The sequence below is a fragment of the Mesorhizobium sp. WSM4850 genome, assembly GCF_055811735.1.
In genome coordinates, this window is record NZ_JBVVPV010000004.1 from 173,015 (window position 1) to 228,340 (window position 55,326).

The window sequence follows — 55,326 nt, forward strand, 5'->3', positions numbered from 1 at the left end:
GATCATCCACCGGTTTTCGCTTGCACAATCGATGGTGCAGAAACTATTGTGCATCGAGAAGCTCTCGTCAAGCGGGATATTGCTCTAAATAGACGCGCCGGAGGCGCCAGATGGATCAGCGGGTCAAGAAGAAGGCGACGATCTATGACCTGTCCGTGCTGTCGGGCAGTTCGCCGTCGACCGTGAGTGCCGTCCTGAACGGCACTTGGCGCAAGCGCCGCATCAAGGAAAGTACGGCGCAAACAATTCTCGGTCTCGCCGAACTCCACCAATACACCACCAATCTGCAAGCGCGAGGCTTGCGACGCTCGCGATCGGGCCTGGTCGGCCTGATGCTGCCCGTCCACGACAATCGCTACTTCTCCTCCATGGCGCAGACGTTTGAGGGGCATGTGCGCAGCCGCGGCCAATGCCCGGTCGTGGTTAGCGCCAGCCGCGACCCCGAAGAGGAACGGCGGACCGCGGAGACGCTGATCTCCTATTCAATCGACCAGCTCTTCATCGTCGGCGCCACCGATCCCGATGGCGTGCACGAGGTCTGCGAACTGGCGGGGCTGAGGCATATCAACATCGACCTGCCGGGAGCGAAGGCGCATTCGGTGATCAGCGACAATTATCAGGGCGCGCGGATGCTGACGGAAGCAATCATCCGCCACTTCGGCAACGACGATCCTCTGCGGCCGGACGAGCTGTTTCTGTTTGGCGGCCGCAACGACCACGCCAGCCGCGAACGCATCGCCGCTTTCCATGCGACCAAGAAGGCGCTGCTGGGCGCCGACCCTGACGATGGTGTGCAGTCCTCCGGCTATTCGCCTGATATAACTTTGCGTGCCTTCGAGGCGTTTTACCAATGCCGTGGCAAGCTGCCGCGCGCGTTGTTCATCAATTCGTCGATCAATATGGAAGGTCTGCTGCGTTTCATGGCCGGCCGGCCGGCGGAAATGTTCAGCGAACTCGTCGTCGGTTGCTACGACTATGACCCCTTCGGCTCCTTCCTGCCCTTCCCCGTAATCATGGTGCGGCAGAATGTTGAGGCGATGATCACGAAGGCATTCGAGCTGATCGATGAACCGCCGACGGCACCGCAGACCTTCTTGATCGCGCCAGAGTTGATCCAGCCCAGGTCTGCATTGAAAGGGCCGCTGGACACGCTGAAGGATATAGCCTGAGGGTGACCCGGCGCTATAGGGCGAAACCGCCTTGAGATTTTCAGTGGTTCATCGTGCCGACTCTCACGAGAGAGTCGCCGTCCTCAGCACGAGCCAACGGGTGGGTGCGTAGGCGCCTGTAAAAAGGTCTACAGCACCGAGCGTTAGAAGCGATAACGGATTCCAAGGGCGTTCGCATTGGAACCCTCTGTCATATCTCCAAACGTACCATCGGCGCCGGATCTATGGTGGAGTTGGTAGACGAGTTCGACGTTGGGAGCCTGCCTCACTCTGAACGAAAGCTCCGCACCAACGAAGCCGAGGAATGATGCATCGCCATCGTGGACGATTTCGCGTTCGCGCTCGATCTCGGTAGGGCCGGTAACGGCACTGAATCCAGCAGTCAGTGCGGGCGCAATCGCCAAATCACCAATGACCAGGCCGTGGTGGCGCAGTCGCGCTCCGGCCCAAAGTTCGCCAGTCGTATCATCGTCCTCGCCAAATCTTATGGCCGCGCCGGCGACGCCACCAAGAACGAAGCCAGCGCCGATATCGACGAAATCGCGACCGTATGCAGCTCCGATTATATAGTTGTCCGTGTAGTCGGCACCCAAAACATTGATCGCGTCCCCGAAGGCCCCGTGCGCAAAGACGCCACCAAAGACATAAACATCATTCTTGGTCGGCAAACCGTCTGCGAAAGCGTCCTGGGTCGCAAAATAGATAAAGGGAGAATTGTCATCGGCAAGTCCAGAACTGACTGAAATGCCCAAGATCACCGCAGCCAGGGCCACTTGCAGTCCACGCATAGACAAGCTCCGAATCAATCCATTTCCATGGTTGGCAATTGCAATGGGGAAAAACAAGGTACGAATTGTTTATCGCCAAAATACTGGATGCGGGTGGCTCGAACCATTCTTCAGGCTTTGCCGGGCGCGCGCAGGTGACCTTCGCCACAGGCCGTAACGGCGCAGTCTTCGGCCGCCAGCCTAACAGTAATGGCATCTGCCTATACCAATTCACGTCCGTTGCTGCGTTCGACTGCCCCGATAATCTGCTGAAGTTCCAAAGAAACCACGATTGAAGACCGTAGATCTCGGAACTTTTTCGCGCCGGCGCGGGTTGTCGATGGAGATGCATCGAACGCATGGGACGCCGGTGAAATGGCCATTCTTTCGGGAAAACCGGGAAGCTGTTGGGTGGCGGCAGCCACCGCTACGAACTATCCCCCGCTCGAGGGCTCGATCCATGCCGATGCCGTTGTTGTGGGCGCCGGGATTGTCGGGCTCACGACGGCGCTTCGCCTTTGCGAGGCCGGTCGGTCGGTGATCGTCATCGAAGGCCTGCGGACAGGCGGCCAGGTGACCGGCCGCTCGACGGCCAAGATCACGACGCAGCACGCGCTGATCTATCGCCATCTCATCGACACGTTCGGGCGGGGCCTGGCGCAGACCTATGCCGATGCGAATTCCGCCGGCGCCATCCAGATCCGGGAATGGGTTCGCGACCACGCCATCGCCTGCGATCTCGAGGCCAAGGACGCCTATACCTACACCTGCGATGCAAGCCGGCGCGCGGAGATCGTGGCCGAGGCGGAGGCCGCGCGCCAGGTTGGGCTGGACGCCGATGTTTTGGAGCGCGCGCCGCTGCCTTTCGAAACGGCCGCCGCTCTGCGTTTTTCCGACCAGGCGCAGTTCAATCCGGCGATGTATCTGGTTGGCCTGGCTCAAGCAGTGACGGCCCGTGGCGGACGGATTTTCGAAAACAGCCGCGCGATCTCGATCGGCGAGGCAAGCCGCTGGCGCGTCGTTACCGACAGCGGCACCGTTCACGCCGAGCATGTGGTCGTCGCCACCAACATGACGGTGAAGAGCCCCGTCGGCATGGCGAACCGGACCCAGCCGCGCTGCCACACTGCCATGGCGTTTCGGATCGATGACCCTCGTGCTGTCGACGGCATGTTCATCGGCATCGACGATCCGACGCATTCCATCCGCACCGGCCGCGACGCCGAAGGCCCGCTGCTGGTCGCGCTCGGCCCCAAGTTTGACACGGGCCAGGACGGCGACGTGGCGAAACGGTTTGTCGAGCTGGAACAATGGGTAAGAATGAGCCTTCCAGTTGGGGACGTTGCGTGGCGCTGGTGTAATGAGGACTATGATACGGCCGATAGGGTTCCGCATGCCGGCGAGCCCGATCCGGACAAAGCCTCCGGGTTTCATATTGCCACGGGTTTCAACGCCTGGGGCATCACCAATGGAACGGCCGCAGGCATGATGATCGCGGATTTGATCTGCGCGCGGCCGAGCCCATGGCAAAAGCTCTATGATCCGGCGCGGCCTTATCCCGAGGACTTTCACAGGAATGGCCGCAGCCAATCGATTGTCTCAAGCCTTGACGACATCGTGCCCGGCATGGGCGGTGTGATCGTCAGGGGTGACGAAAAGATCGCGGCGTGGAGAGACGCTGAAGGGGTGCTCCACCCGGTTTCGGCGACATGCACCCACAAGGGCTGCACGGTGACCTGGAACAATGCGGACAACACCTGGGATTGTCCTTGCCATGGCTCGATTTTCGCCGCCGACGGTTCGGTCATCCATGGCCCAGCTCGAAAGCCGCTTGCGCCGGCCGCGCTATAAGAGGCAGCGACTGGCGCGGCCCGGTGTTACCGTGCGTAGGTTCCGACCAGCTCAGTCTGCTCCAGCGCATGCTTCTGGGCTTCCTTCCAGACGAGCTGCACGCCCGCCTGTCCCGGCACACTGAGGCTCGGCACGTCGAGCGCGGCCAGCCGGAAATGATAATGATGGACGCCATGTCCCACCGGCGGCTGCGGGCCGTCGTAATAGGCATTGCCGAAATCGTTGGTGCCTTGCCTGAGTGCCGACGGGCCTGGCTTGCCATCCTGCGCCTCGGTGAGTTCGCTCGCATCGGGCGGGATATTGAACACCGCCCAGTGCCCGAAAATCCCGCTCGGCGCGTCGGGATCCTGCACGACAAGAACAAGGCTCTTGGTACCGTTCGGAACACCGGACCATTTTAGCGGTGGTGAGACGTTCTCGCCGTCGCGGGTATACCTTTCAGGGATTTTCCCGGCCGCCGGGAACGCCGGGCTGATAAGGGTGAGTGGCATTTCCATCTCCCCAAGAACAAGCGCTACAGCCAGCTATATCTGGCGCTATTTCACGCCGCTTGCTGAGCTTCCGCGACGCGCCTGATTTCTGCTGGCAAGGATTCCCAAACCTTGATCATCTGCCCCTCTCCCACATGGTGAGCGAGAACCTGGGATACGACCCTGAATGCATCCTTGGAATCGACCGGTCGGGTGAATTCCAGCTCCGCCTTGATTTTGGCCAGGAACTCGTCGAGCGACCGCAACTTCTCGGGAGTCTTGGAGGGCTGATATTGGTCGTAGTAGGCGCCGCGCACGAGGATCGGCAGCTGCGAGCCCAGGTGGGCGGCAAGATCCGGCTGCATGCGGTCTCGCAGGGCGTGGAGCACCGCTCCAAGCACATGCCATGCGACCTGCCGATCCGGTCCAATCTCGGTCATGATCTCGTCGAGCCAGATGTTTGTTATCTGCAGCGTCTTGTCGAATACTTCGAGTCCGGTGGCGCTCATCGAAGCCTCCTTTCAACAGGTTGAATGACTCATTGGACGAAACGGCCTTGGTCGGCTGTTGTTCCCGTCCCTAAAGGCCGCCTCTCGCGAAGGCGGGTGATCTATTCGGCCAAGTTTACGTTCGCCAAACTTAACGCGTTCCCGTCAAGAGTTGGCCCGTCAAGATTTGGCCCGTCAAGATTTGGCCGTGGCCACGGCAACGAAAAGAGATTGCCCTTGCCTGCTGATGCGGAACAACATCGGCTTGTTCAGCTGGCGGGATTTCGCCCACTCCTCTTGGATGTCCGACGGCTGTGTCACATCCCGGTTGTTGGCCGAGACGATCACATCGCCGGGCTGAACGCCGTTTTCGGCGGCGAGGCTGTTTGGAGCCACTTCCTGGACGAACACGCCTGTAGTATCCGGCTGGAGTCCGAGCTGCTGGCGTGCCTCATCCGGGATTGGGCTGAGCGACAATCCAAGACGCGTGTCGGCCGTTTCCGACTTCGGAACGGCGCTGGTCTGTTGCTCCTCATCGTTGCGTTGTCCGATGGTCAGAGCTATTTCCTGTTGGCTGCCTCCGCGGTTCCGTGTCAGCGTCGTTTTTGTTCCCGGCTTTTGGCTCGCAGCCGCGAGCGTCAGATCATGGACGCTCTGGATGTCCTTGCCGTTAAAGCGTGTAATCACGTCTCCCGCCTGTATGCCTGCCTGCTCTGCCGGACTGCCGGGTTCGACCGAGGCGACCAGCGCTCCCTTGCTGCCGGATATTCCAAGCGCCTCGGCAATCGACGGGGTGACCTCCTGGAGACGCACCCCGATGAAACCGCGCTCGATCCGGCCAGTGCGGATCAACTGGTCGACGACGTTCCGGGCGGTGCGGGATGGTACCGCAAAGCCAATCCCTATGCTGCCACCTGTGGGAGATACGATGGCCGTATTGACCCCGATCACTTCGCCGCGCGCATTGAACAGCGGGCCGCCGGAATTGCCGCGATTGATTGAGGCGTCGGTCTGGAGAAAATCGTCGTAAGGACCGGCATTGATGTCGCGCGAACGGGCCGAAAGCACGCCGACGGTAACGGTGCCACCGAGCCCGAACGGACTGCCGATAGCGATCGTCCATGCGCCGGGTTGTACTGCATCGGAGTCACCCCAGGCGGTCGTTGTCATATTGGACCGCGGGTCGATCTTCAGCACCGCGAGGTCGGTTGCCGGATCGCGGCCGACGAGCTGCGCAGGCAACGTCTCCTTGTCGGAGAATACGACATGAATTTCGCTTGCATCGGCAACGACATGGTTGTTGGTGACGATGTACCCCTCGGGGCTGATCACAAAGCCGGAACCAAGGGCCTCTCGCACCTGCGGTTGCGCCGGTCCGAGGCCGGGACTGCCGAAAGGACTAAGAAAGTCGCCCAGCGTCGCCTGGTCCTGGATGATCTGTTTGGTCGTTATTGCGACCACGGCTGGAATTTTCTCGCGCACGATCGCCGTGAAGTCGTTTGGGATTTCCTGAGCTGCGAGCGGAGCAAAGCCGCCGGCCGAGAGCATCAGAGTTCCGGCGATCAGGCCGGCGCAAAGTCTTTTATTCAATACCGGTAACATGGCCTGCGACGCCTCCAGCGTTCAGTGATCAAGCATGCGGCCGCTCCGGCATGAGCCAGCGGTTCACCAGCGGATTACGACAACCCTGTCGTTCCCGTTGGCGAGTTCGACAGCTTCGGTGCCGTCCGGTTTCCGGCTTTCGATCCGGGCACCTTCTACCGTTTCTATGCCGGCAATGTTGGCCGCAAAGGCCTCGTCAATCTCGGCGGCACAGACGAGGGTATCCGGGGGCAGATCCTTCACTTGGTCCATCAACTCGCGAAGCTTCATGGCGAACCTCCTTGGCACAGGCCCGGATTCTTTCAGCCGCACATTCCAACCATGTGCCTCCAGAAAAGTTCCCAGACGCGATTGCAGGCATGTCACAGGGACGAGATTCCGCCAACGATGCATCGGTGGTGGCATGGATCAGGGGCGCGGGCCGTGTTCACATGAATCGAGCTTCCTGCCCCCCGACAAGGGACCCGGCCATGAGCCTTCGTCCGGCCGCCCTGAATGCAAGGCGTCGGCCCGATCAACACTGCGGCGCCGGCGATGCCACCAGCCTTTTGCCGGCCAGCCGCTAACGAGAACGATCAAGACTTGTCGTCACCGTTCTGGGCTGGCCTCAATGCACAAACCTTGCCCTCAGCCAGGCCAGAAGTCTGTTCCCGGTAATCGTCCGGCGGACTCTGGCGGCAGCCCATCGCGCTTGCATCGTAGCACCAACGTGACAGTGACAGACGATGTTGTGCAACTGCCAGTCACTTAGCTCGAAGAAGCGCTTTGCCTCACCGTAGGTATCATCTTTCAGACCCATGGCGCGCAGCACCGGATCCTCATAGGCAACGGTGATCGGCGACCCCGCGCCACGCGCTACGTCACGAGCTTCAGGACTGAGATATTCGGTGCCTGAAAGGGCTCCGAGGCAACGCCGTGGATTTTGTTCGAGAAGCTCTGCCCAACGCTCGATCCGCTGCGCCCGAGTCATGGTCGGGTATGTCGCCGAGGGCTCAACTTTCGCAACTGTCTGCAGTTGGTCGAGTGTTTGGTGTTTCATGGTCGGCTCCTTTCAACAGGTGGAAGTGCCCACGCCCTAACAGAAGATTATTGCGCTGCGACGCGCCGACAAGGCCGGAATTGACAATGTCAGGAGTTTGCCCCTCGCCCGGTTCGGATCAGGAACCTTCCGGGGGGCCTGCTTGTTTTGGCTAGTGAAAGGAGACGGTCATGAGCACAAAACCACCACCCGTTCCGGCAGAGAACCAGAGCCCAAAGGGTCCGGGCGATAACAAGTCGGTTCCTGTCGACCAAACGCAGCACAGCCATTCCGCCCCAAATCCCGACAAACAGGGCCAGCAGGGCAACACGAAGGTCAATACGACCCATCAAGGCCACCAGCAGGACCGTTAGGTGATTTCATGTCCACGTCGAAGAAGACCCGCGCCAGTATTCGCCATGGCGGTCCTGGCGCATCGCACGAAAACGCCAAGGAGCCGCTGGTGATAGAAAAGCCGCCAGCCGATTCCGATCTGCGCAGCCGCAGCAAGATCTCAGGCGGCGGAGGCGAACGCGACAGCCACCATACTCATGACCCCGAAAAGAAGGGCGGTGGCACCCGGCCGGCAAACAAAGGAAGGTGAATTGTATTCACGTCCCCTGCGAAGCGTGCGGCATGGAGGTGCCAAGCATCATCCGGCCGTCGACTGTGAGCACCGCCAGTGGCTGTGGCCTTCTTTGGCCCACCGCCGCAACTTCCGACTGCGTCAGGCATTTTTGCTGTGATCGCCGTTCCTCCAGGCGGTCCGAGGCTGAGAAAGCCTGTCGCCCGCGGGCTCCCGGCCGGCGGGCTGTCTCGTCAGCCTACCGGCTTTTCCCGCTAGACGAGCGACAGCGATGCTACTTCCGGTGGAACAGGAAGCCCCCTCTGGGAGTTCATACCGTCATCAACAGGCGCATGGACGTGCCCTTGTACGGCGCGGCAGCGCACGAATGGGAGAACCACCATGAGCCTCGGAACCATACTCATCATCATTTTGATCCTTATCTTGCTTGGCGGGTTCAGCGGTTTGGGTGGTGGACCGTTCTACGGCACCGGCTATTATGGTGGCGGTGGCCTCGGTCTCGTGCTGCTGATCGTTATTATCCTGGTCCTTCTCGGGCGCATTTAGTACACGATTAGGCGGACAATTTGGCGATGATCCTGTGTGGGCCTGATGCCTTGCCCAGGAATGTCGCCGCGACTGCGGGCAAAGGGGGCCGCACGTGATTGTCCGGACGGAACCGAAACCGCTCAAGGGCATTATAGCCGCTCAGAAATCCACGAGAATGGCGCCATAAGTGAACTTCGTTGAACAAGCCGATGTCGGCCTCGGAGTTCCGGGCATTCCCACTGCCGATCTGATGCAGGCACTGCCGGTCGCCATCTACACCGTCGACGGGCAGGGACACATCACCTTCTTCAACGAAGCCGCAGCTGAACTCTGGGGCCATCGTCCTGTTATCGGTCGGGACCTATGGTGCGGCTCGTGGAAGCTTCGTCATCTGGACGGTCGGGATATGGCGCATGGCGAGTGTCCGATGGCCGTGGCGCTGCGCGAAGGGCGGGATGTCTCCTGGGACCAGGCGATTGCGGAGCGGCCGGATGGCGAACTGGTCCCATTCAGGGCTCACCCACGCCTGCTTCGCGACGAAGCGGGCAATGTAGTCGGTGCCATCAACACGCTGCTCGACCTGCGCACGCAGACGCTGGGCGATGAAGCCCGCATGCGTCTTGCCGCCATTGTCGAGTCGTCGATGGACGCCATCGTCTCGAAGGACATGAATGGCATCATCACCAGCTGGAACGATGCTGCAGAACGCCTGTTCGGCTACACGCCTGCCGAGGCGATCGGCCGGCCGGTGACGATGCTCATTCCGCCTGACCGTCTCGACGAGGAAGTCTCGATCATCAGCCGCATCCGCGCCGGCGAACGCGTCCCCTCCTATGAGACGATGCGCCTGCGCAAGGACGGCACGCTCGTTTCGGTCTCGCTCACCGTCTCACCGATCCGCGACGGGATCGGGCGGGTCGTCGGCGCCTCCAAGATCGCGCGCGACATCAGTTCCCACAAGGAGAACGAACGGCGCATCCGACTGCTCATGCGCGAGGTCAACCATCGGGTGAAGAACCAGTATTCGGTCATCATCTCGATGATCCGCGAGACAAGCAAGCTGACGAGCACACCTGAGGCTTTCCTCGGGCAAGTTCGAGAGCGCATCATGGCGCTTTCGGAATCCCATGATCTCCTGGTCAATGCCGAATGGCGCGGCGCGACGGTCGGCGAGCTCATCCAGGCACAGCTCAAGGCCTTCGCAGCGCAGTCCCGCGTGTCGATGGCCGGGCCACTGGTGGTACTGCAGCCGAACGCCGTCCAGTATCTCGGCATAGCCTTTCACGAACTCGCCACCAATTCGGCAAAACATGGAGCGCTGTCGTGCAACGGCGGACGCGTCGAGATCGATTGGCACGTGGTCCCTGCGGGCGACGGCGCTGAGACCTTTCGACTGGTCTGGCGTGAGTTGGACGGGCCAATCCTGGACGCTGTCAGGGCGCGCGGTTTCGGACTGGTCGTGCTCGAGCGAGTGGCGCCGCAGGCTCTCAGCGGCAGCGGGCGGCTGGAGTTCCACGCCCGAGGCATCACCTGGACGCTCGAGGCGCCGCTGCATTTCGTCCAGACATCACTGGCCGAAATCGCGGCCGATTGAAGGAATTTCGCCGCGCTCGTGAAGCTGAGCCCTTCCCCGCGACCGACTGTGTTCGGCCAGACTTATTGCGTTTGGTCCGGCGGGCGAAAATAAGGCGAAACAGCCCTGTCCTCCAGAACATCGACGTCGCCTCTTCCAGGCAGGGCATCGCAGCCAAGCGAGTGCCGATCGACGTTACCTGGTTCAAACACGGTCAGGCTGTCGAATTCCATAGCCGCCCCGTAGAACTGGGCGGCTTGCAACACCAGGCATTCGACGTCTTCAAGCGCAACGTTTTCTGCGAGGTTTCGCAGCCGCACAGCCTCGGCCACCGCAGTGACATTGAGTATCCCCTTATCCCGGGCGGCTGCCCAAACTTGCAGGTCAACGTCGTGACACAAATGGGCCGAATAACCGTCTCTCATGGAAAACCCTTCCTTTCAGGAGCGGTTTGTCCCTCAAGATCAGCATGTGCCATAGCAGCTCGAATGACAAGCGTAATCCATCAAACAACACACAAAATCAACAAGTTAGCATACCGCTCAGGCTACACGATCGACGCTTGACAGTAACTGTGAACCTTTCACGCCGATGGCCAATGAGCCGGTCTTGACGGCTGACGAGGCTTTTCCTACTTCTTAGACAAATACTAACTTTGAGCGGCTGGAGGGCAGAAATGGCCGAGCTGGAAAGACCCGAACGACTGCAGATCATGCTAACCTCGGAGGAATTGGCTGCTTTGGAAAACTGGCGCTTCGAAAGGCGCATGCCAAGCCGGTCTGCGGCCGTGAGGGAGTTGCTGCGGCGCGGTCTCCACGCGGACGGATTTTTGACAGCGGCACAAGGTGCCAAGTCGCAGGATTTTGGAATTCTGCCCAGTTCCGGCATTGTCGATGGAGCGTCCCGCGACCAGGGCGGCAGCAAGCTGTAAGGCTGCCCTCGCGGCGCTGGAGATGTTTCGGCGCCGGAGCCTTGCCCATTCTGTGGAACTTCAGGCAATCGTCGCGCGTTCGGTGAGGCATGTTGTGGACCGGAACAAGGCCGGTTGCAGCATCACACAGGCCAGCAAGGATCGAGGCAGTGAGCTTCCTTTACCGCGCGGCAAAAATCGCCGAACAAGCTCATGCGGGGCAGACGGACAAGACCGGACGGCCCTATATCGAGCATTGCCGCCGGGTCGTTGATGCCGTCGAAACGCTCGACCAGAAGGCCGTTGCCTACCTCCATGACGTTGTTGAGAAAAGCGACGATTGGGATCGCGAGCGGCTCGAGGCGGCAGGTTTCGGAACCTCCATCGTGTCGGCAGTCGATGCGATGACACGCAGGCCGCACGAGGACGACCTCGCTTTCGTGCGCAGAGCAGCAGCCAACCCATTGGCGCTGCCGGTCAAGCGCGCCGATCTTGCCGACAATTTATGGCAAGCACAGCAGATTGGCGCGTCGACATCGAAATATGAAGACGGACTGCGGATCCTCGACGAAGAATTCTCCTGATGACGAGAGGATTGTCGCCTGTGGCGTGATCGGCCGATGTGCGACCTTCATGCGAGGCTCTATTCGGGGATGTGAGGCGTATGTCGCTTGTCCTCGGCAGGATCGGCATCGATCCGCGCCTTGCTGGGATCGAAGGCGCCATGGCGGGCGATGGCCAATGCCGGCGTATCGGGCGTCTCGTAGGCCCACATGAAGTCGTCGGCCGCTCCGCCGACCGCGTGGACCCGCCAGTAACTGGCCGTGCCCTTCAGCGGGGAGTGGGTTGTGGTGTTGGTTTTCTCCAGAAGGTCGAAATAGATATCCTCGAAGGGGATATGGAAGACCGGAGCTTGCCCCTCTTCATGGAGCACTTTTGCCCGCTCTGTCGAGGCAATGATCGCGTCGGAGAACCTGACCGTCACGGTTCCATTGAACGGGGTAATCGTCAGCGCGCCGGGACGGCTGGTGGAATTTACGGCTAAGGGCTGCATTCGACTTCTCCGTTGGCTGCCGATCTCCTGGAACGTCGTATCGCCCGTCAGGGTTCCAACCGCTTAGGCTCATTGGAGCCGCGACATCGGGGGAGCCGGCGACAGATGTAAAACCTCCCGCGGGGCATTCAGATTCAAGGGAACGTTACCGCCGAAGAGTTCGTTTCCTAGATTGACACCGGAACCGGCGGCGGGGCTTCGCAAGTTAAGGGAGATTGCCATGAAGGTCGGCAACTGCATGACGAGGAATGTACAAGTCGCTAACCCCGAACAGTCGATCCGCGAAGTGGCTGAGATGATGGGCAGGCTTGACGCCGGAGGGATGCCCGTGGGCGACCACGACCGGCTGGTCGGGATGATCACCGATCGAGATATCGCGATCCGCGGCGTAGCATTGGGCAAGGGACCTGACACGAAGGTGCGTGATGTCATGAGCCCGGAGGTCAAATATTGCTTCGATGACGAAGACGTCGAGCATGTGCTTGAAAACATGGGCGACCTGCAGGTACGTCGGCTCCCGGTTCTGAACCGCGACAAGAGGCTCGTCGGCATCATCTCGCTTGGCGATCTCGCGACGAATGGCGAAGCGGCAGAAGCGGGAGAAGCTTTAAGCGACATCTCGAAGCCGGGCGGCGAGCATTCGCAGACTGCTCACTGACTAACGCCGCGACATGTCGGCGCAAGGTCAACATCACTTGTTTCGCGGTGCGTCGGCTAACGCCGGCGCCCCGCCGGAGCCTTCTGCATTTGCGATGTTTTCGGCAAAGGTTCAGGAGCATCCATGACAACGATCCGAAGCACCGTGTCCTTCAGCGCCGAAAAAAGCGCGGCAGGGCGAAATCATCGTGCAGGCGCGGACGCGTCAGATCACGCGCCGAGACGTTCACCCGGATGTCGTGTCGTGATAAGCTGTTCTTGCGACGGGACCGCGCGACACCGAGGCGGGCATCTCGCGGCCGGGCAGCCCTTAGTCGCACACGATGAGCTTGAGCACCTGATGTTCTCGAACGATTGCAAGCGTCCTGCCAAACCCTGTTGCGAAGGTGGGGCCTGTTGCCAAGGTGGGGCCTCTTGCGAACGTCGGGCCTCTCGGAGTGGACGGATTTGGGTTGGTCGCTGAACCTCGGGACGATCGCCGGCACCACCGTGCGCGTTCACTTTACCTTCCTGCTTCTGCTCGTCTGGATCTGGCTGACGCACTATCAGATCGGCGGCACGCCAGCGGCCTGGCAAGGCGTTGCCTTCATCATTGCGGTTTTTGCCTGCGTGGTCCTGCATGAGTTCGGCCACATCGCCGCTGCGCGGTATTTCGGCATCAACACGCCGGACATTACGCTTTTCCCGATCGGCGGCGTCGCCAGGCTCGAACGCATGCCCGAAGAGCCGGGGCAGGAGTTCGTGATCGCGGTCGCGGGGCCGCTGGTCAATGTCGCGATCGCCGCGCTGATCTTCGTCCTGCTCGGCGGGTCGGCGGGCGTCGAACAGATGGCCGGGATCGAGGATCCGCGTATGAGTTTTCTCGCCAGGCTTGCCGGGGTCAATGTCTTCCTGGTCATCTTCAATATGATCCCAGCCTTCCCGATGGATGGCGGCCGTATCCTGCGCGCCGCACTCGCCGCCCGCCTGTCGTGGTCGCGCGCAACCCAGATCGCAGCCATGATCGGGCAAGGATTGGCCTTCGTCTTCGGTTTTGTTGGGCTGTTCTACAATCCGCTACTGATCTTCATCGGCATCTTCGTCTATCTCGCCGCGGCAGCGGAAGCGCAAAACGCACAGATCCGGGAGGTAGCCACAAGCGTCCTTGTCGCGGATGTGATGATCACCGAGTTCGCCCGGCTGGAACGGTCGGCGACGCTCGACCAGGCAATCGAGATGCTGCTCGCGACGACGCAGCACGAATTCCCTGTCGTCGACTCCGCTGGCCATCTTGAAGGATTGGTGACACGCAACGACATGATCCGGACATTGAAGGAAAAGGGACCCGCCGCACCGGTCGCGAGCGCAATGCGGCACGATATCCCGAAAATACATTACCGCAAAAGTCTCGAGGAAAGCCTGCGGCTGATGCAGCAGGCAGACGTGCCTGCTGTAGCCGTCGTCGACAGTTCCGACCGGCTGGTCGGGCTCATGACACACGAAACCATAGGCGAGATGCTCATGATCCGCTCAGCCGTGTCGGATGCCTTCCGATTTGGTCGTTTGCGTGGGGCCAAGCCGCGATTCACACGGATCTGAGCACGAGGATTCTTTTCACCGCCGGATCGGGTGAGTGCGCTCTAAATCGTAGCGGAGCGATAAGCAGAAATCGGCCGGAACGAAGGTCGTCCCGGCCCTTTTTCTGTGTCTCAAGCGCCCGGAACGTGAGGCAGAAGTTCAAGCGCACCGCGATAGATCATGTCGCCAGCTACGTAGAGGATGACCACCAGCCCGACATAGGCGATCCAGCGGTGCTTCTGAAGCAGATTGGCAATGAGGTTTGCAGCGATGCCCATCAGCGCGACGGAGAGGACAAGGCCGAAGATCAGCACGTTCGGATGTTCGCGCGCAGCACCGGCTACCGCCAGAACATTGTCGAGTGACATGGAGACGTCGGCGATGATGATCTGCCAGGTTGCCTGGGCCAGGGTCTTGCGCGGAGCCTTGCCAGCTACGACGCCATCGTAGTCGACGTCGCTTTCCGAAAGCGCTTCGATCGCCTGTGCTTCCTGCGCATGGTTTTGCCGGAGTTCGCGCCACATCTTCCAGCAGACCCACAACAGCAAAAGACCGCCGGCGAACAGCAGCCCGACGATCTGCAGGAGCTGGGTTGTCGCGGCCGCAAAGCCGATGCGCAGAACGGCCGCTGCGATTATGCCAACGACGATTGCGTTTCTGCGCTGCTCTTTGGGTAGTCCGGCCGCGGCAAGGCCGATAACGATGGCATTGTCGCCGGCCAGCACCAGGTCGATCATGATGACCTGCATGAGAGCGGTCATTGCTTCGGGACTGAAAAAATCTGTCATACGGCACCCTTGCGTTCAGCTAGGGTGACGCGGCTTGCGAGTATAACCGTAGAGCAACGCGGACACCGCGTGTGACAAGAGAAATGCCGCTACAGCTGAGGAAAACTCAAAGCCAGGCCACCCGGATTGGAATTCCAGTCCGACATCGCAGTCCTGATGGACTGCCAGAGGGGCCCGGCCTGGCAGCACCTAGCTATTGCCCCAAGCGCAAAAACTCAAGGCTTAATTGTGATCCGCATATGCGGCATCGAGTTCGGCAAGCTGGTTAAGCCAGGTCGATCGGCCACGCGGCCATTGAACGGGCCGGCAGCCGCAAGTAGACTGATACAGTGCGCTTCGGTAAATTTCTCCAACACCCGATCTGCGACCGTCGATGGCGATGAAGGAATTCCGTCTTGGCTGCTCATCGGCGACCGATCGGCAAATATCTGTTCCCAATCGGCTCCTTGGGCCTGGCCGCACTCATTCATTTCGGCGCCGCGTCGATCGAGCATTCGCCGCTCTCGATCAAAATCCTGGCGTTGATCGTCGTCGCTATCTTCATCTTCGCGACAGTGTTTGTGGTTTTGCATCATGCAGAAGCCGTCGCACTGCGGCTCGGTGAACCATATGGCACGCTGCTGTTGACATTTTCGGTGACGGCCATCGAAGCGTCGGTCATCGTTTCGATGATGCTGCACGGCGAGAACAATCCGACGCTGGCACGCGAATCTGTGTTTTCGACGGTCATGATCGTTTGCGCTGGCGTCGTCGGGGTCTGCCTCACTCTGGGTGGGCTGAAGCATCGATATCAGGACATCAAACGACAGGGCACCAACGCCTCGCTTGCCGTCATTATGGCGCTGACAGTTCTTACGCTGATCCTTCCAAACTACACGCTTGCAACAAGCCCCGGTACGTTCTCCGCCTCGCAGCTCGCTTTCGTGAGCGTTCTTTCAATCCTCCTCTATGGTGCCTTCGTCTTTGCCCAGATGGTGCGCCATCGGGGCGATTTTATCGAAGACCTGACGTCCAGCGCGGAACATGACAAGCATGTATCTGAGGGCGAGAAAGTGACCACCAATGTGCTCCTCTTATTTGTCGGACTGGCAGGGATCGTTCTTCTGACCGAGCAGGTGGCCGGCAGCATCGAGAATGGGCTCAAGTTTCTTCAAGTTACCCAGGCGGACGCCATCGTGGGCTTCTTCGTCGCTGCGCTTGTGCTTATGCCGGAGGCGCTATCGGCGGTTCGGGCAGCGCTCAATAACGAGCTTCAGCGAGGGCTGAATGTCGCCCTCGGCTCGGCCTGCGCCACAATCGGCCTGACAATCCCGGCGATCGGTGCGGCGAGCCTGCTCACCGGACGAAGCCTGACTCTTGGTCTGGGTCCGGGGGATACCGTGCTTCTCATCCTCGCGCTTGCCATCAGCATCGTGAGCTTTGGGACGGGCCGAACAACGATGCTGACGGGGCTCGTTCATCTCGTCGTATTTGTCGCCTATCTGTTCCTTATCTTCGTGCCGTAGGTGATCGACCCTCCGTCTTCGGCCATCGCTGCGTCCTGTCGATTTGCGGCGCACATGCCTAGCCTGCAACTACTGGACCTTCGAGCGCAAGCGATCCGTCACGAACTCCATCAACACCACGATGGCAAAGATCACGAGAATGATGGTCGAGGCATTCCTGTATTGGAAAAGATCGAACGCGACCTTCAGCTCCTGTCCGATGCCACCGGCTCCAACGAGGCCGAGAACAACGGACGAGCGCACTGCCTTTTCAAGCGCGAAGAGCGTGGTGTTTATCAGGGACGGCATGGCGTCAGGCAGTACTGCCCCGCACAGAACAGAGAATCGTCCGGCGCCGATTGCAAACAGCGCTTCCTGAGGTCTTTCGTCGGCATCCTCCATCGCCTCGGCGAAGAAGCGTCCGCAAAAGCCGATCGTATCGACGACGATGGTCATGGTGCCGGCAACCGCCCCGAGACCAACGGCTGACACGAAAAGTAGTGCCCAGACCAAATCTGGAACAGTCCTGAACAACGAGACCAGCATCCTGGAGATATGCCGGAACGGGCCGATCGGGGTTATGTCCTTGGCCGAGAGCCAGGCAAACGGCAAGCTGAGGACGACACCTATTGCTGTCCCCACGAGCGCTATCTGAAACGTTTCGACCATGCGCCAGAAAACCCTCAGGAGGAACCCTGGCTCGACATTTGGGGGTATCATGCGGCCGACGAGACGGACCATTCGGGGCACCCCGCCTGCCAGTTGTTCCGGCGAAGGTGCGACCTGCCCGGCGGAAACGATCACGAGAGCGGCCAAAGCGACGGCAAAGCTGAAAGTGACTGGCGAGATCGATGGAATCCGGCTCAGCGAAAGGCGGTCATGCATCGAAGACGTCTTTCAGATCAGCGCGGGTCACCTGCGCCGTCGGTCGGTCGAAGAAGACCTTGCCCGCCTTGAGCGCTATCAAGCGGTCGGAGTAGTCGAGAGCATGCTCCATGTCGTGCGTGGTGTAGACCAAAGTGATCGCCTGTTCCTGGGTCAGCTCGGAGAAGACGCGCATCACATCATGTCCAGCCGCCGGGTCGAGACTTGCCGCCGGTTCGTCTGCTATCAAAAGCTTCGGACGCCGGATCAACGCACGGGCAATCGCCACCCGCTGCGCCTGCCCTCCAGAAAGCGCGTCGGCGCGGGCGCCCGCCTTGCCGAGAAGCCGCACTTCGGCGAGGGCCTGCATTGCTTCCTCGCGCCAGTGTTGCTTTGCGATGGAATGGTGCCAGCCGCGCCAGCCGCCGGGCAGCCCGAGCTTGCCCTGCAAAACGTTTGTAAGAACCGATTGTCGGCTGACCAGTCCGTGGTGCTGGAAGACAAATCCGATCTGCCTGCGTATGCGCCGCAGCTGGGCGACGGACGGCGCCGAGCGGAAGCTCTCGCCGAGGGTGACGACCTCGCCACCGCTCGACGGTAGAAGACCAATGAGGCATTTGAGCAGGGTGGATTTTCCAGCACCGTTCGAGCCAATCAGGGCAACCCGTTCGCGCGATGCTATGGTGAGGCCGATACTGGAGAAAATGACCTTTCCGTTCGCATAGCTCTTCGCAAGATCGTGCGCCCGAATGATCGCTGTCATAGTGACCTCTTGGCCCAGACCGAACTGCGAAACAGGCCGGCGGTTAGCCGCCGGCGTTGTCGCTGAAAAGGAGCGAGCCTCAGTTTACGAAGTCGGTGAGGGTCTCGATTCCGATCGTGCGGTACATCGAGCGGACATAGTCGTAGTCCGAGTCCCTGACATCAGTCAGGAAGAAACCGCCCTTGAATTTCTGGTTGTCCTCGCCGGTCAGGATCGCTTTCATCAGCTCATTGCCATTCTTCGCAAAGGCATCGCGGATCTTGACGAACACGTCATCTGAAATGTCCTTGCGGGCGACAAGAATGTCGTTCGGCAGATCGCGGCCCCGTGCGATGACCGAGAAGGCAACGTCGGGGAATGCTTCCCGGACCGAGTTGAGATAGCCGAAATTCAAGCCGATAGCGGCGATGTCGCCGCGGATGAGAGCCTCAGCCGCGATGTTGCGCGATATGATTACTGGTTCGTAATCGGTGGCATATTTCAGGTTGAAATCGGCCAGCGCCTGCGCGGGGCCGAGGTGCTGGGAGGTCGAGCCGACCGAGCCGAATGCGACCTTCTTGCCCATCAAGTCTTCGACCGAGCGGATCGGTCCATTCGCCAGCACGGCGATCTGAGCGAAATAGTCGGGGCGCTGCCAGGCGACAACAATCTTCGGCTGGCTTAATTCCTTCATGACGACGTATTCTGCAGGACCGGTCAGGACAAGATCGACCTGCCCGGAATTCATCGCCTCGACGGCGGTGGTCCGCGAACTGACCGGAAACAGCTCGACATCCAGGCCGGTCGCCTCCTCAAGAGCGGTCTGGAAAGCACCGAATTCCTGCTGAAGAGCCTCCAGTCCCTCCATGTCGGTTACCGCGAATTTCACTGGCTCCGCAAACACTGGAACGGCGGAGGCAAGCGTCAGGGCGAGTGCGGTTGCGATGCTGCGGATCATCGTTTTTCCTTTGCTGTATAGACAGGAAACTGTTACCCGCTAATCCGTATACGCAGCAGATGACGTGCTCGTGACATTTCGCCGGCGCCACCGGCAGCCTTTGCTTTTTTGAGGGATACAGTGAACTGGCACATCCAGGGTGGTCGCATCCTAACCGAACGGGGACTTGAAACCGCGGACCTGAGCGTCACCGGCGGCGCCCTGTCAGAGCTGCGAGCGGCCCATGCCTCCACAATCGATGCCGATGGTCTGCTCGTGCTTCCGGGGATCGTCGATATTCACGGCGACGGCTTCGAGCGCCAGATCATGCCGCGGCCCGGTGTCCGCTTCGACACCGCGCTGGCGCTGAAAGATACGGACCGCCAGCTTGTCGCCAATGGCGTAACCACGGCCTTTCACGGCGTCACGGTGTCGTGGGAGCCTGGACTTCGGTCGCTCGACGCTGCCAAACAGCTGATCGGCGCGGTCTGCGATCTCCGCGATAGCCTTGGCTGCGATACGCGTCTGCATCTGCGCTGGGAGACCTTCGCGCTTGATCAGATGGCGCAGGTCGTACGATGGCTCTCGCTTTGGCCACGGCCGATCATCGCCGTCAACGATCACACGACGGGGTCGGTGCTGAACGGCACGATTGCCCGCAAGATCGGTCAGATGGCGGAGCGGTCTGGCTTGAGCCGCGAGCAATACATGACGTTGCTCGGCCAGATTTGGTCCCGCCGCGCCGAGGTTGAGATCGCGATCGGGAAGCTGGCCGCAACTGCGCGGGCCAATGGCAATGTGCTTCTTGCCCATGACGAAGCGTCTCCCGAGGAACGCATGTATTTTCGCGCCCTCGGCGCAAAGGCCTCGGAATTTCCGCTAACGCTCGAAACAGCCAAGGCCGCGCGGCAAATGGGCGAGGACGTGATCCTCGGCGCGCCCAACGTCGTGCGCGGCGGCAGCCATAATGGAGCGCTAAATGCCACCGAGGCCGTCAGAGCCGGACTTTGCACGGTGCTGACCAGCGATTACCACTACCCTTCGCCTCTGCATGCGGCCTTCAGACTGTCTTCGCCAGACGCCGGCGACTTCCCCTCGATCTGGAATCTGGTTTCGGCAAACCCGGCCCGGGTGGCCGGCCTCGACGATCGCGGCTCGCTTGTTGCCGGCCGCCGGGCGGATCTGATCCTGGTCGATGCTGGCGATCCAGAGCATCCGCGTGTGGTGGCCACCATGGTCCATGGACAAATTGTCTATAGCTCCGGGCTGTCCCGCACAGACCGATGGTCTGCACAGCGGTCGCCGGTGGATAAGGTTTCATGAACTTGGACACGAAAATTTCAATACCACACGAGCGCAATGGCAATCGCCTTCTGGCCTTTGACGGGCTGGTCTTTCGGCCACGCAACGATACGCCGATCTGGCAGCAGATCTACGATCACATCTTCGATCTGATCGAGAGCGGCAGTCTTGCGCCGGGCAGCCAGCTTCCCGGAGAAACGCATCTGGCAGAGAAATTCGCGGTCACCCGCATTACGCTTCGCCGGGCGCTGCAGCAGTTACAGCATGAGGGCCACCTCACCGCCCGCAAGGGCGTCGGTATCTTCGTGCGAAACCTGCCCTCGACATTCACTGTTCGCGACGGACAGCGCTTTCTCGACAATTTCGAAGCCCACGGCCAGGAAATCGGCACCAATACGCTGCTGATCGTCCGGGAACCGGCCGAAGCGGCCGTGGTGGAACGGTTGCGTCTCGCACCTGACACCACCATTATCCGGCTGTGCCGGATCAGAACGTCGGACAAGCAGCCAGTTTACGTCAATACCAAGTTCTTTCCGGCGCATCTCTTCCCCGACTTCGAGCAGAGATACGATGTGCGTCAGTCGGTGACCGATGTTTTCCGCGCGCATGGCATCGACAACTACCGGCGGGCCGAGACGCGCATCAGTGGCGGCTTTGCATCCCCCGATGAAGCGGAAATCCTGCGGCTGACGCCCGGAACGCCAGTATTCCGCATCAATGCTGTCAACGAGGACCGCAGCGGCGTACCAATCGAATGGACCCGCGGCTGCTGGCCGCTGACATCCGTCGAATTCGTCTTCTGATTATGGCGCATGTCAACACGACCAGTTGAGGACGTCAGTCGGGCAATTGGGTCGACCCTTAGACAGACACCACAAGCCGGTCGAGAAAAGGCCGCTGGCCGACAAGCAACTTTTCCCGGGCCATTTCGAGGCCGAACCACCCTGCGCGATCGATCTCAGGAAAAGTCTGCATGCGGCCGCTGCGCGGCGGCCATCGCATCTCGAACATGTTGCTGCGCAAGGTGCCGGCATCGAAATCGCCTTCGGCGCCGAAGGCCGTAACAAGCTTGCCGCCGGGCTGGCGCAGTTCCCCTAGCGGAAGCAGTGCTCCCGAGAGCTCCCAGCCGGTTTCCTCCTCAAATTCGCGACGCGCCGCGGCTTCCGGCTGTTCGTCATCACCATACTCGCCCTTTGCGATCGACCATGCGCCGAGATCGCGGCTTTGCCAGAACGGCCCGCCCGGATGGACAAGCAGCACCTGCAATTCGTTGGTCGATCTGCGGTAAGGCAGGATGCCCGCACTTCTTTTCGCCATCGCCTCATGCCTCCGGAATCCAGCCTGTCATCGCAGGCAGGCTGAACGGGAATGATGCGCCTGAATGGCAGATGCCGTTAGACTCGAGATACCTCAATTGATACTAGCCGCCGCCGCAAGTCGCTCATTCGGATTGCATTCGACTACCCCAGGCGGTGGTGGCGGCACTTCTGGAAATCCATCCACGCTGGCCATCAGCTCCAGATAGCGCTGAGCTGACGCGGCCCACTGAAATCGCGCCGCCCTGGCGCGACCGCGTGCGATCAATTTGGTTCTGAGGCCTTCTTCGTGGACCAGGCGCATAAAACAATCGAACCACGCATTCTCGTCGCAAGGTGATGCGTACAAGACCGCATCGCCGCCGATTTCGGGGAGGCTGGCACGGTCCGACATGACCACCGGACATCCCAGTGCCATAGCTTCGAGGGGCGGCAGCCCGAAACCCTCGACCAAGGAGGGGAACGCGAGGCATAGGCAATCGCGCAGAAGCGCGCCGAGTTCTGCGTCCGACCTTCTTCCCAGCCAAATGACGTTCGGCGATTTCTGGTCGCCGCTGCTGGCGAAAACGCGGGACGTTGAAGCGCCGACAACAACAATCTGCAGCCCCGCCGCGGCAAGACGCTCGTGCATGCCGATGATCAAGCCGACATTTTTGTGCGGGATAGAACTGCCAAGCACGACGATCGTACCAGGGCCGGCCACTGCCAGTGTTTGTTCCGAGTGGCAAGGAGCCCATCGCAACGCATGCTCATGCCCATTGCCTACAATTTCGACCTTTGCCGCCGGGCACACGCCATTGCGCGCCAGTTCACCCGCAGAGTATTTCGATACCGTCGTAATCTTATGCGCGGCCCGGCCCAAGGCAGGAACCAAGGTGCGGTAGAGAAGCCGAAATGGAAATGAATAGCTCTGCGGGCATGCCCGTGTATTGACGTCGTGAATGCACAGCACTTGTCGACGAACCGTCAAAGGGCCCGTATTGCAGAGGCTAAGCAGCCCGCCGCGAAGACAGGCCGGAAGCACAGCCTGTTCCCATAAATGCCCGCCAAAGCTGCCGACAGTCCGGACACGGATCGCTGCCAGGGGCAATTTGTCAAGCGCCCCCGGCGGGACCAGCAACTCGACCGTGAGATCCCGTGTCAAGGCAGCCTGGCCCACGATCAAGGCGTCCAGCGCCGAAACGATCTCGCGTGCGTACCGCTGAACTCCGGTGGTCGGTTGCGCGAGAAAACGGCCGTTGATTGTCCAATGTCGTGCCATCACAGGGTTTTTGGTCACCAGCGCCATGCCTCAGTTGCACGACTTTGGACGACCAGGACAGCAGGGTCATCCTGGCCTTTGGGACGTACCCGGTCGTTTGCCCGAAAAGGCTTCCCGGCAGCTCTCATCCGAATGGCGAGGCCAATCATCGGCGTTTACGCCAAATGTGTGAGGTTCTGCGTGGCGCGGTTTTGATAGACTGCGTTGGGCAGCGCGGCAGATCTCAATCGTCGTGCTCGGATGGATGTCAGGCGAGTTGAGCGAGTGGAGTGATGCCGCATGATGTCCGGCGCAAAACAGGCAAGTTCGCGCTGATGCAGCGCCCGACCAATCCATTGCAACCAGGCTCCGTTGGACGGGCCGTCGCCGCGACCAGACGTCTTTGGACAGCCCTGGCATGCCTGCTTGGCATGACAGCTTCGGGCGCAGCGGATCTGCTCTGGGGGGTCAACGGCCATCCCTTCAACGCCTATCCCGGGATATCGATCGAACAGCAACTCGACTATGTCAGCGACCTCGGCATGAAGTCGTATCGGGTCAACATTTCCAGCGCCGACAGCGCCAACAAACTTGCCGAACTGGTCAAGGCGGGCAAGCAGCGCGGAGTCCAGATCCTGCCGGTAATCACGCCCGACCTGGACCTCGACAATGGGACCGTCGATGACCTCTATGCGCAAGCCTACGATCTCGCGTCGACACTGGTATCCCGCTTCAAGGACGACATCCGCGTTTGGGAGCTTGGCAACGAGATGGAGAACTACGCCATCCTGATGCCCTGCGAGATGCAGGACAACGGAATCCAATACAACTGCTCCTGGGGCCCTGCCGGCGGCACCGAGACGTCCGACTATTTCAGTCCGCGCTGGGCAAAGGCAAGCGCAGTGCTGCGCGGCCTGTCGGATGCAACCATCGCAGTGGATCCGACCATACGAAAAGCAATGGGAACGGCCGGCTGGGGCCACCGCGCAGCGTTCACCCGCATGCTGCAGGACGGCATCAGATGGGATATCTCGGTCTGGCACCTTTACGAGGGCGACCCCGAGGAAGCATTCAAGTTCCTGGCCACTCTCGGTCGTCCAATCTGGCTGACCGAATTCAACTATGCCGGGGGCAGCCAACGAGGGGAAAAGCAGCAGGCGGACGCTCTAGTCCAGACGATGACGCTGCTGCGCCGATATCAATCTCCATATGGATTGGAAGCTGCCCATATCTACGAACTGCTCGACGAGCCGTACTGGGCGCCAAGCTACGAGGCCTTTATGGGCCTCGTGCGCCTGAAGAAGCGCGGCGAAGGGCTATGGGCGCCGAGCGGGCGAAAGCCGGCATACGATGCCGTAAAGAGGACCATTGCGAACGGCAATGCAGGCTCGAGCTCGTCAATGGCCGCGACGGAGAGCTTGCCGCCTGCTGACCAGATGTCGGTGCCCCGCGTTCCCGGCATCGGGGCATTTCACCCCTGTTCGCTTGATGCGTTCGACAAGTCTGTCTTCAACCACGCCAACCAGATTGCATATGCTTACTGCCTGGTCCTGCGTCGCATGCCGTCTCCGGCCGAGCAGTGGCGCGAGGTCATCGCGATGAAGAAGGATCCATCGATCGTTCCATTACTGACGAAGATGTTGCTTTCGGTCGAATTCAGGACTGACAATCAGCCGGTTGGGCTTGGAAACGCGCAATACGTGGCCCTTCTCTATCGGACATTGCTGGGACGGGAGCCAGACGGCCAGGGACTTTCTGCTTACGTGTCGAAACTGGACAGCGACAAGGCGAGTGGAGAACAGATCGTGGCGGAATTGATCCATTCGTATGAGTTTCGCTCCAGACACACGGTTCTGTTTGCCAACGAGCCTTAGCTGGCGGTCCAATGATTTTTTTTGGCCGACAGGTCGTGACTGGCGCTGTTTGGGCCGCAGTCGATAGCTGGGGCCGACAGATCGCTATGCTCGGTGTATTTGTGGTGCTGGCGCGGCACCTTGGCCCCGAGGCGTTCGGGATTGCGGCGCTCGCCATGGTGGTGCCCAATATTCTGGCTGCTCCGGTAAACGAGGGGTCTACCTGACGCCATTATCCAGCGGGAGGAAATCGATCCCATGCATCTTGATTCGGCTTTCTGCCTCCTTGCGGCGACAGGCGTTGTGATTACTGCACAATCTGGATATCCGCCGGTGCCATCGCGGCCGCGTTGGACAAACTGCATTTGGAGACGCTCGTAAAAATGGACCAGCGCCATAGGCTGCGGGCTCGATGAAAGTCGTAATCCTGAGCTAGCCTTTTGACACGGTCACGCCCCTGGCCGCGGTCGCCGTTGGTGGCACAAAGTCTCTACGCATTCGACTTTCTCGCCCAAGCCATTCGGACAATACGCCGTCTATCGCCCGACGTGGTCCACACCCAGAATTTTCCGCATGCCCGCCATTCGATAGGGGGCGCCGCAAGCAGCAATCGTGTTGCACATGCATTGTGACTGGCTTGCAGAACTTGACCGCCACGCGATGAACCGAGCCCTCGCGCCAGCGATCTCACCGTGGGTGCTCAGAACATGTCGTGACGGCGGCGCACGTGCTTTGCTGAAATGGGCACAATTTTCGCAGTCCTGCCGAATGGAGCGCCCCCGCGAACCAGGACGTCGCCGTAGCGCGAAATACCAGGAAAAGTATTATTCGTTGGCCGTGTGTCGCCCGAAAAGGCATTCACACGCTGATTGAAGCTTGGCAGACCGTTATCGCGGCCTGTCCTGAAGTCCCGCCGCGAGATCGTCGGCCCCATCGGCAACGCTTCCTCGTGAGTTCCTGATTGACCTGAGTGGACCGCGAAGTCTGCGATCTCGCTCGCTTCTACCACAACGGTAGCGCATACCCCGGTCCCTACTATGCCGCGCTGCGCGTGATCCCACTCTGAGCTTCGTTGGCACCCTGCCCTACGAAGAATGGCCGCGCGATATGCCGAAGCAACGCTTCTGATAATCCATCTCTCAGCGAGTCCTTCGGAATGAGCCTGTCGAGGCGCTGTCGAATGGTACTCCTCTCGTAGCCACTCGCGTCAGCGGCATGACCGAAATCGTGGAATCGACTGGCGATGGCGTCGTGGTTGAAAAGAATGACCCGGAAGCGCTTGCAGCCCATATCATCGGCCTTTCTTGATATGCAGGCGGGCGGCGAACCTGGGACGCCAGGAAGCCGCGCGGGTCGCCGATCTCTATTCGGGGGAAAAAATAGCCCAGTCGACCCGGGACCTGTACGATGAGGCCGTCGTCATCCAACCGTTCATGGCTTGGAAAGCGAAACCGCTCTTTCGCTCAGCGCCGGGCCTTGAACGACGTGAACACCGAGCCCGTGTCATCTCCCCACTCCCAGTTGACGGCGAGTCCGACCCGCAAAATTTGAAGGGCGGCATCGTCGGGATAGATATCGGTGAGGCTTCGCTGCATCACCAGTTCGTCGTCGATCAAGATTGCAAACCGATTTCCGTCGAACGCAACGCGCATGCGAAAAGGTTTTCCCCAAACGACCTTGTCCGCCACATTTGTCCAAACCGCGTCATAAAGTTCCTCAAAGCCGAGCCGCTTGATGAACACCGAAATCGATGCACCCTGGTAGACGTCGTCGAGCCAAGTCGTGACACAAACGTAGTTGTCGCTGTCTTGCCAGAAAAGCAGTCCTGCCCGGCCGCGCTGATCTTGTCCTCGGCGCTCCCCAGGAGGCTCGATTGTGGCCTCGAGATCGGCGAATCCCGGTAGGTCCCATGGCAGCGAATAAAATGTTCGACCTGGGTTCGGTCTGTCTACGCTCGCGCGCACACGCGCGCTGCCCAGCCCATCAACGTCAATGACACCGGTGCCCAGTGTTCTGGCCCATTGCCCGTCGCCCAGCTCCGACGTGCGGCGATCTAGTTCGCCGGCAGTACCGGTAAAACCGTCGGCATAGGACAGGGTTGCTCCGAGTTGGTTCCAAGGTGCCCCCAGAGGCGCCATAAATGGGATGGGAACTTCGCAAGGATGAGCCTCGAAATTATGCCAGCGCGGCTCGCTATCGAAGCTTTTCCATATACCTACTCCGGTAGCGTTCTCGACCGAATCGGCATTGACAGACGCTTCGAAAAGGCGAACCCCGTCAAGAAAGCAGCTCACCTGACCGTTCCAGTCAAGAATCTGGACCGAATGGGTAGAACAGCTGCGCAAAGCGTGTTCCGTACCGGTCGCGATCGTAATCTCTTTGCCCGATTGCTTGCGCACCAAGGTCCATCCGAGCGTCGACAGTTTCAGCACCCAGAAATTGTCGTTGTCCCGAAACCGACAAACAAGACCACACACATCCGAGACGGCGCCAATTGCCAGCAGCCCGTGGATCAATCCTGAAGGGCGACCAGGATCGACGACGGATAGGTTATCGCCAGCGTCCTGCGAAAAATGCCACCGCCCCCCGATTGCAGCGATTTGCCCCGGCCAGCCTTCGACGAGTGCATCGGCGGCGTGGGCGGTGCCAAACAGCGTCGAAAATTGAGGTATCCGCCCGACTTGGACCGCTTGGACGCGTGTGTCGACCCGAAAACCGATCTGGCCAAGTGCCGAAGAATGAACACCCGCAAACAGCTTTTCGTCCTTGTTGAAAGGATCGATCGCGATCGGACGCATCATCGGAAAAGCGGCAAGACCGTGGGCTTTTTGGTCGGCGGCCGCATAATAGACAGCGCCCTGCTCTCGCAACGCCACGACATAATAGACATGAACATTCTTTAGGCGCCGAAACGCACTCAGGCATTGCTTTCCTACACGAGCCCACAGCTCGCCGTTTTCGCCTTCTGCGGCATGCACGACAAAGCCGCAGCCCTCTTCCACGGGATTAATCGGCGCCTCACTGGGGAACCAGCCGACAGCCAGGTTCTCGTCGATGTTCGATCCCCGGTAGGTTCTGGAGGTGCTAAGCGTCCACCACCAAAAACGGCGAAGGGTGAGCCTCTTTCGTGGCGCACGTATCAGGGCAACCAGTCGGCCGGGCCATGGGTCAATGCCGGGTCCTCGCAACCAACGGTAGAGCCGCCTGGCGAGGTCATCAGGCAATGGCGATCCCTGCGATGTGTTGTGGCCGTTGGTGATCGAGACCAATAGCACCAGACCAGCCTCTCGCTGAAAGGGACCATAGGAGATCCCTTGCCGGCCCCAACCTGGCCTGACGAGCGGCTGGAAACGAAGTGCGCCGTGATCGATCGCGATCTGGCGTTCGATGTCACGTCCTCGCCTGACACCTCCCTTGACTGCCAAGGTGCCAATTACCGCACCGCGGGCGCGTTTATCTTGAAAATCGTCTGCGACAAGAACCTCCGGCCGGGCAACGCCGGACCCAGCCTCTTCAGCAGTTTCTACCCAGTCATGACGGTGCAACAACAAGACCCTCCTCACGTCGTCGTACGAGATTCTTCAAGGCATCAATGACGTTTCGCAGTCCTGGGCAGAAGTCGCGCACTGCCTCGCTTGTCCCATTGATCAGGCTTGCTGTCTCGCATGACGCCCGCGAAGATAGTTCTTAAGCGCCCACCGGCCGCGCCAAGACGTGTTCGACCCGCCATTCCCCATTGCCATAGGAGGCTGGCAGCGGTTTTAATGCGTAGCCTGCAGCAGTCAGGAGTTCCGCGATCTGTCGGGCCTTGCGGTCGAGCCCCTCGCGCGTTGCATCGTCTACCTCATAAATCACCTTCGGACGGTGTCGCCGCAGTGTTTCCGTCATACCGCCCAGGACGTCAATTTCGGCGCCTTCCACGTCGATCTTGACCAGCGAGGGCGGCCTGAGGCCTCGCTGGGCGATGGCATCGTCGACGGCGACTATGCTGACCTCCAGGCGGCCGCTGATGTCCGGCGGTGCTCCCGCCGAGGCAAGCGCGGCGCCGCCGATGTGATGGGCGAGCAGAAGCTGGCCACGGCCGGATGTGGCGCCCGCAGCTTCGGCGAACACCCGTATTGTGTCGAACCCGCTAAGCCGTGCACTCTCTGCGACAGCTGCGGCATTGCGGGGAACAGGTTCGAACGCATAGACTTGACCGCGCGGCCCGACGCGGCGCGCGGCGATGAGGCTGAAGAAACCTATATTCGCGCCGATGTCGAAAAAGGCGTCCCCAGGCGCCAGGTTTGCCGCGATCGCCTGTTGGATGGGCGGCTCGTAGGTGCCGCGAACAAAGTTCGGGTCGGCGCTCTTCGCCACCAGTTTGAGACCGGCGGCCTCTCCCTTGGCTATGACGCGCGCGTCGCTGAACACGCTGAGGAACCTTGCCGTCAATGTCACGCGCTCTTTCCCATTCTTCGACGCCTCGGGGACGGGGCCAGCCCGTGCCGCTCGCCGCGAAGGTGACAGATTGCGCGCCCGGGATCGAGCCCGACAACCGGTTGGCCGGCTCCTACCTCCTCCGACTGATCGCTACTCCGATTGTGGGCCATATCTCATCTTGGGGGTACCTGCCCGGCCTCCCGGTCCGATGGAACGGTGGCATCGTTGCGCGAGACATGGATGGCCTGGGGAGCATCCCACCCCTTCGAAACGATCTCACGATCGCCGTCGCCGTCGAGGTCGACCGTGCGGGCGCCGAGATGACTCTCGACGCCCTCGCCGACCAATTGCTCGATGAACCGCCCGCCTCCCAGATTGCGCCAGAGCGAAAGGCGCAGGGCGCCGCGGTGCTCGCCCATGACGAGGTCCGGCCGGCCATCGTCATTCATATCGGCCACCGAAAGACTGTTGAGCGAGCCGCGCGAGGTGATCTCCTGCTGCTCCCAGTTTTGCTTGATGTCGCCGGGATTGCGCCACCAATAGGCCTTTGCGTGGTCGGCCTGCCCGTTTTCTTCACTCACGACGATGTCGGTTCGTCCCTCGCCGTCCAGATCGGCGACCGCCACGCGGTCCGGATAGACCATGTTGGGGACATTGGCGACGTCGCGGCGCTGCCAGTCGGCAGAGCCATCCCCCGGATTGCCCCACCATGCGATCTCCTTTGCGTTGCGGGTAGTGGCCGCAAGGTCAAGCAGGATGTCGCCGTCGATATAGGCGAACGCGATCCCTCGTCAGAGGCCTCAGGGCAAATGCGGGTTAGCGGCCCCCCGCCGCCGTGTCGCCGGGATGGGAAAGTAGAACACTCCGAGACCGCTTGCGACCGCAAGCTCGGCCGGCCCCCTTCGACGATCTGCGACGGTGCATGGCCCTGCCCCGAGATCGTGGCTGGCGGCGGGAACCTCGCCGATCTCATGTTCCTCAAAGCCCCGCGCTGACGCCTGCTGCGCCTGAAGCCACGCCAGGTTCAGTGTCTCGCCCCCGCCGCGCTGGGCGATCACTTCCCCGCGTCCGTCGTCGTCAACATCGATTGCCGCGATCGCATCCACTCCCTCGCCGAGCCGGCCTGTTCCCATTCACCTTGCCAGGGATCGGCCGGCCGGCGATACCAGAACGGACCCGAGGCTCCGTCTTGGATGGGACGGCGGTTCATCCAAAACGGGCGGCAAGTAAAGTCGCAGAGGGATCGAAGCCGCACCGCAGCTTTGGCTCGAACCCCGAAGAGGTCATGGCCGCCCCGCCGACTTCCTCCCGAGACGCTTCAGGCCGCCTATGTTCACGCATTAAGCTCGTATCGCGTGAATATCTCGTGCTCGCTCAGCAGCCGATTCAGAAAATCGCCCCCACCTACATCCGCCAGGATAGGCCAGTCGTCGAGTCCCGCTGGCCGCTCCATCTGGGACCGGTGAGCTGCCAGCGCGTGACGTTTTGCATCTATCACGTCGCCGATAAAAGCGTGGGAGTTGAACATCTTAACGCCGCGCAAGCCGGCAAGGGTCCGGACCGTCTGCCGCAATGCGGTGCGATTGAATCCAAGCACTCGATCGTGCAGACGAACCCAGGGCCACTGATACCAGTACCAGACGGGATATTCGAACACGGTCACGCGCCGGCCATACAGTTGCAGCGCGCCTCGGGCGCCAAGATTGGTGGCAACATGGTCCGCGGGCGGCTCTTTTGCATGGGTGACGAACACGCTCTGCGGTTGCCAAACGAAAAGCAACTCAGCGATCGCCTCTGCGATCTTGCCGATGTGATGCTTTGCCGTGCCGTCGGGAACACGCAGGAATCTCACCCGATCGGCCGACCCTCCCAACCGGCAAACCGCCTCGATCGCTTCGTCCTCGCGGGCGATCCGCAGCGCCTCCCTGTCAACCCGATTTGCATGGGATGCCGAACCGTCGGTGACAAAAATAAACCGGACATCGGCGCCCGAGCTAAACTTCTTGCTGGCAACCCCTCCACATCCCAGCGTTTCATCATCGGGATGGGGTGCAATGATGACCGCCGACGCCTGCCAGTCTGCTACATCGAAAGGATGAGACCGGTTACGCATCGCTCTATCGAGCATAGCGCCAATCGTATGCCTGACGTCATGCATCGATGCTTCCGATCATCCCTTCTTCGGTGTGGTTCAACCCGACCTGCGCATGGTAGCAAAACACTGTAGGCGATTGGGGTGAGAAAACAATGAAGGTAGGAATTCTTGCTGGCGGACTGGGAACGCGGCTAGCGGAAGAAACCGAGATCCGGCCGAAACCAATGGTCGAAATCGGAGCAAAGCCGATCCTTTGGCATATTATGATGCATTACTATGCCTACGGCCACCGCGAGTTCGCCGTCGCGTTGGGGTACAAAGGCGAATACATCAAACGCTGGTTCAGCGACTATGTCGCATTCGATGGCAGCTTGACTGTCAATGCTGCATCGGGAAGCGTCAAGCGCCACTCGAACTCGCTGCCTGACTGGTCCGTCGATCTTGTGGAGACGGGACTGAATACGCTGACGGGCGGCCGCATAAAACGCCTGATCGACTGGATGGGCGACGAGACATTCATGCTCACTTGGGGAGATGGCGTTTCGGACGTCAACCTTGATAAACTGATCGCCTTTCACAAATCGCATGGCAAGCTTGCAACGATGACGGCGGTGCGTCCGCCAGCGCGCTACGGGCACATCGAATTCGATGGCCATCGCGTTGTCGACTTCACGGAAAAGCCACAGGCCTCGGAGGGATGGATCAATGGCGCCTTCTTCGTGCTCGAGCCGGGTATAAAGGACTATATCGACGGCGACGATGTCATGTTCGAACACGCGCCAATGCAGCGGCTCGCGACTGACGGCCAACTGATGGCATATCGCCACGAATCCTTCTGGCAATGCATGGACACCATCCGCGAAAAGCATCTCCTTCAGAAATTGTGGGACAGCGGGCAAGCGCCCTGGAAAACATGGGAATTGATCGATGAAAGTTCTGGTTACAGGCCACCTCGGTTACATCGGTTCCGTCCTGACTCCGATGCTGCTTGAACGCGGCCATGACGTCACGGGCCTGGACAGCGACATCTTCCGGTCATGCACTTTCGTAGGAACGTTGGCCGAAGTGCCGACGATCGAGAAAGACATCCGCGACATTGAAATCGACGACGTCGCCGGCTTCGACGCGATCATCCATCTCGCCGGACTGTCAAACGATCCGTTGGGGGACTACCGACCCCTGCTTACCGAGGAAATCAACTGCGGCGCTTCGGTCAGGCTCGCGCAACTCGCCAAGGCCGCCGGCGTCCAGCGGTTCCTGTATGCTTCCTCTTGCAGCAATTACGGCGCGGCCGGCGACAGCTTTCTAACTGAAGATGCTCCCTTCAACCCGGTTACGCCTTACGGCGCCTCGAAGGCGAATGTGGAGCGAGCGGTCGCCCCGATGGCGGATCAATCGTTCAGCCCGACGTTCCTGCGTGCGTCGACTGCATACGGCCTGTCGCCTCGCATCCGCTTCGATCTCGTGGTCAACAACCTGACCGCCTGGGCCTACACGACCGGCCTGGTCTACCTCAAGAGCGACGGCTCGCCATGGCGGCCGATCGTCCACGTGGAGGACATCGCGCTGGCCTATATCGCGGTACTCGAAGCCGAGCGAGAGCTGGTCCACAACGAGGCATTCAATGTCGGCTTGACCACGGAAAACTATCAGATTCGAGAGATCGCGGAGTTGGTGCAAAGGATCGTTCCCGATAGCCGGGTGAAGTTCGCGCCCGACGCCGGGCCTGACAGACGGTGCTATCGCGTCGACTGCACCTATATTGGTCGCCGCCTGCACGGGTTTAAGCCGCAATGGACAGCGCGGCGCGGTATCGAACAGCTCTATCACACATTTCGAGCGGAAGGCCTTGCACTTGGGGATTTCGAGGGCGAGCGGTTCAAGCGCATCGCCCATGTGCAGAAGCTGATCCAAGATGGTGAACTGGATACCGATCTGCGTCGCACGCCGCAATTAGCGGTAGCGGTTTGAACAAACACAGCCGGGAGCCATGGCCATGATGATTGCTGGTGCAGCCTCTGTAACCGAGCAGGTTTGCCGCTCCTGCGGCGGAAGTCACATCGACACTTTCCTGAAGCTCGGCACGACGCCCTTTGCCGATCGGCTTTCCCTCAAGGTCGACGACGGCGAGGACGAGCCTGTCTTTCCGCTCAGTGTGGTCGTGGTCGAGTAGGTCAGCAATTCGGCTTTCGCCGTCAGAGATCCGGGCGTGCGGCTTTCCCGAAGCCGGCTCTTCCCGACCCGCGCGCCGTCAGGGTCTCGAACTCCGACCAGCCATACGCCGGCTTTCGCCGGTTTTCTGGATGCGTCGCGCAAAATCCGGTCGCCGCGTCGCGTTACGATCCCGACGCCATCGCCTCGCCACCAGCATGTGTTGCGAATTGATCCTTTGTCGGAACGGAAAGAAGTCTTGCAGTCGTCTGCGTCAGATGGCAGCGAAGATGCTGCGCCGCCGCGTCCATTTCACCCCAACATCCTGCTCTTGGCTCAACGCCGTCGAGGGCTTCTTCGCCAGACCCACCCGGCGCAGGCTCAAGCACGGCGTCTTCCATTCCGTTGTCGATCTTCAGGCCGCCATTAACCGCTTCATCCGCGAATACAATGCCGAGAACCCGCGACCATTCATCTGGAAAGCCAACCCCGATGACATCATCGCCGCCCGAAACCGCAGGTTCCAAACGTTGGAATCAATCCACTAGGTCGTGAGGCACGTACCTTCGAAAGGATGAATTCGGCTCTCAAAGGACGAACTTACAATGCCCATCGGCGGCCTCTAAGCTCACTTTGACGCGCTCTGCCCAAAAACTGGTCTCCTTGCTGAGATCGCAATGCCCGACGCAAGAGATCACTTCTCGAAGGCTATCAAATGAGTGATTTCGACTTACGAAGGCCCAACACTCTGAGCTTCTTCCGGCTATTCTTTGCGTCGCTTGTTATTATATCCCACTCGCCGGAACTTATAGATGGGAACTCGAATCGCGAGGTGCTGAAGAACATCTTCGGTACATTGACCTCCGGCCAGGTAGCTGTTTACGGATTTTTCTTCATTAGTGGATTCCTCGTGCTCGACAGCGCGATGCGAAGCAGCATCTACGCCTTCATGTCCAGACGTGTACTTCGTATAGTTCCTGGATTTGTTGTGGCATACTTGATCAGCATTAGTCTGGTATTCTGGCTGGGAGGCGGTGACTTTGATGAACTATCTCCGAGCCAGTGGGCGGCTAAGCTTTCCAAAATGGCGCTCTTGCTGAATCCGGCGCAGGTAGGATCGGCGTTTGCCGGGTCCCATGCACCAGATGTTAATGGATCACTATGGACTATTGCATACGAGTTTCGCTGTTATGTGCTTGTGGCAATTGTGGTATTCTGTCTCGGTCGCGTTACGCTTGTCTTTTCGATCATGTCAATGTCACTGGCCATAATCCTTGTTAGTTCCATTTCGCAGGGTGTTTACTTTCGCTACGACCTTGGAAACTTTGAGCCCATCGGTAACGTGGACGATGCCGTACGTTTTACGATGATATTTTCCATTGGGGCGTTGTTTCAGCTGCTCAAGGAGAATGTGAGGAGGAGCAATCGGGTAGCGCTTTTGTGCTGTTTCCTTCTCATAGGCGGGATGTGCTCGGAACGGCTAGCGCCCCTCGCAGTGGGCGTGTTTGGAGGTTATCTGGTCCTGTATTTGGCGTTTCTAAACGAGAACAGCGTCTTAAATTCGATTAACCGAAGGAATGATATATCGTACGGCGTGTATCTCTACGCATGGCCGATTCAGAAGCTACTGATCATGTATGTTCCGGCAATCACGCCTACGCAGCTAACGATCTTGACCTTGCCTATAGCAGTCTGCGCGGGCTTTCTCAGCTGGCATCTTGTTGAGAAACGCGCGATCCATATGCGGCTGCCGATCCTCCGCACTGCATAGTTCGGCTGTCGTTGGGCCGGTGCCCATGTTTGAAGACGACCTCGGTCGAAGGCGACGGCTCCGCCCGTCGGATAGACGCGGTTTCGCTCGCCGGACCGCCATCACATGCTCGACGTGCCGGTTCCCATTGGCGTAGGAGGCGGGCAGAATGGTTACTCATAGTCCATCGATGCCATAAACGACGCGATCGCCCGGGACCTTCAGCTGAAGCCCCTCGCGCCTGGCGTCGTCGAGTTCATAGATCACCTGTGGGCGGTGCGCACTTAGGACCGACCGCTTCGGCGAACACGCAGATGGTGTCGACCTGTTGGGCCGAGCGCTCTGCTCAATCGCGGCAGCGCTTTGCGCACCGGTTCAGATGCGTAGGCGCGCCCTGCCGCCCCCCACGCGGGCGCGCCGCAATCGATGTCGTAGACAACGTCACCTGCGTTCAGGTTCGATGCAAGTAGCTGCTGGACCGGCGGCTCGTAGGCGCCCCGCGCAAAATCTGGGTCGCCGCCTCTCGTTACGATCCTGAGGCCACCCGCCTCGCCACCAGCAATGCGTTGCGATTTGGAGAACAGATTGCGGAGCGTTACAGCCAGGTTCACTCGGCCTCTCTCCGCCCTTTGGGCTGGGTGCCCCTGACGCCCGTTACGGAAGAGAACGGCGGGGCCTGACGGGCCTATTTCAATCCGACATGGGTTGGCCGTAGACCGATACGCTCACGGGGTTGAGCGCTACACTGAGGGTCGCCGCATGAGCATCACATCGGCCTACAAGCTGCGAGGCACTTGGCGATCGCCGCCCACCGCTAAGGCTCAATGGCTCACGATCTTTGTGGAAACATGGACCGGCGTGCCTGGGCGCAGTTTCTGATAGACGGACTTGAGCCGTTCTGCGCGCGCCTCCCACGAATACAGCTCGACGGCACGCTTGCGCCCCTCGTTTCCCATTTCGCTTGCCCGGACGGTATCCTCCAGCATCGTGATCAATGCCTGGGCGAGTTCGCCAGGAGCATCGACTTCGACCAGCATCCCGGTGCTGCCAGCTAGAATGGATTCACACATCCCGCCCACGCGCGTTCCAACCACCGGTATCCCGCAGGCCATGCCCTCCACGACCGATATTCCGAAGCTCTCGCTGAGTGACGGATTCACCACAATGTTGGCCTCATGGTACGTCGCTACGAGGTCCTTGTGGGGCACGTTGCCCACGAAGTGAACTCGATCACGTAACCCGTGGCTCTCGATAAGTTCTTCTAAGTGTTCCCGATATTTGCAATTGCCCCAGCGATCGTAGAAACGGCTCAACGCGGTAACCCGCGGATCCGACGAGAGGCTGGTCAGGAAGTCCGCCGGGAGCGGAGAATGCGGCCCTGCGATCCGAAGTTCCACGTCCGCGAACCTGGTCGCAACCTCACTGAAGGCCTCGATCAGTGTGTGTAGCCCCTTCTCTGGCGACACCCGCCCAACGAACAGGATGACATGTCGGGTTCTGGTGGATGCGGAAGCCCGCTGCTCGCTCGGCCGAAAGTAAGAAACGTCCACGCCATTACCGACAGTGGCAACGACGCCAGGATAGTCCGGGAATGCAGAACGAAAGGTGCTTGCGATGTGGTCGCTGACGGCGACCACAGCATCCACCACCTTGAGCTGACGGGCCACCTGATCGCGGTCACGCTGTGACAGCCACTCACACTGCATCTCAAGCACGAGCCGATGAGATGAGCTGGCTGCTTTCAGTTCCCGGCACCATGCCCAGTAATTCATCAAATGGACGATATCTGGTTGATCGACGGCGAGGTAGTGACGAACCTTGTTACGATATTGCGAGTGGTCATCGGCCTTCCGATCCAGCCGCAGCCAGCGCGCCAGGCGCGGAAACTGGTGGATGATCCGCTGCAGCGCGCGGTCGCGCCGCGCCGCAGCCCGCCGCACCGCGAACGGCAGGTCCGCGGGCACCGTATCGTCTCGATAATGCTTGCCATAGAGCGTAATCTGCAGGCCTTCGCCGAGCCGCAGCGCCGTATTGTAGACGATCAGACCGATTGAGTTTTGAACAGGCGGAAAAAGTCTATCGTACGGCTGACCGACGTATACGAGCTTCATGTCACTCCCCACCGTCAGCTCGTTCAGGCGACTCTTCTAAGTGCAGGGCGGTCTTCGGGTCGGGAGAGGTGGTCGGCGAGGCGGCGAATGCCCTCTTCGAGCGGCACCAGGGGACGGTTCAATATGGCCTTCATCTTGTTCGTGTCAGGACAGCGGCGCGTCATGTCGCCCTCCGCAAGGGGCGGTCGGAATTCCAACTTCGATGACGAGCCCAGCACTTCGATGACAAACTCGGCCAGCTGTCGAATGCTCATTTCCACGTCGCTGCCCACGTTGATCACTTCGTTCTCGTGCGCGCGCGTTCGATGAACCGCGATGCAAGCGTCAACCGTGTCGTCGACATAGCAGAAGGTGCGGGTCTGCGAACCGTCCCCGTAAATCGTCAGGGGCTCGCCGCGCTGGGCGGCACGCACAAATCGCGGCAGAACGAAATCCTCGCTCTGACGTGGTCCGTAGGTGTTGAAGAAGCGAAAAATGGTAAATGGCAGTCCAAACTCACGCTGAAAAGTGCGCAGATAGACCTCTCCAAGATTCTTCACCACTGCATATGGCAGACGAGAGTTAAGCGGCGTGGTGCTCTCGTTTTGAGGAATCTCGAAAGGCTCGCCATATACCTCCGATGACGAAGCGAAGTAGACACGCTCGGCGCCGGTGTTCTTGCATAGCCTCAGCACGTTCTCGATACCGGTGATGTCGCGCAGCACGAGCAACGGATTTGCCAAAGTCCGCTGCACACCGACCACGGCTGCGAAGTGGAAGACGTGGGTGAAATGGAAACGGTAGAACAACGACGAGATGTCGTCGAAATCGTTCGCATCCGCCTTTACTACGGTCAGATTGCCCGCGTCTATTTGTACCTTGTCTCGACTTCCGGTCGACAGGTTGTCAGCGACGACCACCTGGGTCTGAGGTAGCTTGACCAACGCGCGAGTGAGGGCGCTGCCGATATTGCCCGCTCCACCAGTTACCAGGATCGATTGCATCATATTCCCCACCTCAACCGAACAGTTTAATCGTCTGACGCAGTGTGCGTCCCTTCGCCAAACGCGACATCTTCGATCTCGCGAGCGAAGGTGGCTCCTAGATCCTTTAGGACGTCGCTTGAAAGTTAAATGTGGCAGCGCCAGGTTTATTTGACAACGTGGCTTGGGGTAAGCATTTCGGCTGTTCTCCCAATGGTGCAATCCATGCTATTTTCAGCTCTGGGGCTGGCTAAGCACATACATTTTGCTGATTGCTGTGAACTGCTTCCCCGCGGTAATTGAGGCGATCCTTTATTGTCGACATTGAAGCGAAAGTTGCCAGCATCTCATGCAAACTGCTCCAGATCTTCAGGAACTGGTTAACCGCATCCGAACGCGGGACTATACCATTGGCATCATGGGCCTTGGCTACGTTGGCCTGCCGCTCGCCATGATCTCGCTGGACGCGGGGTTCAAAGTCATCGGTTTCGACATCGACGCGTCTCGGGTTGCACTTCTTAACCGCGGAGAAACAGGCATAGATCATTTGCCTGGTGCTGCCATCAAAGTGGCTGTCGACAGCAAGCGGTTTCGCGCCACCAGCGATTTCGCCGACCTAAGCGAACCTGACGCGATCTTGATAGCGGTGCCAACGCCGCTTACCAAAAACCGGGAGCCGAACCTGTCGTTCGTCGAAAACAGCGCACGTGCGATCGCGGAGCGGCTGCGCCCTGGTCAACTTGTCGTTCTGGAGTCGACGACCTGGCCAGGAACGACGCGGGAGGTCGTGCAGCCGTTGCTCGAGGCGACGAATCTTTCTCTGGGAAAGGACTTTTTCCTCGCCTATTCGCCCGAACGGGTGGACCCAGGCAACGACGTACACACCACCGCCACAGTTGCAAAGGTGATAGGCGCCGACGATCCATCGTCCCTACAAGTTGCAAAGGAACTGTATGATCAGATCATCGTGCAAACCGTTCCCGTTGCCTCCACCGCAACGGCAGAGGCTGTGAAGCTGACCGAGAACATATTCCGCTCTGTGAACATTGCGTTGGTCAATGAGCTAAAGGTGATTTTTGACAGGATGGGCATCGACGTCTGGGAGGTCATCGAAGCCGCCAAGACCAAGCCGTTCGGATATATGGCGTTTTATCCAGGCCCCGGCCTCGGCGGGCACTGCATCCCGATCGACCCATTCTACCTGACTTGGAAGGCAAGAGAGTACGAAGTAACAACACGCTTCATTGAGCTTGCCGGTGAAATCAACACGAACATGCCGCATTATGTGGTTGACCGCCTTGTGGAGGCCTTGGACCGGCGAGCGAGCCGCGGCCTGAGCGGTTCGCGGATCTTGGTGATCGGGATGTCCTACAAGAAAAACGTGGGTGACACACGAGAAAGCCCATCGTTGAAGCTGATCGACATCATGGAGCGACGCGGGGCAGTCGTTGATTACCACGACCCCTACGTACCGGAGATACCCGGAACAAGAGAGTACGCCAACCTGGCAGGTCGCCCCTCTGTGGACATCTGCGCTAGCAGTTTGGCATCGTATGATGCCGTTGTCATCTCGACAGATCATGATGCGATTGATTGGCACAACATCACCAAGCACGCAAAGCTGGTGCTCGATACCAGAAATGCTTGTGCGCGCAGTCAGTCACGCACCGACAACGTCGTAAAGGCATGAGCGTCCCGACTTGCGCACTGGCTTGGTCAACCTGCTAGCGACAACGTCGAATAGTTTAACACGCCGAGCGAATGAATTCATTCAGCGCAGCGCAATTTTCCCGGACTTGAGCGTCGAGGCATGAGCGCCGGCGCAGCCGTGTAAACAGGTGGAGCCGGCCGAGCTCGCTACGGTTCATGCTGCGCCGGCCGATGCTCCCACCGTCAGCGGGCCTTTTGGTCGCCATCAGCATCCTTGCCGACCGCGTCATTCCGCCAGACATGGATCGCTTCGAATGCGTCCCATGCGATCGACACAATGTCGAGATCCCCGTCACCGTCGAGGTCGACCGTCCTTGCTCCGAGATGGCTTTCCATCCCTTCGCCGACCAGCTGCTCGATGAACCGTCCCCCACCCAGATTATGCCAGCTCGAGAGGCGAAGTGCGCCGCGATGCTCGCCCATGATAAGATCCGCCCTGCCGTCCCCAGTCATATCGGACACTGAAAGGCTATTAAGGGAACCGCGCGAGGTGATTTCGTGTTGCTCCCAGTCGGAGGAGCTGTCGCCGGGGTTTTGCCACCAATACGCCTTAGCGCTGTCGGCATTGCCATTTTCCTCGGTCACGACGATGTCCGCACGTCCATCGCCATCAAGATCGGCGGCCGCGACGCGGTCGGGATAGACCATTTCAGGAACTTTTCCAACATGCCGAAGCTCCCAGTCTGGCGAGCCGTCACCTGGATTGCGCCACCATGCGGCCGTCTTTGCATCGCCGGTCGTGGCGACAAGGTCAAGTAGACCGTCGCCATCGATATCGGCGAATGCGATCCCTTCATCAGACGCTTCGGCGCAGATGCGGGTGCGCGGCCATGGCTCGACTGTTGGATCGTCAGGAATCTTAAAATAGAAAACCCCACCCCCACTCGAGACCGCCAGCTCCGGCTTCCCACCTTTTACGACCTGGGCTAGGGCATGGCCCTGAGAGCCGAGCTCATGACTGGCGGCGGGAACCTCTCCGATCTCGTGCTCTTCAAAGCGGTGCGCTTCAATGTCCTCGGCATGGAGCCACACCAGGTGCAGAGCCCTGCCTTCGCCGCGCTGTGCTATGACCTCCCCGCGCCCGTCACCGTCGAGATCCAGGGCTGCGACCGCGTCCACACCCTCGGCAAGCGGTGTCCGTTCCCATTCTGTGTTCCAGGCTTCGGACGGTTGACGGTACCAGAACGGACCCGAGATGATGTCAGTGAGATCATCACCATCCATGGCGGAAAAAGCGACCCCAAAGGAGCGGACGTGCCCGTTCGTGATACGATGATAGGTCCAGCGGTCGAGGCGGACCGATGCAGGCGGATCCAGCCGATTGATCCACACTCTGACAGGCGGGTTGCCCACCCAGTTCGCCCCATAGATGTCAAAATCGCCGTCCCTGTCGACATCGGCGACGACGCCGTTGTGGAGACCCACATCGTCGATCACTTGACGGGCCCAGCGCGTTCCTCGCCCGTCGACATTGTAATGAATCGCGAGCTTGCGCTCCTCAGTCGTATGCATCTGCCCGACAACGACATCGTTGTCCCCGTCTCCGTCCATGTCGGCGGCCTGCAGCGTATGGGCGCCCGCGACAGAAGGCTGAATGACATGGCGGATCCAGCGGCCCGTCGGTCCGGCGAGGGGCTGGAACCAGGCGACGTCGTCAGTGTGCTCTGAACTTGAAGTCAGAATGTCGGCGCGGCCGTCCTGGTCAAGGTCGGTGACGAGCGCCTTGAATGCAGGATTGAACGGACCAAGCTCATAGCTGCGCCATAGTGCTGCATCGCGTGCTGCCGCTGCGCCCGGATTCGACGCCCATACTCCGTGCAGGACGAGATCGACATCAGCATCGCCGTCAATATCACCAATTGCCATTCCCTCTTCGCCAAGGTTGAAGAAAAAGCCCACGCGGGCCCAGGAGTTGGGGCTTTCTTGGAAGAAAATCATCACTTGGCCAGGCGCCCGAACGACGATATCAACGAGGCCGTCCTCGTCGAAATCAGCCGCCTTGATGTCTTTGCCCCAGCTGCCGACTGCACCGATTTCCCGACGATTCCAGCTGGGACCGTGGGTCGGGTTACCATTCGGCCGCGGGTTCTCGAACCAGACGAGATTGACAGCATCGGGCCCATCGGCCGTGACGATGTCGGGATCACCGTCCCCGTCGATGTCGGCAAGCACTCCGTCGGTGGTGAACTCGACGCGAGGCCTCGCGATTACGGTGTGAACCAGATCGGGCCACCGCCACCAAGACATCGCATCCTCGGGGAAGCCGCCAAGGACGAAATCTAGTCGACTGTCGCCGTCTATATCGCCAACAAGCTTTACGTCTCCTGAATAGGGGGCAATCTCTTTGCGTTCAAAAACAAGACCCGACTGTAGAATTTCTTCGGGAGGCCCCTGTCCCCGAGCGGCCTCGCAACTTGCGAGGGTGTACCCGATCACCAGGACCGCGATCAGGCGGCCGAACATGCTAAATGTTGATTTCGCAGCGTGTGAACATTTCGTAGTCGGCCAGCGACCGCCCGACGAAATCTCCCCCTGACAAGTCCGACAGCGTCCGCCATTCATCTTGGTTCTCCAGGCGCTGCATCTGCGCGCATGCGCCGCCAGCGCTTCCCGCGTTACGCCGATAACGTCGCCAAGACAGGCGAGGCTATTGAAGGTGGACGACGCAATGGTACCAATCCAGACTGGATACTCTAATACCGCAACAGGGCGACCATAAGCACGAAGCGCCGCGCGAACTGCTGCATTGACGGCGACATGATCAGAAGTCGGATCCTTTGCATAGTTCACGAAAACGCTCCGCGGCCGCCATAATTTGAACATCGACACGACCGCATTTGTTATCTCATGAACGTGATGATTGGCCGCCCCGCCTGGAAGGCGAAAGAATGTAATACTTTCGGATGCGCCCAGACGATGCACTGCTTCTATGGCTCCGGCCTCGCGTGTCCGCAAGGTTTCAGGATGCCTAAGGTCGCGGTGAGGAGACGGCGCAATCGGTGACAAAAAACAAACGGACCTGGGCACCCGAGGCAATCTTTTTGGCCGCAACGCCACCGCAACCCAGCATCTCATCATCCGGATGCGGCACAACAACGTCAGCCGACGCTGACCAGTCGCCTACCTCAAACGGCCTAAGTCGCAGTCGGAATTGACTAGCAAGCATGGTGCTGAAGGTCCGCCTAATCCACATTGGTGCGCTTCCATCATCCGTTCGCTCGCATTGTTGAACGCCGATCGCCCATGGTAACAGAACTCACTGGCGTTCGAGGCCTGTGTTTGTTGGTGGGGAAGACTTTTATGAAAGTGGGTACCCTCGCGGGAGGATTTGGGACACGGCTGGCCGAGGAAACCGAGAGCCTGCACGCGTTCAAGCCGCAATGGACGGCCCGACGCGGCGTCGCGCAGCTCCACGAGGCATTCGGCACTGTTGGTCTTTTGCTTGAAGAGTTCGAGGGGAGCGCTTCAAGCGCATCGCCCACGTGAAAAAGCTGATCCGCGATTGCGAACTGGACGAGCACCTGGTCTCGTTCCCGTTCTAGCCAAAGCAGACTGAGCCGGGCTAAGGGGGACGATATGGACATGATGTGCCTAGATGCGAAGTCGGTGACCGAGCGGGCCTGCCGATCTTGCGGTGGAAGTGGCATTGAGACGTTTCTCGAGTTCGGTAAAACGCCACTGGCCGATCGCCTTCTCACCAGCAGCGACATCAGCGAACCGGAGCCCATTTTTCCGCTGCGCGTCGCGTTCTGCAAAGACTGCAGCCTCGTCCAGATCACCGAGACGGTGAATCCGATAATCCTTTTTGCCGATTCTTATCCATATTATTCTTCTTTCTCCCCTGCTCTCTTGAAGCATTCGCGTGCGAATGCGCTTGATCTGATCAACCGTCGCGGTCTTGGCCCGGAGAGCCTTGTCATCGAATTGGCGAGCAATGATGGTTATCTGCTGAAGAACTACGTCGAAGCGGGAATCCGGGTGCTCGGAATTGATCCCGCCGACGGACCTGCCGCCGCTGCCGAGAGGGTCGGCGTGCCCACGCGCTGTGCGTTCTTCACCCGCGATCTCGCTGAAACGCTGCGCGCGCAAGGCATGCGCGCGGACATTGTCCATGCCAATAACGTGCTCGCCCACGTGGCCGACACCAACGGATTTGTGGCAGGAATTGCCCGACTTCTCAAGGATGACGGTGTGGCGGTTATCGAGGCACCCTATGTCGAACCTTTGATCGAACATTGTGAGTTCGACACGATCTATCACGAGCATCTTTGCTATTTTTCAGTTACTGCACTGGACAAGCTGTTTCGCCGTCACGGGCTTTACCTCAACGAGGTCAAGCACCTTTCAATCCACGGCGGTTCGCTGCGCCTTTACGTGGAAACGCGCGAGAACGTGGGTGCGACAGTAAAGGAACAACTTGCCCATGAGGCCTCGCGCGGGATCGATGCAATCGGCTATTTCCGCGATTTCTCCACCAAGGTCGACGCGCTGAAGCGCGACCTTTCCACGCTCTTGCGCCGGTTAAAGTCGCAGGGTGCCACGATTGCCGCCTATGGAGCGGCAGCCAAGGGAGCAACGCTGATTAACACCGTCGGCATCGGGTGCGACCTCGTGGACTTCGTCGTGGATCGCAACGTCCATAAACACAACAAATATATGCCCGGACAGCGCCTGCCGATCCGCTCGACTGAAGCGCTTCTCGAGGTGCAACCCGATTACGTCCTTCTCCTTGCTTGGAATTTCGTAGACGAAATTCTCGATCAACAGGCCGAGTATCGTGCACGCGGCGGAAAATTCATCCTCCCCGTCCCAACGCCGAGAATCATATGACAAAACAGGCGGACCGCGCGCAAATGGCTTGCCTGAAAGCCGATGGACCGACGCAGTCGGCGGGTTCCATTCGAACCGATTGCTTGGTCTGCGGTCAGCGAAATCTGCTCAATTCGGTGCTATTCGAAGCGTTGCCCCTGCTCTGCAACGCGCTTTGTGCGGACGCGGCATCGGCGCGCGCGGCACAGACCGGCAGATTTGCGACTACCTTCTGCCTCGGCTGCACGCACGTCTTCAATGCCTCATTCGAGGAAAATCGCATTGGTTATACGCAAAGCTACGAGAATTCGCTTCATTTCTCCCCCCGTTTCGTGGCGTTTGTTGAAACGCTGGCCGAGCGCCTGAGCAGGACCTACACGCTCTCCGGGAAGACGATCGTCGATATTGGATGCGGCAAGGGGGATTTCCTGAAGCGGCTAAGCTTGATCAGCGGTGCGCAGGGAATCGGTTTCGACAAGAGCTTCGAGGACAATCGGGGGGAGGTGGTCCCTGGCGTACGATTTATCAACGACTGGTTCGGCGATTCCTACGCGGATTTGCGTCCGGACCTAGTGGTATGCCGCCAGGTTCTCGAACATATCGCCGAGCCGGTGAAATTCCTGCGCGCCCTTCGCGCCCATCCGGGCATCGGACCGGAGACGGTGTTCTTCTTTGAAGTCCCGAATGTCCTTTACACGCTCCGAGATATGGGAATCTGGGACCTCATTTATGAGCACGCCTCCTATTTCACGCCCGCTTCGCTGAACGCGGCGTTCGAGACAGCTGGCTTTCGAGTGCTGGATGCAGGGACGTCTTTCGGCGAGCAATACCTTTACATTGAGGCGCGGCCGGCTGCCCCCAAGTACGCTACTTCCGTTGACAGCCGCGAGATCGAGATGCTCGTCCGCGATTTCGAGCGCGCCTATCGCGACAAGATCGAGCGATTGGGTGGTTACATCGCGAGGCGCAATCCCCAGCAGACCGTCGTCTGGGGAGGGGGATCGAAGGGCATTACATTCGTCAACGTGGTGCCAGGCGCCGATCGGATCCGCGCGATCATCGACGTGAATCCGCACAAGCAAGGTCGCTTTGCCCCAGGAACCGCCACTCCGGTCCTTGCTCCGGAGGCGTTGCGCGGCCAGCCAGTCGAATCAATCATCGTCATGAACCCGCTCTACCGCGAGGAGATCACCAGTCTCGTAGCGGAGCTCGGCTTCACACCGGAGATTGCGGTTGCATGAAAGTTCAATTCAACCGCGGCGGCACGAAAGCGCAGAACGGGATTGGCAGGGGATACTCCAATGACCGTGCCGGTCGGGATCAACACGGCCATTCCACCCAAGGGTCATCGGACTTTCTCGTCTCGTTATAGCCCGACAATCTGGCAGAGAGCGCTCTCACTTTGATTGCCGCGGGCACCTCGTTTGCCCTTGAATATCAGCCAGCGCGGAAAGAGGTAGCTCCCGCTTCTTGATCGCCTGTGCGGATGGGCATGTGGGACGCGGGATGGTCCATCGGTAATCGGGCTGCACCAAACTGCCCGGAGGGGCGTAAGACATACGTCGTTTGGGGACGTTTACGTTCCCACGCTCCGGCGTAAGGTTTGGCAAGATGCACTCGAACGAATTCGAATCCCGGCGACGCGCCCGCAGCGATAACGTCAGGATATCAGCCTTAACACCGCCTAATTTGATTGCGCTACAAAGAGGATTTCCAGAGGAGCTGCCTATGACCAATAAGAACTGGAAGCAGCCATCCTTCCTCGCCAACCACAGCATCCTCAGCCATGCGTGCTTGTGGGGTGGTGGAATAGAATGACGAGCAAGCATGCGAAACGCCATCTGTGTCCCGCGACAACTCTGCGTTCGCGAGATTCCAGCTCGATAAACGGTAGCCGGAGAGAGATCGACGGCTCTCCTTTTTATTCACGTAGACCAGGCCAGATCGCTAGCGGCGCAGCTGTGAGACGACGACGGAAAGCCTTGACTGCGCGATCGAAAGTCGCAGTTCCGTCCTCCAACGGGCAAAGAGACATGCGATGACATCGATCGGCGCGAAGATTGTCACCGGCGCAGCTTGGACAGCAGTCGAAACATGGGGGCGGCAAGCAGCCATGTTTGCCGTTTTTGTCGTATTGGCCAGGCACCTCGGACCTGAAGCATTCGGCCTCGCCGCCCTCTCCATGGTTGTACCCGTCATTCTTGCTGTTCCGGTCACGACCGGAATACCGGAGGCACTCATTCAGCATCCTAAAATTGAGTCCTTACACTTTGACTCGGCCTTCTGGCTTCTCGCCGCGAGCGGCGCGGTGATTAGCGGGCTCATCTGGATGTCTGCCGGTTTGATTGCTGCAGCGTTCGGACAGCCCATTCTCGAAGATCTCATCCGCTGGAGCAGCGTGGTCGTCGTAATCCAGGCCCTCTCGTCGGTACCTGCGGCTGTGTTGAAGCGCCAACTCGAGTTCCGCTTGTTCGCGTTGCGTACGCTTGCCGGCACCGTCGTCGGCGGCACACTCGGCATCGTCTTGGCAATAGGCGGTTTCGGCGTATGGAGCATGATTTGGATGCACCTTGCAAAAGCGGCTGTGGAAACCGCTGTCCTGCTCGTTGGCAGTTCTTGGCGACCCCGTCTGACCTTCTCCTATGCAAAGGTTCGTGACCTATTAGGATTTGGTGGCCCGCTTATCGTCCAGACTTTTTGGAGTTTTTTGAATGAGGAAATTCCAAAGGTCCTACTCGGTACGTTCCTCGGCCCCCACGCGGTCGGAGTCTATGCTCTCGCCCGTCGTCCGCTCGACCTTCTGGTGCAAGTATTCCTCAGTCCGCTGATGGCTGTCACTATGCCCACCGTGGCACGGATTCAAGATCAACCCGAAAAGATCGACCGCTTCTTCAACACGACCGTCCGCATCGCCGGGATAGCGGGGTTTCCTGCATTCATCGGATTTGCCGCGATCGCACCGATCGCGGTTCCCTTTATCTTCGGCCCGCAATGGGCCAGCGGGGTCGTCGCTGTCCAGATTCTCATGCTGCTGGGCCTGCAACGCACGGTTGACAGCCTCTGCGCGTTTACGATCCTTGCAATGGGTCACTCCAGGTTGATCCTGAAGTTGAACATAGCCTACTCTGTTGTCGCAACGATGCTGTTGTCCGTCACTGCGCAGATCAGCCTCGAGATGACAATGGTGGCGCTCGTAGCCTGCGGCCTGGTCCTCCTACCAATCTTCCTCTTCTACGCTCAGCGCATCGCGCGTATCGACGTGCTGAGACCCCTTGAGATCTTCCCACGACTGGCTCTCGCCGCCCTCCTGATGTTCGGCGCCGTCAGCGCGTGGCTAAGCAGCGCGCCTGAGCACGCCTCACAGGAGACGCTTCTTATTAGCGCAATTGTCCTTGGAGCCGCTGTCTATTGTACGGCTCTCTTCGTGCTGGTGCGCTCTGACCTGTTCAATGCGCGAGACTTGTTCCTCAGGCTTCGCGGCTAGTTTGGTGTCGGGCGCGACCTGTAGAAGAACCCGGGGAAATAGGAGCCCTTCCAGCCGGCGCCGGTGGCGCCCCCAACCTCTCGGCGGCAAAGCCAATCATCTCGCGCAAGAGATCGGAATCCGGAGTCTTCTCCTCGAGCGCGCGCAAGTTCTGTCGATGACCACCGCAAAGCCGCTCGATCGCAACAGCGCTATCGAGGGCGCGCTCGCGAGCGGCGTCGCTACCGCCGAGCTACACCACCTGTGGGGACGCGACCGTGACCAGTACCTCTTCATCGAAGCAAGCCTCCCGAAACCGGGATGACCGCTGGTCTTTCAAGACTGGAAGGATTGATACGTTGGTCCGCCGCTTCGACCAAAACTATCGCGACAAAGTCGCCTGGTGGCGCGATTACCCATTACCTTGCCTGGGGTGCGGGATCAAACGGTATCACTTTCGTCAACGTCGTTCCCGAGGGCGCGCGGATAAGCGCTCTGGTCGACGTCAACCCGCACAAGCAAGAGCGCTTTGCTCCAGGCACAGGCACAGCTGTGGTTGGGCCGGAGAGTCTACGCGGCCGACCCGTGCGGTCAATCATCGTGACGACCGCTCTATCGAGACGAAGTTGCCCAGGCGGCACACAAGCTTGGTCTCGCGCCCAATATCATCGTTGCCTGAGCCGGCGACCCAGACTTTGCGGCTGACGGCCTGACTTAACCACTCCTTCGACGTCGATCCGTTGCAGGTTGACCGGCCTCAGCCAGCAGTGTCGCGTATAGTCGGTCGAGCGGCGCATAAACTGCGGCCATCTAAGTGGCGTCTTGGGCAGGGCCCGCCAAAGGGACAGCGAGTTAAGGCCGATCAGAAAGCGAGACCGGATGAGCTGCCCGCGCCGGTCCACCGCTGCATAGGTTACGAACCCGCGAAACGCAGCGCCGAACCTCTTCAGCACAGCATCAACCTGCACGTCATAACGCTCGTTGGCGGCGAAACCTTGAAGCGACTTTGTTGTCCCGACGGGCCGCGTGTGTCTCACAACGACATCGTCAACGATGGCGTACCGCAACCAAGGCATGTCAGTCAGGCGGGTCCAAAGAAGGTCTATTCCCGTCTCGTAGCCGAGCCCGAACAATTTCAATGCCGTTTGCAGGCACCTGGCGCTGAACACCGGGCACATCATCTCGACCGTGTTGGTATATCGCAATAAATATCGCTTGCCGATGACAAGCGTCGCTGCGTAGGAGAAATAGCTGTCCCAAGACAGTGCTGGCTGAAACAGATCAAGTTTATAGCGGCGGCCTATGGCGAACAGACGATTCAAGTCCAGCTTCGTCGTCTCGATGTCATCGTCGATCAGTGCAATGAGATCATATCGCGTCACAATTTCAGGGTAGCATTGAAACAAGGCATGATAGCCGGCGATCTTGCGCCCCGGGAGAAATACGCTGAACTCGTCCTGTCCATGGGAGACGCCAGCCTCGTAGGCGGCGACGAGAAGATCGAAGTCGGCGTCGCCCGCCCCCTCAGTCCAGCCGGCATGCAAAGAGCTACGCCCCGCCCGGACGATCACCAGATTTCTCTTGCCCGAGCCCTCCGGCAATTTTCGGAAGGCTGACACTGTTGAGGCCGCGGGCGTGACTTGGCGAAGGTTCATACAAAGCCTCCCGACGGGCGTCGCACCAGATCACTCGTTTCTAGCCAGGCGATCGGTTTGACACGGCATGAATGCGTTTCAGCGCTCCCAGGCCGGCGCCGCGGAGCTTGGTACGAAGCTGCGGAGATATGGCGCCTACAAGTTCCAGGAACAATCTTGCGATAAGCAGCGGATCCAAGATCCACGCAACCAGATGAAGCAGTGTCATGCCCAACGGTGCTGTGCGCCTGTGCCGATAGGCAATTGCGACGAGGTGTTTTAGCCGCCTCGACAATTCAAAGGCATTCGCCGCGGAGTCACCAGGATTTTGCCAAGCCAATCGCTCGGAGCTTGGCAACCGCACCGAGCGCGTCGGATGGTCACGGCTGTACAGTATCGCGTTGGGCGCATGAACAAACGTCCCGAGAAGAGCCATCTCGGCCAGAAGCGCACAATCGGAGCCGTAGTAGGGCTCGTGCAATGTCGTCTTGGCTAAGGATTCCCGACGCCAAAGGCCGAACATCGCAGCATCCCAACCGTGCGCAGCAACCATCAACCGGAAGCGGGATGCGGGCCACGGTCCTTCCATGTCCGGCAGCACCCTTTCGACATAGGAAGTGAGCTGCCCTGTCTCGTCGATTCCCAGCAGGCGCGGGTAGGCAATAACGTGGCGGGCATTCGCGTCAAGCGCACGCACGCAGTCTGTCAAGAAACCACCGCTCAAGAGGTCATCGTGCGCGCACCATTTGAAATATTCGCCTGTGCTCAGCTGGAAAGCTCGATTGAAATTGGCACCGGCGCCCAAATTGCGCGCGTTTCGGACATAACGGACGCGCTTGTCCAGCCTCGCGAATTCCAGACATATATCGGCTGTTCTATCCGTCGAAGCGTTGTCGGTGATGACGAGTTCGAAATCACCGAAGTCCTGCTCGAGGATCGACCGGATCGCTTCGGCGACGAAATTCTCGCCGTTGTAGACCGGCATACCAAGGGACACTTGCGGCGACTTAGGACGTTCCATTTCGGGTTCTTCTTTGACGAGAGAGCGCAATCAGACCGCGACGACTTCCGCTCGAAGGTCCAGCGCAATCAAGGATTGCGTCACTTCATTCAGGTATATCGGGTTCATGACGATGACGAGATCAGGGGGAGCGTCCAACAAGTCGCTTGGCGCGATGACCGGGTGCCCGGTTCCGGGCGTAAACTTGCCTTGCTTGTAGGGGTTGATGTCGACTGCTGCCCAGACTTCGTCTCCAAGCTGCAAGGTCGTCAGGAACGACACTGCCTTGGAGCCGCCGCCCCACAGGACGACCCGCCGGCCGGCGGCGTGCGCGGCGCGAATGCGCTCCTGCCAGCAAGTCTGAGCGGCTCGCACGCGGGCGGGAAAGGTTTCCGCCAAACGGTGCATCACTTCCAGATCGTGCTCGAGCGGTAGTCTCGGCGTCGTCCGGCCGGCTGACGGCCGGGCGTACTGAACGATGTACTGGTTGTCGTAGACGAGCTCCAGATCGGTAACGTCGAAACCTTCCTGGCGAAACAGGCGTGCGTGCGCGCCAGGACTGAAATAGGAGCAATGCTCGTAGTAAATGTCCCAGAACGCGCTCTCCACGAGCACACGTTTTGCATCCGGCGTCTCGAAGACCGCCCAATCCTGGGTCCTCTTGCCGATCATCTTGCGGATCAGCCGCACGAAACTCGACACCGAGCTTACGTGTTCGAGCGTGTGGCGACAGAGGACCGTATCCGCCTGGAGATGCTGGTAGTCCGGTCCGAAAAAATCGACGATGATCTTGACGTCGCCGTACTCGTCATTACGGCCTTTGTCGGCTCGATAAGCTGGATCGATGCCGAGCCCGGTGGCGCCGGCCGTCATGCAAAGTTCGCGGAGAAATTCACCCTTGCCGCAGCCGATCTCTAACACGTGCTTGCCGGCTATCGCACATTTTTGTGCAATCTCGCGTGCAAGTCCCTTCGCGAAATTGTTGAAGGTGCTGGAAAAATGCTGGGATTCCTCGAAGTTGGTGGAGTACCCCATGATCGTCTCGTCAAAGGCCCTGTTGAATATGAACCCGCATGCTTCGCAGAATGCGAGGTCAAGGTCGCGACGAGGAAAGGCATGGGCTTCTTGGGCCGAGTTAAGCAGGACGCAACTATGCACCGGGATGGCTTCGACCCGGTAGATTGACCGGCTGACTGGCGCCGAGCAGCACGGGCACACGGCCAATCGAAGCGTTTTGCGGTTACTTGCCATGTGAAGGTCAAATGAGTTCATTGTAGAATTGGCTCGACAAGTGAACCGGTTATATCGTGCGTCGAGCTCTCGGCTCCGAAGAGTTCATTGTACTCGGTTGCGCGAGCGAGTTGGACAGACTGGGCCAGGCCAAGGGCGTCGAGAATCGCCAGGTCGAATCTTTCCTCGGAGAACCGGGTCGCGTTCATGCGACAGGCGTGCGGCGTAATGGACAGTGCATTTTTCTCGAATAGATCAATGGCCCCAGCTACGGAATCGACGGCCTGACGGTCGAAGAGCACACCTGTCGGATGGGCGCTCTCGCCAAGCGGCCGGACAATGTCGCGCGCACCTCCGCGGCCGAAGGCGATCAATGGAGTACCACACGCTTGGGCCTCGGCAAGCGTTATCCCGAAATCCTCGCATCCAGCGAACACCATCGCACGAGCATTGGCGATTTTTTCGATGTATTCATGCCGCGGCAGATAACCGGTGAAGACTATGTTGGAGCCGGCAAGCGATCGCAGATGCTTGGATTGTACTTCGTCGCCTACAACAACCAGGCGACGCGACGGCGTTTTGCTGAACGCCTCGATTATCAGATCCGTACGCTTATACGGGGCGTGGAACGCGGCCGTGACGTAGTAGTCATCCTTGTTGACCACGAATTTAAGATCCTCGATGGCGACCGGCGGATGGACTACCCGCGCGTCGCGGCCGTAAATCCGTTCGATTCGAGAGCGGACATAATTCGAGTTTGCCAGCATCAGGTCAGGACCATGTGCCGTTCGGGTGTCCCAGGTCCGCAGCCTGTGAAGCATGTAACGAAAGGCTAGACCTTTTGGTCCAAATCCCAGGCCTGCTTGCTGCAAATAGGAGAATTGTTCGTCCCACGCATACCGCACCGGACTGTGCACATAGCACAGGTGTAGTTGGTCTGGGCGAGTCAGAACGCCTCGAGAGAATGCGGCCGAAGAGGAAATTACCGCGTCATAACCCGTGACATCAAATTGTTCGATCATAAACGGACAGAGAAAGAAAAGTGACCTGTAGTACTTTTCCACGAACGGAAGTCGATTCATGCCGGAAACGTGGAAAATTACGCCTGGAAAATACTCTTCCTTGATTTCCTTCGGGAGAAAATCAAAGAGGGTGAAGACCTCGGCTCTTGGAAAAGTCTTGCAGATACGAGCAAGGACCTGCTCCCCTCCCCGAAAGTTGGGGCACCAATCATGCACGACGGCGATGCGGGCGTTGCGGTCTATCGCGGCAAATGGCGTCTTGCTGATGGATCGCAAATGTTTGGCATCACGGCCCACCATAGTGGTTGCTTTCGGCTGTCGCACATGGCGCATGCTTTGCCCCTCACGGAATGTTGGCACTTTTTCCGGAATTCTTGTTGCCCGGATGCTCAGCGACTGTGTGCCGTCCGTCCCGTCCAAACAAGTTGCCTATCGGGTTAAGCGCCGCACCCTCCCGAGGCCGGATGTACTCCAACGAGGTACGTCTACTACTTCGATGGGCCTAAGCAGGCCTCAACGCTAACCTTATGCGCAGGCTGTATCGGCGCGGCCGGCGGATTAGGATCACAGCGCGCTCACTTCGCAAGCAGTGGTCGCACGCCGTATCTGTAATCCATTGCTCGCGAGGAGAGTTGATCGTCGATGAAAGTGGTGGTGATCGTCGCAACGTTTGGTCGCAAGGAACAAGTGGCTCGGCTTCTCGCACAGCTTGAGCGACAGACCCTGCTCCCTGACGCCGTGATACTGTCGGCCCCCGACGCCAGCCATATTCCCGGTAACACGGTTTGCCGGTTTCCCGTATCGCGCGTCGTCGGAAGGACCGGCTTGCCGGCGCAGCGCAACATCGCCCTCGACGTCGCAGGCGACCGTTTCGACATAATCACCTTTTTCGACGACGATTTCATTCCGGCGGACGACTACCTCGAAGGCGTATCGAAGGCGTTCAAGCAGCAGCCCGACTGGGCAGTGATGACGGGACACGTGCTTAAGGACGGCGCGACAACCGCAGGGCTCACATGGGACGAGGGCATCCAGGCGCTTCGCGAGGCCGGCCCTGCGACTGAATCGCGTGGGGTGGATCAACTCAGCGCCTATGGATGCAACATGTCGATCAGGGCCGCATTCATCAACGGCCTGCGCTTCGACGAACGGCTTGCGCTCTATGGCTGGCAGGAAGACGTTGATTTCACCAGCCAGTTGAGAGCCAGAGGGCGGGTCGTCCGTTTGCCGTCGATCCGCGGGGTTCACCTCGGCATCAAGAGCGGTCGCGTAAACGGCATCCGTTTCGGCTATTCCCAAGTGGCGAATCCGATCTACCTCGTCCGCAAAGGCACCGTCCCATCGACTTTCGCACTTAGATTGATGGGCAAAAATCTGCTCGCCAATCTCATGCGCAGCCTCTGGCCGGAATCCTACGTCGACCGGCGAGGGCGTCTGCGCGGCAATCTCCTGGCCCTTTCACATGTGGCAAGGGGCCGGGTGGAGCCCGAGTATATTCTGAAGATCTAGTGCAGAGGTAAGAGATGCTCCAGGAACTGCCCTTTTCAGTCGACAGCGACGCTCGCTCAAATCATCGAGTTCGGCGCCTGGGCCAGTTGTCGGCTCAGCGCAAAGGTTGGCGCATTCTCCACGTCGTGGTGTATGCGGGGATATCCCTGGCCGGCATGTTGGGTGCCTCGGCTGCAAACGACAAAGAGTATGTGCTCGGTCCGCAGGACAAGCTCCGCGTCAAGGTCTACGAATGGCGTGCGTCACGCGACAAGATTTTTGGCTGGGATGCTCTCAACGACGAGTACACGGTCGGTCCCAATGGCTCCGTTTCGCTACCGCTGGTCGGCGAAATCAAGGCCGCCGGACTCACCACCGGTGAGATCGCAAACTCGATCGGCGACAGTCTCATGAAAAGTACCGGCCTTGCCCGAAAACCGAATACGGCGGTGGAAATCGTCCAGTTCCGACCGTTCTATGTTGTCGGCAAGGTGACGCAGTCGGGAGAATTCGCATACCGGCCTGGGCTGACCGTGTTGCAGGCATTGAGCATCGCGGGCGGGTTGCGGACTCGAGAGGACAGGGACGCCAGGTTCGAGCGCGAAGTGATCCAGGGCGAAGGGGATGTGAGCCTGCTCAGACTGAACGAGGCCAGTCTCATCGCTCGCAAGGCACGACTCGAGGCGGAACTCTCGCATGCCAGCGACATTCAGTTTCCGGCCC

General features: G+C 59.5%; 56 protein-coding genes and 1 pseudogene (1 of these 57 running past the window's edge). 31 read left to right on the top strand and 26 right to left on the bottom strand.

Annotated elements, in window-relative coordinates; translation table 11 throughout:
• Nucleotides 1–110 precede the first annotated feature (110 nt).
• A complete protein-coding gene (locus AC0L2Z_RS07835; protein WP_128167811.1) occupies nt 111–1,169 on the top strand; it encodes a LacI family DNA-binding transcriptional regulator in 1,059 nt (352 codons plus the stop codon).
• Between the two features lie 143 nt (nt 1,170–1,312).
• Here AC0L2Z_RS07835 and AC0L2Z_RS07840 read toward each other — a convergent pair whose 3' ends face one another.
• Nucleotides 1,313–1,957, bottom strand: a complete 645-nt coding sequence (locus AC0L2Z_RS07840) for a hypothetical protein (protein WP_473627431.1) — start codon at nt 1,955–1,957, stop codon at nt 1,313–1,315.
• 65 nt (nt 1,958–2,022) lie between these two features.
• Between AC0L2Z_RS07840 and AC0L2Z_RS07845 the strand changes: the two genes are divergently transcribed.
• A complete protein-coding gene (locus tag AC0L2Z_RS07845; RefSeq protein WP_473627432.1) occupies nt 2,023–2,232 on the top strand; it encodes a hypothetical protein in 210 nt (69 codons plus the stop codon).
• A 79-nt stretch (nt 2,233–2,311) separates the two neighbouring features.
• On the top strand, nt 2,312–3,787 hold the full coding sequence (locus tag AC0L2Z_RS07850) for an FAD-dependent oxidoreductase (protein WP_473627433.1): 1,476 nt from the start codon (nt 2,312–2,314) through the stop codon (nt 3,785–3,787).
• A 26-nt stretch (nt 3,788–3,813) separates the two neighbouring features.
• Here the strand turns inward: AC0L2Z_RS07850 and AC0L2Z_RS07855 are convergent, their stop codons facing one another.
• From AC0L2Z_RS07855 to AC0L2Z_RS07875, 5 genes are all read right to left on the bottom strand, one after another.
• Nucleotides 3,814–4,278, bottom strand: coding sequence for a YbhB/YbcL family Raf kinase inhibitor-like protein (locus AC0L2Z_RS07855; RefSeq protein WP_287227103.1), 465 nt, complete (start codon nt 4,276–4,278; stop codon nt 3,814–3,816).
• Between the two features lie 50 nt (nt 4,279–4,328).
• A complete protein-coding gene (locus tag AC0L2Z_RS07860; RefSeq protein WP_287171980.1) occupies nt 4,329–4,766 on the bottom strand; it encodes a DUF2267 domain-containing protein in 438 nt (145 codons plus the stop codon).
• A gap of 174 nt (nt 4,767–4,940) precedes the next feature.
• Nucleotides 4,941–6,347, bottom strand: a complete 1,407-nt coding sequence (locus tag AC0L2Z_RS07865) for a Do family serine endopeptidase (protein WP_473627434.1) — start codon at nt 6,345–6,347, stop codon at nt 4,941–4,943.
• Between the two features lie 63 nt (nt 6,348–6,410).
• The gene (locus AC0L2Z_RS07870) at nt 6,411–6,617 is read right to left on the bottom strand and encodes a hypothetical protein (RefSeq protein ID WP_023799550.1); all 207 of its coding nucleotides are present in this window, start codon (nt 6,615–6,617) and stop codon (nt 6,411–6,413) included.
• Nucleotides 6,618–6,954: 337 nt separating this feature from the next.
• The gene (locus AC0L2Z_RS07875; protein WP_023799551.1) at nt 6,955–7,386 is read right to left on the bottom strand and encodes a hypothetical protein; all 432 of its coding nucleotides are present in this window, start codon (nt 7,384–7,386) and stop codon (nt 6,955–6,957) included.
• 170 nt (nt 7,387–7,556) lie between these two features.
• Between AC0L2Z_RS07875 and AC0L2Z_RS07880 the strand changes: the two genes are divergently transcribed.
• The 4 genes from AC0L2Z_RS07880 (at nt 7,557) to AC0L2Z_RS07895 (ending at nt 10,073) form a co-directional block, all read left to right on the top strand.
• Nucleotides 7,557–7,739: a hypothetical protein gene (locus AC0L2Z_RS07880; RefSeq protein ID WP_084646754.1), complete on the top strand. Its 183-nt coding sequence runs from the start codon at nt 7,557–7,559 to the stop codon at nt 7,737–7,739.
• A gap of 8 nt (nt 7,740–7,747) precedes the next feature.
• Complete coding sequence (locus tag AC0L2Z_RS07885; RefSeq protein WP_023799552.1) at nt 7,748–7,969, top strand: hypothetical protein; 222 nt, start codon at nt 7,748–7,750, stop codon at nt 7,967–7,969.
• A 363-nt stretch (nt 7,970–8,332) separates the two neighbouring features.
• Nucleotides 8,333–8,497, top strand: coding sequence for a DUF3309 family protein (locus tag AC0L2Z_RS07890; protein WP_023799553.1), 165 nt, complete (start codon nt 8,333–8,335; stop codon nt 8,495–8,497).
• Nucleotides 8,498–8,666: 169 nt separating this feature from the next.
• Entirely contained in the window at nt 8,667–10,073 is a 1,407-nt protein-coding gene (locus AC0L2Z_RS07895) for a PAS domain S-box protein (RefSeq protein ID WP_023799554.1), read from the top strand.
• Nucleotides 10,074–10,135: 62 nt separating this feature from the next.
• Here the strand turns inward: AC0L2Z_RS07895 and AC0L2Z_RS07900 are convergent, their stop codons facing one another.
• Entirely contained in the window at nt 10,136–10,477 is a 342-nt protein-coding gene (locus AC0L2Z_RS07900) for a hypothetical protein (protein WP_128167818.1), read from the bottom strand.
• Between the two features lie 251 nt (nt 10,478–10,728).
• On the opposite strand from AC0L2Z_RS07900, the gene AC0L2Z_RS07905 reads away from it, so the two are divergent.
• On the top strand, nt 10,729–10,983 hold the full coding sequence (locus AC0L2Z_RS07905; protein WP_023799556.1) for a hypothetical protein: 255 nt from the start codon (nt 10,729–10,731) through the stop codon (nt 10,981–10,983).
• Nucleotides 10,984–11,132: 149 nt separating this feature from the next.
• On the top strand, nt 11,133–11,546 hold the full coding sequence (locus AC0L2Z_RS07910; RefSeq protein ID WP_287244669.1) for an HD domain-containing protein: 414 nt from the start codon (nt 11,133–11,135) through the stop codon (nt 11,544–11,546).
• A 59-nt stretch (nt 11,547–11,605) separates the two neighbouring features.
• Here AC0L2Z_RS07910 and AC0L2Z_RS07915 read toward each other — a convergent pair whose 3' ends face one another.
• Complete coding sequence (locus tag AC0L2Z_RS07915; protein WP_473627435.1) at nt 11,606–12,016, bottom strand: DUF427 domain-containing protein; 411 nt, start codon at nt 12,014–12,016, stop codon at nt 11,606–11,608.
• Nucleotides 12,017–12,236: 220 nt separating this feature from the next.
• On the opposite strand from AC0L2Z_RS07915, the gene AC0L2Z_RS07920 reads away from it, so the two are divergent.
• Both AC0L2Z_RS07920 and AC0L2Z_RS07925 read left to right on the top strand, forming a co-directional pair.
• Nucleotides 12,237–12,674 carry a CBS domain-containing protein gene (locus AC0L2Z_RS07920; protein ID WP_287138799.1) on the top strand — a complete coding sequence of 146 codons (438 nt, stop codon included), beginning with the start codon at nt 12,237–12,239 and terminating at the stop codon, nt 12,672–12,674.
• A gap of 446 nt (nt 12,675–13,120) precedes the next feature.
• Entirely contained in the window at nt 13,121–14,251 is a 1,131-nt protein-coding gene (locus AC0L2Z_RS07925) for a site-2 protease family protein (protein WP_128167820.1), read from the top strand.
• Between the two features lie 110 nt (nt 14,252–14,361).
• Here AC0L2Z_RS07925 and AC0L2Z_RS07930 read toward each other — a convergent pair whose 3' ends face one another.
• On the bottom strand, nt 14,362–15,018 hold the full coding sequence (locus tag AC0L2Z_RS07930; RefSeq protein WP_128167821.1) for a TerC family protein: 657 nt from the start codon (nt 15,016–15,018) through the stop codon (nt 14,362–14,364).
• 395 nt (nt 15,019–15,413) lie between these two features.
• On the opposite strand from AC0L2Z_RS07930, the gene AC0L2Z_RS07935 reads away from it, so the two are divergent.
• Nucleotides 15,414–16,523, top strand: a complete 1,110-nt coding sequence (locus tag AC0L2Z_RS07935) for a calcium:cation antiporter (RefSeq protein ID WP_473627436.1) — start codon at nt 15,414–15,416, stop codon at nt 16,521–16,523.
• 69 nt (nt 16,524–16,592) lie between these two features.
• On the opposite strand, the gene phnE is transcribed toward AC0L2Z_RS07935, so the two are convergent.
• The 3 genes from phnE to AC0L2Z_RS07950 form a co-directional block, all read right to left on the bottom strand.
• On the bottom strand, nt 16,593–17,387 hold the full coding sequence (gene phnE, locus AC0L2Z_RS07940) for a phosphonate ABC transporter, permease protein PhnE (protein WP_287227132.1): 795 nt from the start codon (nt 17,385–17,387) through the stop codon (nt 16,593–16,595).
• Nucleotides 17,380–18,129 (bottom strand): phosphonate ABC transporter ATP-binding protein, encoded by a 750-nt coding sequence (locus AC0L2Z_RS07945; RefSeq protein WP_023799564.1) that lies wholly within the window; start codon nt 18,127–18,129, stop codon nt 17,380–17,382. The genes phnE and AC0L2Z_RS07945 overlap by 8 nt, the downstream gene beginning before the upstream one ends.
• A 79-nt stretch (nt 18,130–18,208) precedes the next feature.
• Complete coding sequence (locus AC0L2Z_RS07950) at nt 18,209–19,066, bottom strand: PhnD/SsuA/transferrin family substrate-binding protein (RefSeq protein ID WP_473627437.1); 858 nt, start codon at nt 19,064–19,066, stop codon at nt 18,209–18,211.
• Between the two features lie 120 nt (nt 19,067–19,186).
• Here AC0L2Z_RS07950 and AC0L2Z_RS07955 point away from each other — a divergent pair, with 120 nt between their 5' ends.
• Both AC0L2Z_RS07955 and phnF read left to right on the top strand, forming a co-directional pair.
• Nucleotides 19,187–20,368, top strand: a complete 1,182-nt coding sequence (locus AC0L2Z_RS07955; protein ID WP_287227135.1) for an alpha-D-ribose 1-methylphosphonate 5-triphosphate diphosphatase — start codon at nt 19,187–19,189, stop codon at nt 20,366–20,368.
• On the top strand, nt 20,365–21,150 hold the full coding sequence (phnF, locus tag AC0L2Z_RS07960; RefSeq protein ID WP_023799567.1) for a phosphonate metabolism transcriptional regulator PhnF: 786 nt from the start codon (nt 20,365–20,367) through the stop codon (nt 21,148–21,150). Before AC0L2Z_RS07955 ends, phnF begins: the two co-directional genes overlap by 4 nt.
• Nucleotides 21,151–21,208: 58 nt before the next feature.
• On the opposite strand, the gene AC0L2Z_RS07965 is transcribed toward phnF, so the two are convergent.
• Together AC0L2Z_RS07965 and AC0L2Z_RS07970 are read right to left on the bottom strand one after the other, a co-directional pair.
• Nucleotides 21,209–21,664, bottom strand: coding sequence for an NUDIX hydrolase (locus AC0L2Z_RS07965; protein ID WP_023799568.1), 456 nt, complete (start codon nt 21,662–21,664; stop codon nt 21,209–21,211).
• Between the two features lie 93 nt (nt 21,665–21,757).
• Nucleotides 21,758–22,924, bottom strand: a complete 1,167-nt coding sequence (locus AC0L2Z_RS07970) for a glycosyltransferase family 4 protein (RefSeq protein ID WP_084833738.1) — start codon at nt 22,922–22,924, stop codon at nt 21,758–21,760.
• A gap of 272 nt (nt 22,925–23,196) precedes the next feature.
• Between AC0L2Z_RS07970 and AC0L2Z_RS07975 the strand changes: the two genes are divergently transcribed.
• The 3 genes from AC0L2Z_RS07975 (at nt 23,197) to AC0L2Z_RS07985 (ending at nt 26,064) form a co-directional block, all read left to right on the top strand.
• Nucleotides 23,197–24,777: a DUF4214 domain-containing protein gene (locus tag AC0L2Z_RS07975; RefSeq protein WP_473627438.1), complete on the top strand. Its 1,581-nt coding sequence runs from the start codon at nt 23,197–23,199 to the stop codon at nt 24,775–24,777.
• An 11-nt stretch (nt 24,778–24,788) separates the two neighbouring features.
• Complete coding sequence (locus AC0L2Z_RS07980; RefSeq protein ID WP_287327481.1) at nt 24,789–24,983, top strand: hypothetical protein; 195 nt, start codon at nt 24,789–24,791, stop codon at nt 24,981–24,983.
• Between the two features lie 946 nt (nt 24,984–25,929).
• Entirely contained in the window at nt 25,930–26,064 is a 135-nt protein-coding gene (locus AC0L2Z_RS07985) for a glycosyltransferase (protein ID WP_473627449.1), read from the top strand.
• Between the two features lie 155 nt (nt 26,065–26,219).
• Here AC0L2Z_RS07985 and AC0L2Z_RS07990 read toward each other — a convergent pair whose 3' ends face one another.
• The 4 genes from AC0L2Z_RS07990 to AC0L2Z_RS08005 form a co-directional block, all read right to left on the bottom strand.
• Nucleotides 26,220–28,304, bottom strand: a complete 2,085-nt coding sequence (locus tag AC0L2Z_RS07990; RefSeq protein WP_473627439.1) for an oxidoreductase — start codon at nt 28,302–28,304, stop codon at nt 26,220–26,222.
• Nucleotides 28,305–28,443: 139 nt separating this feature from the next.
• On the bottom strand, nt 28,444–29,196 hold the full coding sequence (locus AC0L2Z_RS07995) for an FkbM family methyltransferase (RefSeq protein WP_473530626.1): 753 nt from the start codon (nt 29,194–29,196) through the stop codon (nt 28,444–28,446).
• A 155-nt stretch (nt 29,197–29,351) separates the two neighbouring features.
• Nucleotides 29,352–29,963 carry an FG-GAP repeat domain-containing protein gene (locus AC0L2Z_RS08000; RefSeq protein ID WP_473627450.1) on the bottom strand — a complete coding sequence of 204 codons (612 nt, stop codon included), beginning with the start codon at nt 29,961–29,963 and terminating at the stop codon, nt 29,352–29,354.
• 548 nt (nt 29,964–30,511) lie between these two features.
• Nucleotides 30,512–31,336 carry a PIG-L deacetylase family protein gene (locus AC0L2Z_RS08005; protein ID WP_128245272.1) on the bottom strand — a complete coding sequence of 275 codons (825 nt, stop codon included), beginning with the start codon at nt 31,334–31,336 and terminating at the stop codon, nt 30,512–30,514.
• Between the two features lie 89 nt (nt 31,337–31,425).
• Here AC0L2Z_RS08005 and rfbF point away from each other — a divergent pair, with 89 nt between their 5' ends.
• The 5 genes and pseudogenes from rfbF (at nt 31,426) to AC0L2Z_RS08030 (ending at nt 35,195) form a co-directional block, all read left to right on the top strand.
• Nucleotides 31,426–32,265, top strand: a complete 840-nt coding sequence (gene rfbF / locus AC0L2Z_RS08010; RefSeq protein ID WP_077381112.1) for a glucose-1-phosphate cytidylyltransferase — start codon at nt 31,426–31,428, stop codon at nt 32,263–32,265.
• Nucleotides 32,201–33,244, top strand: coding sequence for an NAD-dependent epimerase/dehydratase family protein (locus AC0L2Z_RS08015; RefSeq protein WP_473627441.1), 1,044 nt, complete (start codon nt 32,201–32,203; stop codon nt 33,242–33,244). Before rfbF ends, AC0L2Z_RS08015 begins: the two co-directional genes overlap by 65 nt.
• 25 nt (nt 33,245–33,269) lie before the next feature.
• Nucleotides 33,270–33,446: a hypothetical protein gene (locus AC0L2Z_RS08020; protein ID WP_128245269.1), complete on the top strand. Its 177-nt coding sequence runs from the start codon at nt 33,270–33,272 to the stop codon at nt 33,444–33,446.
• 280 nt (nt 33,447–33,726) lie between these two features.
• A pseudogene (locus AC0L2Z_RS08025) lies at nt 33,727–33,972 on the top strand (IS630 family transposase); the annotation flags it as partial.
• A gap of 167 nt (nt 33,973–34,139) precedes the next feature.
• Nucleotides 34,140–35,195, top strand: a complete 1,056-nt coding sequence (locus AC0L2Z_RS08030) for an acyltransferase family protein (protein WP_473530622.1) — start codon at nt 34,140–34,142, stop codon at nt 35,193–35,195.
• Between the two features lie 800 nt (nt 35,196–35,995).
• Here the strand turns inward: AC0L2Z_RS08030 and AC0L2Z_RS08035 are convergent.
• Nucleotides 35,996–37,285 carry a glycosyltransferase family 4 protein gene (locus AC0L2Z_RS08035; protein WP_473627442.1) on the bottom strand — a complete coding sequence of 430 codons (1,290 nt, stop codon included), beginning with the start codon at nt 37,283–37,285 and terminating at the stop codon, nt 35,996–35,998.
• Between the two features lie 23 nt (nt 37,286–37,308).
• Nucleotides 37,309–38,271 (bottom strand): NAD-dependent epimerase/dehydratase family protein, encoded by a 963-nt coding sequence (locus AC0L2Z_RS08040; protein ID WP_128245266.1) that lies wholly within the window; start codon nt 38,269–38,271, stop codon nt 37,309–37,311.
• Between the two features lie 325 nt (nt 38,272–38,596).
• On the opposite strand from AC0L2Z_RS08040, the gene AC0L2Z_RS08045 reads away from it, so the two are divergent.
• Nucleotides 38,597–39,937, top strand: coding sequence for a nucleotide sugar dehydrogenase (locus tag AC0L2Z_RS08045; protein ID WP_287175395.1), 1,341 nt, complete (start codon nt 38,597–38,599; stop codon nt 39,935–39,937).
• Between the two features lie 203 nt (nt 39,938–40,140).
• On the opposite strand, the gene AC0L2Z_RS08050 is transcribed toward AC0L2Z_RS08045, so the two are convergent.
• The gene (locus tag AC0L2Z_RS08050) at nt 40,141–43,035 is read right to left on the bottom strand and encodes an FG-GAP-like repeat-containing protein (RefSeq protein ID WP_473627443.1); all 2,895 of its coding nucleotides are present in this window, start codon (nt 43,033–43,035) and stop codon (nt 40,141–40,143) included.
• Nucleotides 42,926–43,150, bottom strand: a complete 225-nt coding sequence (locus AC0L2Z_RS08055; RefSeq protein WP_473627445.1) for a PIG-L family deacetylase — start codon at nt 43,148–43,150, stop codon at nt 42,926–42,928. Before AC0L2Z_RS08055 ends, AC0L2Z_RS08050 begins: the two co-directional genes overlap by 110 nt.
• Nucleotides 43,151–43,257: 107 nt before the next feature.
• Between AC0L2Z_RS08055 and AC0L2Z_RS08060 the strand changes: the two genes are divergently transcribed.
• The 6 genes from AC0L2Z_RS08060 (at nt 43,258) to AC0L2Z_RS08085 (ending at nt 48,934) form a co-directional block, all read left to right on the top strand.
• Complete coding sequence (locus AC0L2Z_RS08060; RefSeq protein WP_287050109.1) at nt 43,258–43,443, top strand: hypothetical protein; 186 nt, start codon at nt 43,258–43,260, stop codon at nt 43,441–43,443.
• 90 nt (nt 43,444–43,533) lie between these two features.
• Nucleotides 43,534–44,787: a class I SAM-dependent methyltransferase gene (locus AC0L2Z_RS08065; protein WP_287061278.1), complete on the top strand. Its 1,254-nt coding sequence runs from the start codon at nt 43,534–43,536 to the stop codon at nt 44,785–44,787.
• Nucleotides 44,784–46,007, top strand: coding sequence for a class I SAM-dependent methyltransferase (locus tag AC0L2Z_RS08070; RefSeq protein ID WP_473533771.1), 1,224 nt, complete (start codon nt 44,784–44,786; stop codon nt 46,005–46,007). Before AC0L2Z_RS08065 ends, AC0L2Z_RS08070 begins: the two co-directional genes overlap by 4 nt.
• A gap of 797 nt (nt 46,008–46,804) precedes the next feature.
• A complete protein-coding gene (locus AC0L2Z_RS08075; RefSeq protein WP_473627447.1) occupies nt 46,805–48,250 on the top strand; it encodes a lipopolysaccharide biosynthesis protein in 1,446 nt (481 codons plus the stop codon).
• Nucleotides 48,251–48,407: 157 nt separating this feature from the next.
• Complete coding sequence (locus tag AC0L2Z_RS08080; RefSeq protein ID WP_287061281.1) at nt 48,408–48,554, top strand: hypothetical protein; 147 nt, start codon at nt 48,408–48,410, stop codon at nt 48,552–48,554.
• Entirely contained in the window at nt 48,551–48,934 is a 384-nt protein-coding gene (locus AC0L2Z_RS08085) for a Rossmann-fold NAD(P)-binding domain-containing protein (protein WP_473627448.1), read from the top strand. Before AC0L2Z_RS08080 ends, AC0L2Z_RS08085 begins: the two co-directional genes overlap by 4 nt.
• On the opposite strand, the gene AC0L2Z_RS08090 is transcribed toward AC0L2Z_RS08085, so the two are convergent.
• From AC0L2Z_RS08090 to AC0L2Z_RS08105, 4 genes are all read right to left on the bottom strand, one after another.
• The gene (locus AC0L2Z_RS08090) at nt 48,895–49,884 is read right to left on the bottom strand and encodes a hypothetical protein (RefSeq protein WP_287244721.1); all 990 of its coding nucleotides are present in this window, start codon (nt 49,882–49,884) and stop codon (nt 48,895–48,897) included. The two genes, AC0L2Z_RS08085 and AC0L2Z_RS08090, sit on opposite strands and share 40 nt — an antisense overlap.
• A gap of 40 nt (nt 49,885–49,924) precedes the next feature.
• Nucleotides 49,925–50,884, bottom strand: a complete 960-nt coding sequence (locus tag AC0L2Z_RS08095; RefSeq protein WP_128245261.1) for a glycosyltransferase family 2 protein — start codon at nt 50,882–50,884, stop codon at nt 49,925–49,927.
• A 30-nt stretch (nt 50,885–50,914) separates the two neighbouring features.
• Nucleotides 50,915–51,898 (bottom strand): class I SAM-dependent methyltransferase, encoded by a 984-nt coding sequence (locus AC0L2Z_RS08100; protein ID WP_287061285.1) that lies wholly within the window; start codon nt 51,896–51,898, stop codon nt 50,915–50,917.
• A gap of 233 nt (nt 51,899–52,131) precedes the next feature.
• A complete protein-coding gene (locus AC0L2Z_RS08105; protein WP_473627452.1) occupies nt 52,132–53,415 on the bottom strand; it encodes a glycosyltransferase in 1,284 nt (427 codons plus the stop codon).
• A 342-nt stretch (nt 53,416–53,757) separates the two neighbouring features.
• Here AC0L2Z_RS08105 and AC0L2Z_RS08110 point away from each other — a divergent pair, with 342 nt between their 5' ends.
• Together AC0L2Z_RS08110 and AC0L2Z_RS08115 are read left to right on the top strand one after the other, a co-directional pair.
• The gene (locus AC0L2Z_RS08110; protein WP_128245259.1) at nt 53,758–54,624 is read left to right on the top strand and encodes a glycosyltransferase family 2 protein; all 867 of its coding nucleotides are present in this window, start codon (nt 53,758–53,760) and stop codon (nt 54,622–54,624) included.
• 155 nt (nt 54,625–54,779) lie between these two features.
• On the top strand, nt 54,780–55,326 hold the 5' portion of the coding sequence (locus AC0L2Z_RS08115) for a polysaccharide biosynthesis/export family protein (protein ID WP_287050463.1). Its footprint extends 737 nt past the window's final position; 547 of the gene's 1,284 nt are visible here — the first part of the coding sequence; the start codon lies at nt 54,780–54,782; the stop codon falls past the right edge of the window.

What these genes read in the sequence shown, in the direction of transcription:
- AC0L2Z_RS07950 (WP_473627437.1), bottom strand. Translation starts at nt 19,066, where the DNA reads ATGATCCGCAGCATCGCAACCGCACTCGCCCTGACGCTTGCCTCCGCC.
- AC0L2Z_RS07840 (WP_473627431.1), bottom strand. Translation starts at nt 1,957, where the DNA reads ATGCGTGGACTGCAAGTGGCCCTGGCTGCGGTGATCTTGGGCATTTCA.
- AC0L2Z_RS08105 (WP_473627452.1), bottom strand. Translation starts at nt 53,415, where the DNA reads ATGGTGGGCCGTGATGCCAAACATTTGCGATCCATCAGCAAGACGCCA.
- AC0L2Z_RS07880 (WP_084646754.1), top strand. Translation starts at nt 7,557, where the DNA reads ATGAGCACAAAACCACCACCCGTTCCGGCAGAGAACCAGAGCCCAAAG.
- AC0L2Z_RS08055 (WP_473627445.1), bottom strand. Translation starts at nt 43,150, where the DNA reads ATGTGGATTAGGCGGACCTTCAGCACCATGCTTGCTAGTCAATTCCGA.
- AC0L2Z_RS08110 (WP_128245259.1), top strand. Translation starts at nt 53,758, where the DNA reads ATGAAAGTGGTGGTGATCGTCGCAACGTTTGGTCGCAAGGAACAAGTG.
- AC0L2Z_RS08040 (WP_128245266.1), bottom strand. Translation starts at nt 38,271, where the DNA reads ATGATGCAATCGATCCTGGTAACTGGTGGAGCGGGCAATATCGGCAGC.
- AC0L2Z_RS08045 (WP_287175395.1), top strand. Translation starts at nt 38,597, where the DNA reads ATGCAAACTGCTCCAGATCTTCAGGAACTGGTTAACCGCATCCGAACG.
- AC0L2Z_RS08050 (WP_473627443.1), bottom strand. Translation starts at nt 43,035, where the DNA reads ATGATGAGATGCTGGGTTGCGGTGGCGTTGCGGCCAAAAAGATTGCCT.
- AC0L2Z_RS07890 (WP_023799553.1), top strand. Translation starts at nt 8,333, where the DNA reads ATGAGCCTCGGAACCATACTCATCATCATTTTGATCCTTATCTTGCTT.
- AC0L2Z_RS08005 (WP_128245272.1), bottom strand. Translation starts at nt 31,336, where the DNA reads ATGCATGACGTCAGGCATACGATTGGCGCTATGCTCGATAGAGCGATG.
- AC0L2Z_RS08060 (WP_287050109.1), top strand. Translation starts at nt 43,258, where the DNA reads ATGAAAGTGGGTACCCTCGCGGGAGGATTTGGGACACGGCTGGCCGAG.
- AC0L2Z_RS07900 (WP_128167818.1), bottom strand. Translation starts at nt 10,477, where the DNA reads ATGAGAGACGGTTATTCGGCCCATTTGTGTCACGACGTTGACCTGCAA.
- AC0L2Z_RS07930 (WP_128167821.1), bottom strand. Translation starts at nt 15,018, where the DNA reads ATGACAGATTTTTTCAGTCCCGAAGCAATGACCGCTCTCATGCAGGTC.
- AC0L2Z_RS07920 (WP_287138799.1), top strand. Translation starts at nt 12,237, where the DNA reads ATGAAGGTCGGCAACTGCATGACGAGGAATGTACAAGTCGCTAACCCC.
- AC0L2Z_RS07835 (WP_128167811.1), top strand. Translation starts at nt 111, where the DNA reads ATGGATCAGCGGGTCAAGAAGAAGGCGACGATCTATGACCTGTCCGTG.
- AC0L2Z_RS07975 (WP_473627438.1), top strand. Translation starts at nt 23,197, where the DNA reads ATGCCGCATGATGTCCGGCGCAAAACAGGCAAGTTCGCGCTGATGCAG.
- AC0L2Z_RS07885 (WP_023799552.1), top strand. Translation starts at nt 7,748, where the DNA reads ATGTCCACGTCGAAGAAGACCCGCGCCAGTATTCGCCATGGCGGTCCT.
- AC0L2Z_RS08080 (WP_287061281.1), top strand. Translation starts at nt 48,408, where the DNA reads ATGACCACCGCAAAGCCGCTCGATCGCAACAGCGCTATCGAGGGCGCG.
- AC0L2Z_RS08020 (WP_128245269.1), top strand. Translation starts at nt 33,270, where the DNA reads ATGATGATTGCTGGTGCAGCCTCTGTAACCGAGCAGGTTTGCCGCTCC.
- AC0L2Z_RS07965 (WP_023799568.1), bottom strand. Translation starts at nt 21,664, where the DNA reads ATGGCGAAAAGAAGTGCGGGCATCCTGCCTTACCGCAGATCGACCAAC.
- AC0L2Z_RS08085 (WP_473627448.1), top strand. Translation starts at nt 48,551, where the DNA reads ATGACCGCTGGTCTTTCAAGACTGGAAGGATTGATACGTTGGTCCGCC.
- AC0L2Z_RS08070 (WP_473533771.1), top strand. Translation starts at nt 44,784, where the DNA reads ATGACAAAACAGGCGGACCGCGCGCAAATGGCTTGCCTGAAAGCCGAT.
- AC0L2Z_RS07850 (WP_473627433.1), top strand. Translation starts at nt 2,312, where the DNA reads ATGGCCATTCTTTCGGGAAAACCGGGAAGCTGTTGGGTGGCGGCAGCC.
- AC0L2Z_RS08035 (WP_473627442.1), bottom strand. Translation starts at nt 37,285, where the DNA reads ATGAAGCTCGTATACGTCGGTCAGCCGTACGATAGACTTTTTCCGCCT.
- AC0L2Z_RS07970 (WP_084833738.1), bottom strand. Translation starts at nt 22,924, where the DNA reads ATGGCACGACATTGGACAATCAACGGCCGTTTTCTCGCGCAACCGACC.
- AC0L2Z_RS07855 (WP_287227103.1), bottom strand. Translation starts at nt 4,278, where the DNA reads ATGCCACTCACCCTTATCAGCCCGGCGTTCCCGGCGGCCGGGAAAATC.
- AC0L2Z_RS07980 (WP_287327481.1), top strand. Translation starts at nt 24,789, where the DNA reads ATGATTTTTTTTGGCCGACAGGTCGTGACTGGCGCTGTTTGGGCCGCA.
- AC0L2Z_RS07945 (WP_023799564.1), bottom strand. Translation starts at nt 18,129, where the DNA reads ATGACAGCGATCATTCGGGCGCACGATCTTGCGAAGAGCTATGCGAAC.
- AC0L2Z_RS08030 (WP_473530622.1), top strand. Translation starts at nt 34,140, where the DNA reads ATGAGTGATTTCGACTTACGAAGGCCCAACACTCTGAGCTTCTTCCGG.
- AC0L2Z_RS08095 (WP_128245261.1), bottom strand. Translation starts at nt 50,884, where the DNA reads ATGGAACGTCCTAAGTCGCCGCAAGTGTCCCTTGGTATGCCGGTCTAC.
- phnE (WP_287227132.1), bottom strand. Translation starts at nt 17,387, where the DNA reads ATGCATGACCGCCTTTCGCTGAGCCGGATTCCATCGATCTCGCCAGTC.
- AC0L2Z_RS07915 (WP_473627435.1), bottom strand. Translation starts at nt 12,016, where the DNA reads ATGCAGCCCTTAGCCGTAAATTCCACCAGCCGTCCCGGCGCGCTGACG.
- AC0L2Z_RS08015 (WP_473627441.1), top strand. Translation starts at nt 32,201, where the DNA reads ATGAAAGTTCTGGTTACAGGCCACCTCGGTTACATCGGTTCCGTCCTG.
- phnF (WP_023799567.1), top strand. Translation starts at nt 20,365, where the DNA reads ATGAACTTGGACACGAAAATTTCAATACCACACGAGCGCAATGGCAAT.
- AC0L2Z_RS07905 (WP_023799556.1), top strand. Translation starts at nt 10,729, where the DNA reads ATGGCCGAGCTGGAAAGACCCGAACGACTGCAGATCATGCTAACCTCG.
- AC0L2Z_RS08075 (WP_473627447.1), top strand. Translation starts at nt 46,805, where the DNA reads ATGACATCGATCGGCGCGAAGATTGTCACCGGCGCAGCTTGGACAGCA.
- AC0L2Z_RS07865 (WP_473627434.1), bottom strand. Translation starts at nt 6,347, where the DNA reads ATGTTACCGGTATTGAATAAAAGACTTTGCGCCGGCCTGATCGCCGGA.
- AC0L2Z_RS08100 (WP_287061285.1), bottom strand. Translation starts at nt 51,898, where the DNA reads ATGGGGTACTCCACCAACTTCGAGGAATCCCAGCATTTTTCCAGCACC.
- AC0L2Z_RS07860 (WP_287171980.1), bottom strand. Translation starts at nt 4,766, where the DNA reads ATGAGCGCCACCGGACTCGAAGTATTCGACAAGACGCTGCAGATAACA.
- rfbF (WP_077381112.1), top strand. Translation starts at nt 31,426, where the DNA reads ATGAAGGTAGGAATTCTTGCTGGCGGACTGGGAACGCGGCTAGCGGAA.
- AC0L2Z_RS08065 (WP_287061278.1), top strand. Translation starts at nt 43,534, where the DNA reads ATGGACATGATGTGCCTAGATGCGAAGTCGGTGACCGAGCGGGCCTGC.
- AC0L2Z_RS07870 (WP_023799550.1), bottom strand. Translation starts at nt 6,617, where the DNA reads ATGAAGCTTCGCGAGTTGATGGACCAAGTGAAGGATCTGCCCCCGGAT.
- AC0L2Z_RS08090 (WP_287244721.1), bottom strand. Translation starts at nt 49,884, where the DNA reads ATGAACCTTCGCCAAGTCACGCCCGCGGCCTCAACAGTGTCAGCCTTC.
- AC0L2Z_RS07875 (WP_023799551.1), bottom strand. Translation starts at nt 7,386, where the DNA reads ATGAAACACCAAACACTCGACCAACTGCAGACAGTTGCGAAAGTTGAG.